This window comes from Enterobacter soli, from assembly GCF_964208575.1.
Taxonomy (GTDB): Bacteria; Pseudomonadota; Gammaproteobacteria; order Enterobacterales; family Enterobacteriaceae; genus Enterobacter; species Enterobacter soli_A.
Window position 1 is genome coordinate 1 of record NZ_CAXOFU010000007.1, and the last position, 54,949, is coordinate 54,949.

Below are 54,949 nucleotides of genomic sequence, written 5' to 3' on the forward strand. Positions count from 1 at the left end.
CTTCGTCATTTTCTGAAGATGGCTGACCGCAGGCAGTGACGTCTTTGCTCCCTCTCCCTGTGGGAGAGGGCTGGGGTGAGGGCATCAGACGGTACGTTAGCGCAGTGCGAAGCACCGATTTTCTGCGGTCATCGAAGTGAACGGAACATATCCACTATATCCGCAGAGATCAAAGCTAAATCAGTGCAAACAACAGCTCTTAAACTTCTTCCCGCTCCCGCATGGGCACGGATCGTTACGCCCCACCTTCGCCCCGTTCACAATCGGTTTTTGCGATTCAGGATGCTGCGGATTCTCCACCCAGTAGTTATACAAACGCAGCGCCGCGGGCTGTATCCCCTCAATGCTGGCTTCGTATTCTTCTTCACTCATCCCGTCCAGCCTGTCGCTCAACGCCTCCGAGCCGTGCAGCGCGATAAGATCCAGATCCGCCTTCAGCGCGTCCGGCAGTGAGGACCAGTCGGTCAACGCCACGCCGCGCATATAGCCATAGCACCACTCTTCCACCACAGTGTAGCTCTTGCCTTCGACGTCGTTAAAACCAAACATCGGTTCGAACTGATCCGGATACTCGCTCAGGCGCTCGGCGATATCGTTCATGTGCTTAAAGCAGAGATCGATAAAGCGGTTCATCTCGCGGTCGTTCTTCCAGCGCGGGATGAATTTCTCGCCGCCCCACACCGCCACCAGCCAGGCATCGGGTTCCACAACCATCGGGCCGGACAGCACCGCGGTCAGCATCCCGTCCAGTTCGGACACATCAAGTACGGACGCATCGTCATGACCGTAGGACATTAATGTCTCTTCCAGCCACTCCATTTCGCTTTCATTTAACGGGCCTTCAGTCATTGCTGATACTCCTGATAAAAAAAAGAAAAGATCCTGGCATAGATCGCCCGCCCTGCCTATGGCTAAGTTGAGGTCTTTATTGGTGCAAAAAAGCCCAATTCGTGACCGTTGCACAACTTATGGGCTTTAGTGTTAATGAGATGTGATCTCCGCTGTAATTTCACTTCGTCCCGCGAGGCGGCGTAAAACGGCACTCTATACTCAAACGTGTCGCAACCCGGTCAACGGGTTAACCATTCTGGCAACAATTTTGCTTACTGTTTTGTGCGCGGCTCACGCGCAAGGAACCCTCGCCGTAATAAGCAGGATGCTGCCAAGTTTAGTGCATGTTGTTCTCGCTCTTGTTTTTGGATTGACCACGCCGTCCGGCGTTCGGGCTAAAACCTCTTTGCAAAGGAACATCCAATGTCGCTGAAATTTATCAGAAGTCCCCTTTCTGTCGTGCTGGCGGGTTGTCTGCTGACCGCCTTCTCCGCCCAGGCGGATATTGTGATTGGCGTTGCCGGGCCTTTCACCGGCCCGAATGCCACGTATGGCGATCAGTACTGGCACGGCGCTACGCAGGCAGCAGAAGACATCAACGCCGCAGGCGGCATCAACGGCGAGAAAATCAAGCTGGTGCAGGGTGACGATGCCTGCGAGCCGAAACAGGCCGTCGCCGTGGCTAACCGCCTGGTCGATCAGGATAAAGTCAAAGCCGTGGTCGGCCATTTCTGCTCCTCCTCCACCATGCCCGCCTCAGAGGTCTATAGCGATGCGGGGATCCTCGCCATCACGCCCGGCTCCACCAACCCGCTGATCACCGAGCGCGGCATGAGCGATATGTTCCGCATGTGCGGGCGCGACGACCAGCAGGGACAGGTGGCGAGCGACTTTATCATCGACAAGCTCAAGGCCAAGCGGGTGGTCATTATTCACGATAAAGACACCTACGGGCAGGGTCTGGCGGACGCCACCAAAATCGCGCTGGCGAAGCGCGGCGTTCAGGATGTGATGTACGAGGGGCTGTCGCGCGGGGAGAAAGATTTCAACGCCCTGGTCACCAAAATTGGCGCGCAAAAACCGGACGTGGTGTTCTTCGGCGGCTGTCATCCTGAGGCCGGGCCGCTGGTGCGCCAGATGCGTGAGCAAGGCGTGCAGGCCAAGTTCTTCTCCGGCGACTGTATCGTCAACGAAGAGATGGTGACCGCGGCGGGCGGCCCGCAGTACACCAACGGCATCTACATGACCTTCGGCAAAGATCCGCGTCTGATCCCGGACGGTAAGGCCGTTATCGACAAATTCCGCGCGGGTAAATTCGAGCCGGAAGGTTACACCCTTTACTCCTACGCCTCCGTGCAGGCCATTGCCGCCGCGTTCAAAGCCACGGGCGGGACGGACTCCGCCAAGGCCAGCGAATGGCTGAAGGCCAACCCGGTCGACACCGTCATGGGCAAAAAAGCCTGGGACAGCAAAGGCGATCTGAAGGTCTCTGACTACGTGGTCTATCAGTGGGACGACAAAGGCAAATATAAGGAAGTGCAGTAACGCTCAACGTCGGCAGGTTCGCCTGTCGACGCACACAATACCCCAGGCGGCGTGCCTCACGCTGCCGATAAGAAGAGCGCGCTAAGATGAGTACATTCTTCCTGCAACAGTTGATCAACGGATTAACGCTGGGTTCCGTCTACGGATTAATCGCCATCGGCTATACGATGGTGTACGGCATCATCGGCATGATTAATTTCGCCCACGGCGAAGTGTATATGATTTCCGCTTATCTCTGCGCCATCGGCCTGGCGCTGCTGTCGTTCTTCGGCCTGCACTCCTTCCCGCTGCTGATCCTCGGCACGCTGGTGTTCACCATCGTGGTGACGGGGGTTTACGGCTGGACGATTGAGCGCATCGCCTACAAACCGCTGCGCAACTCAACGCGTTTAGCGCCGCTGATCTCCGCCATCGGCATGTCGCTTATCCTGCAAAACTACGCGCAAATCAGCCAGGGCCCGCGCCAGCAGGGGGTGCCGACGATGCTGGACGGCGTGCTGCGCGTTCATCTTGGCGAAGGGTTCGTGCAGATAACCTATACCAAAATCTTTATTCTGGCCGCCTCGTTCCTCGGGATGCTGCTGCTGACCTGGATAATCAGCCGCACGCGCCTGGGGCGCATGTGCCGCGCGGTGCAGCAGGATCGCAAGATGGCCTCCATTCTCGGGATCAACACCGACCGGATCATCTCCCTGGTGTTTGTGATCGGCGCGGCGATGGCCGGGCTGGCGGGGGTATTGATCACCATGAACTACGGCACCTTTGATTTTTACGCCGGGTTTATCATCGGCATTAAAGCCTTCACCGCCGCGGTGCTGGGCGGCATTGGCTCGCTGCCGGGGGCGATGCTCGGCGGGCTGATCCTGGGCGTCGCCGAAGCGCAGTTTTCCGGGATGGTGAACTCCGATTACAAAGACGTGTTTTCATTCGGCCTGCTGGTGGTGATCCTGATTTTCCGCCCTCAGGGGCTGCTGGGCCGCCCCGTCGTGGCGAAAGTGTGAGGAGAACGACATGACTTCACGCGCGGTTTCCCATGACGGTTTCTCCCTGAAGCGCTGCATCCTGGACGCCATTTTCTCCGCAATGGTGGCGCTCATCATCTTTGGCCCCATCGCGGGGGTGGTGCTGGACGGGTATAGCTTTAACTTCGCCGGACAGCGGCTGGCGTGGATCGTTGCCATTGTCGCTATTGGGCGTTTTCTGCTGAGCGCATTTTTAGGCACCCGCGCCGGTTCGCGCTTTTTATCCCGCTTCGAAGCGGATAGCGCCGGGGTCTACGTCCGCCCACCCGAGTACAAAAGCCGGATGCGCTGGATTATCCCGCTGGTGATTGCCCTGGCGGTGTGCTTCCCGTTTGTTGCCACCAAGTATGTACTGACCGTGGCGATCCTCGGACTGATTTACGTCCTGCTCGGGCTCGGGCTGAACATCGTGGTCGGGCTGGCGGGGCTGCTGGATCTGGGTTACGTGGCGTTTTACGCCATCGGCGCCTACGGCCTGGCGCTGGGATATCAATATCTGGGGCTCGGCTTCTGGACGATGCTCCCGCTCGCCGCGATTATGGCCGCCGCCGCCGGCGCGCTGCTGGGCTTTCCGGTGCTGCGCATGCACGGCGATTATCTGGCGATTGTGACGCTCGGCTTCGGGGAGATTATCCGCCTGATCCTCAACAACTGGCTGACCTTCACCGGCGGGCCTAACGGCGTATCCGCCCCCCCCCCTACCTTTTTCGGGCTGGAGTTTGGCCGCCGCGCTAAGGAAGGCGGCGTCCCGTTCCACGAGTTTTTTCACCTCACCTATAACCCGAACCTGAAGTTTATCTTCATCTACGCAGTGCTGTTCCTCGTGGTGCTGCTGGTGCTGTACATCAAGCATCGCCTGACGCGAATGCCCATTGGCCGGGCGTGGGAAGCCCTGCGCGAAGATGAAATCGCCTGTCGCTCGATGGGGCTGAATCACGTGCTGGTCAAGCTGTCGGCCTTCACGCTCGGCGCCTCCACCGCCGGGATTGCCGGGGTGTTCTTCGCCACCTATCAGGGCTTTGTGAACCCGACCTCGTTCACCTTTTTTGAGTCGGCGCTGATCCTCGCCATCGTGGTGCTGGGCGGCATGGGCTCGACGCTTGGCGTGGTGCTGGCGGCGTTTGTCTTAACCGTGACGCCAGAGCTGCTGCGAAGCTTCGCCGAGTACCGCGTTCTGCTGTTTGGCATGCTGATGGTGGTGATGATGATCTGGCGGCCGCGCGGGCTGATCCGCATCAACCGCAGCGGCTACGCCGTGCGCAAGGGGGTCGCGCCATGAACGGAACGATACTGAGCGTAGAGCATCTGATGATGCACTTTGGCGGCATCAGGGCGCTGAACGATGTGAATCTTGAGGTGCAGCGCGGGTCGATAACCGCCCTCATCGGGCCAAACGGCGCGGGAAAAACCACGGTATTCAACTGCCTGACCGGGTTTTACAAAGCCTCCGGGGGCAACATCCTGTTCAACACCCGGAGTAAAACCACCAACGTGATCCAGGTGCTCGGGCAAAAATTCCAGCCGGGCGACTGGGTCAACCCGGCGCAGCTCGGCCAGCGCATTTTTTACAAGATGTTCGGCGGCACGCACCTGGTGAACCGCGCCGGGCTCGCCCGCACCTTCCAGAATATCCGTCTGTTCCGGGAGATGTCGGTCGTGGAGAACCTGCTGGTGGCCCAGCACATGCGGGTCAATCGCAACCTGTTGGCCGGGGTGCTCAATACCCCAGCCTATCGCCGGGCAGAGAGCGACGCGCTGGATCGCGCATTTTACTGGCTGGAGGTGGTGGATCTTGTCGATTGCGCCAACCGGCTGGCGGGAGAGATGTCCTACGGGCAGCAGCGCCGTCTGGAAATCGCCCGCGCCATGTGTACCGGGCCGGAGATGATCTGCCTCGACGAGCCCGCCGCCGGGCTGAACCCGGTTGAAACGCGCACCCTGAGCAAAATCATCCGCTTCCTGCGCGACCACCACGAGATAACGGTGCTGCTGATTGAACACGATATGGGGATGGTGATGGAGATTTCGGACAACATTATTGTGCTCGACCACGGAGACGTCATCGCCCAGGGCAAACCCGAGCAGATCCAGCACGATGAAAAGGTGATTGCCGCCTATCTTGGCACCGATGAGAGCGAGGTAAGCCTGTGAGCGAGCCGATGCTGGAGTTTCGCGAAGTGGATGTGTTTTACGGCGTCATCCAGGCGCTTAAACAGGTCTCTTTGCAGGTCACCCCGGGTGAAACCGTGGCGCTAATCGGCGCTAACGGCGCGGGTAAATCGACCCTGCTGATGTCCATCTTCGGTCAGCCGCGCATCCGCAGCGGGGAAATTCTCTTTTGCGGCGAGGATATCAGCCACCGTTCGACGCATTTCGTCGCCTCGGGCGGCATTGCCCAGGCGCCGGAAGGACGGCGTATTTTCCCGGATATGACCGTGGAAGAGAATCTGCTGATGGGCACCATCCCCATCGGCAGCCAGTTTGCCGCGCAGGATATGCAAAGCATGTTTGACCTCTTCCCGCGCCTGAAAGAGCGGCGCAAGCAGCGCGCCATGACCATGTCCGGCGGCGAACAGCAGATGCTGGCGATCGCCCGCGCGCTGATGAGCCGCCCAAAGCTGCTCCTGCTCGACGAGCCAAGCCTTGGGCTGGCGCCCATTGTGGTAAAGCAGATTTTCCAGACCCTGCGCGAGCTGGCCCGCAACGGGATGACCATTTTTCTGGTGGAGCAGAATGCCCATCACGCGCTAAAGCTGTCGGATCGCGGGTACGTGATGGTCAACGGGCAGATTCGCCTGAACGGCAGTGGCGAAGAGTTATTAAGAGATCCGGAGGTGCGGAGGGCGTATCTGGGTGGGGTGTAGGGATACCCCCTCCTAAACATGTTAACGCTAAAGTGGGCAATATTCATGATGTGCTGGATTTTGCCGTTACGCCAACCTGCAGCAATGTCTTAAATTCATCGAAACTATCTTATCGAACGTGGGAAATAATCGTTACGGGATCCTTAATTGTGCCGCGCCAGGACGTAATAATACGCAGTAAGCATATGCAATATCCCACCGCTAATGTGGTCGTTTTTCTTTGCATTAATAAATCACCTAGCTGTAGCAATATTATTCTGCACCGCGAAAGTTTTTTATATCTGACCATGCCACATGCTATTTAAGAAACATGGAAGGCATCAGTTTTCTCGCCTTCAATATGGGTCTTAGAACTATAGTTATTGGTATCGTCCCCTTCAATCCGGTTCCCCGTCCGACTCGAAAGCTACCAGTATACGCGCAGCCCCAAATACCATCATTTTACTATGCATATAAGGGCCGAGTGCACATTTAATCATAGCCTGGCAAACATTTAGTCAGGCATCGCATCAAACAGCTGTTCGATGAATGCAACAAGAGACGATGTATGTTTTGAAGTAACGAGATGAAGGATGGTGACATAATTCCTATTGCTGATAAAATTCAACCTCGAATATACAGCCAAATATGGATAAACTTACATTTAAAAGTAATCATCAACTAATGACATGAATCGTGAGGATATCAGCGCTAATAATTCCCAACGATACGCACCATATATGATGAATATTAAGTTAAATCAGAATCGTATGTAGTGCATGTCGAGAAAAACATAGCTCATTCAAATGGGGATATTGGTCACTTTGAAAGATTAATCTATTAGATTGCTTTTTTTTTATCGTACATTCATCAATCAGGCTGAGGTATTAACCCCAATGGCTCCTCCACGCGAACCGCTCCTCATCAGAGCCTTTTTTCCAAACTAAAGCTAAATTTGCACATTACAGAGGATTATCCCCTCTCTCAGGTGTTCTATTTGATACATAACTTCTTACTTTTTGGTATGCTGAGACATTCCCGATACGACTGAATTTGACTTCAGGAGCTTGCATTGATAGCCAACTTAATGGAAAAAAAACGCATAAAGTCAATGGACTTTATCAGAACCATTTCCGTAATAATGATTATCATCTTTCATTTTTATGTTGAAGCCAAAGCAAAAGGATTTACATCCAGCTTTGATTTTATACTATCCCAACTTGGTGATTTCGGAGTTTCGTTTTTCATAATTATTAGTGGCGGCGGCCTTTACTTAAGCACAATGAAGGGTATTAAATTGCTCTCATTTTATAGAAAAAGAGCTGGGACAATATATCCATCTTTTTATTTGGCTTACCTGGCTGTGTCCATTTTTCTGTATCTGACAGCGAACAGGGTTGTTTTCCTGAACGATCCGTTGTTAATGTTGATCACTATACTTGGATTCGACGGATACTTAGCCAGCAACATTCAAAATTATTATCTTGTAGGCGAATGGTTTTTGGGTTTTATTATTATAATCTACCTCATATACCCTCTGATATTAAAGCTTTTCACCTATAATAAATGGCTAACATTATTCACAGCTGTATTAATTAGTATTATTTGTTTCAAATACAACGATACTATTAATGCCAATTTTCCTATCTGGAATAAAATTGACACATGGAATCCTTTGGTAAGATTACCAGAGTTTATTTTCGGAATGATATTCTTTGGTTTTATGATAAATGATAAACGCTACACCATCTTTACGCTGTTAATTTCCTCACTTATTATAGCGGCTTACAGTATATTCGGGTTAAATATGATAGATTATTATAAAACGCCCTTGTTTATCGCCGTTGCTGTAGTAATAACATATCTATATGAATATGCTATCAGTTTCAAAATCATTGACCGACTTTGTCTGTCCCTGTCGGCATTATCATTCATGGCGTTTCTTTTGCACCATCAGATTATTTATGCCTTGTCCAAAAACGGAATTATGCAGAACATGGACGAATATAATCTATTTTATGGGTTTGCAATGGTTCTTATAATAACTTTTGTAAGTGCTTATTTGCTGGAAAACGTGGTACAGAAAATCAAAAAAAATTTCTAAGCAGACAAGCCTTTATATTGAACATCTTTCTGAGCCAGACGTTGAGAAAGGTATTTTAGGATGGAGGCCGCCCGAAGGCGGCAACGTTATCTTAGTGGTGGGTTAACCGCCCATCACTATGATGTGGGCCAATCCTGCCCGCTTCTATCAGGATCTCTTCAATGAGTTCTTCCAGGCACTCCTTGCCGTGATGATCGCAAACCAGGTGTACCTGCCGGGTAATTTCTTCTGATTCCATGCCGTCGCACAGTGCCGCTTTCAGCATGACCGAAGCCCAGCGTTTTGCTTCAGAGTGATTGAGCATAACCCCTCCAGACGTACGATACCTGTATAAGCGTAGCTGAAAGATCTTATGTTAAAGAGGCTAATCTGTAAGGGTGAATTTCAGGCACAAAAAAACCACCTTTCGGTGATTTCACGACACCGCTTATTGCTTTGATTATTCTTTGTTTCCCATGCCAGCCGGAGCACTCCAGGAACCACGCTCAATATTATCAGATAAACAATCAACTACGATTATGCCCTTCACGGTTAAGCAACGTGTCCGGGAACAACGAGCTTGCAACACCGATCAGGAGATACTCTAAAAACGATAATCGTGTTGCACCAAACTCGGGCCATATGCCCGCATCGTTTTTGTTCCATGCTTTACACCAGAACCAGATATCTTGCTTTAACTGCGGGCGTACCGCTGGATAAGAAACAAAAAGACGTTCTGCCCAGTTTTGGTACTTCATAGTCACGTACCGGGCGTCGTGCCCGGGAAGAACCGATGCGCTCAGGTCTCCAATATGGTACTGGTAGTTATCCCCCCAACGCGCAAATTTGTCTTTAACCCGCGCAACATCTTTTATATTGGCCGATATGGGGTTACTACGCCCTTTTGATTCTGCTTTACCTATATAAAGCGGGACAACGTCATCGTGTTGACGCAAAAACATCATATAGATTAGGCCGTCAAACCGATCGCATTGACTCGCAATATCCTCCAGCAAAATATTTGTCTGAGAAATCACTCTGGCTTCCATCGATTCACTTCGGGAGAGTATGTTTCTTGACAGGACCTTGCCTACCTGCCGGACGCGCACGAAAGATTCCTGGTCTGTATCGAAGAGGTGTGTGCTGTTCTCTATTATTTGTTGGCGGTGGCAGAAAGCATCCCATAGTGCTTTCCGTTGCCCGATTACATGCTGCTCAGTCATCTCTTATTCACTAACGCTAGCCCATCACTTATCGTCGAATGATATCATCCCTGATCCAAGTAGACCGATTTAAACAGGATGTAAATCAATGAAAGCCACACACAGTAGCTATGGGATTATCACCCTAAATGCAATCGAACTTATCAGACAACACTTGACCCCAATTGAAGCATGGCGTCGCGCCGTTACAGGTAAAGAAAAAGGATGTCCTAAAACAGCATTTCTGGGCTTATGCCAGTTTGGTTGGGTGAAAAATATTCCACGTGGGGAATATCTATCTTCTCGCGCATTAAACGGACCTAATAAGGATTATGCAATCCGTGCAGCCCAGCTTTTATTGGCAAATCCTGATGCAGGCTTTACGACTAAACAGCTTTGGGCATTAAGCATTGCTGGTTTAAATCAGCCTCCGGCTAACCATAATCAGCAAATGAATGTTGTGTTTGCTATCTGGGAGGCAGGGTTACTCATCGAAGGGACCATGCCTTAACGGATAACGTGACCTCATACTCGGCTACGAAACGGAATACCGCCTGCACAGTTGCATATTTTATGATAGGGCTGTGCTGGGAAAATGTGTATATGCAAGCTACAGATTGCACTTCATGCACATGACTTGAATTTCAGGCACAAAAAAACCACCTTTCGGTGGTTTCACGACACTGCTTATTGCTTTGATTATTCTTTGTTTCCCATGGTAGCCGGAGTGGGACTTGAACCCACACAGCGCGAACGCCGAGGGATTTTAAAAACTATCAATGAACCTTATAAATCATAACCTTATGATGCATAAGCCATTTAAAAATGCCTATATCAGCGTAATATTGCGTATGGCGGGAATCTATCGCCACAATTTTCACTCACTTTCGGCGGCATCGCCAATTTGTTTTTAATAGAGGAAACCCGCCATGTAGGCGGGTTATTTCATAGTGTGAGTGAGAGCTGATCTTCGCCGTGATGACTTCGCGGGAAAACATCTTGCGGAACCATCGCGCCGGGGACTGGTTGAGTCTGGTTTAATGATTCGTCTATTTGCGTCATGCTGGTAAAGCAGTAGCCGCACAACATATTTTGACACTGGTGATAACTGCGGCGCACTAAATCACTCAACTCTACACTGGTACGAGTTTTCGCAACTGCACGGCAGCGAGGACAGCGCATTGCCATACGCGGGCCTCCTCTGGGCTGGTTAATATCACGTCAAGTATAACGCTTAACCCGTTGATTCGTCACCCTCCTCAGCCGTCCATTCATCAATCTTAACTTCCAGCTCCAGCGAGGTTGTAAAGCCCCCGCTGCCGATATCATGCACACATCGGGTAATCGTCCAGTAACCATTATCAATCGTGGACTTAAAGCCCGATACGCTTGCCGGTTGTTCCGGGTACAAATCCGCCCGGCCCCGCGCCAGCGTGATAGAGAATGACGCCGCGCCACGTTGTAGCTGGCTCCACTTCGCCGCTGCTGCCCGCTTCGCTGCCTTTTCCGTTTTAAACGTCTTGCGGATCACGAATACGTTGCCTTCCGCGCCCGCCATGTAATCCCCTTCTTTGCTGCTTGATGCGGGTTCTTTTGGCTTCTTCGGCTGGGTTTTTCTGCGGCGTCTGCGGGTTTTTGTCTTTACCGTGGTGGCGGGTTTCTTACCGAAATTCAGATCCAGCCAGTAAGCGGTAACGCCGGTATAAGCGTCACGATCGGCAATGCTAAAACTATGCTTGTCGCCGCTGCCCCGCACGATGCCGATCGCCGGTAAAGGTTTACCGCTCTGGGTTACGCCCTGCCCCGGCGTGATGAACAGCAACATGCCGTTTTTGACTGTGGCAACCGCACCCAGCATATCCGCCATTCTGGTGAGAAAACTTATATCTGATTCACTGGTTTGGTCAGCGTGATCGATCTCAATCTTCGCCAGTTCCTCGCTTACCCCGGCGCGCAGGTCGTACCGGCTGGCGATACTGGCAACCACATCACCAACGGTAATATCGTGCCAGGAGTATTCACGCTTCACGTTGAACGTGTCGCGAAAGTCTGCGCTACGGGCGCTGATGGTAAGCTGGTCAGGCGGGCCTCGGTGCGCAACCTCATCAACGGTGTAAAGCCCTTTAAATACCAGCGGTTCATTATCCCAGCCCAGCGAAACGGAAATCTTAGCGCCACGCGATGGCATCACGATCTGCCCGTCTGAATCGTCCAGCGTGAGATCAAGCGTATCCGCTTCAAATCCCCGATTGTCCGTCAGCGACAACGAGATCAAACGGTCATCCAGCGCGGTGAGCTGCTTGCCCTCAATCTGAATACTGAACGCCGGGCGTGGCGAATAACGCGCATCATCATCCAACATCTTATTGGTTCCCTCATTGGTGAGGATACCATCGTCGCCACGCGCGCGCGTACAGACAACGCGAGGCTGTTGTTGCGGTCTGCTGACAATGCCTACCTCTCGCACCAGCTGGCAATTGTCGCAATGATAAGTGGCAATCATTGACCTGGCGAGGCAACTACATGGCCACAAATTACCATCACGGTGTAACCGTCACGGAAACCACCGATCTGAGCACGATGATCACCGATATTGATTCTGCGGTTATCGGCGTCGTTTGTATCGCTGACGATGCAGATGAAGAAGCGTTCCCGCTGGATACCCCTGTACTCATTACCCGCGTGGCTAACATGCTGGGCAAGGCAGGCAAAACCGGCACCCTGTTCACCACCCTGAAAGCCATTTCAGACCAGACCAGCCCGCAGACCATTGTGATCCGCGTGGCTGATGTGTCCAAAATCGTACCCCCTGAAGGTGGCACGGCTCCGACGCAGGATCAGCTGGTCATTGGCGGTACTGACCCGGAAACGGGGCTTTTCACCGGCATGTATGCGCTGCTATCGGCGGAGATGCGTGTTGGCGTCCGTCCGCGTGTGCTTGCCGTTCCCGGCCTTGATACTCAGCCAGTGGCGGCGCAACTCGGCGTGATAGCGGAGAAGCTGCGCGCCTTTGCTTATGTTTCAGCGAACGGCTGCAACACAATTGCAGAGGCAAAGGAATACCGCGAGCAGTTTGCCCAGCGTGAAATGATGGTGATCTGGCCTAACTTCATTTGCTATGACACCAACGCGGGAGCAAACGCCACCGTACCGGTAGGTGCTCATGCGGTAGGGATGCGCGCCAAAATCGACGCAACGCAGGGCTGGCACAAAACCATTTCCAACGTGCCGGTGAACAACGTGCTGGGGATGGATCGCGATATCTATTTCACCTTACAGGGCACCGACACCGACGCGGACGAGCTGAACGCGGCAGGCGTCACCACCCTGATCAAACAGGACGGCTATCGCATCTGGGGATCGCGAACCTGCGACGAAGAAACCTACATTTTTGAGAGCTACACCCGTACCGCTCAGATTGTAGCGGATACCGTGGCAGAGGCTCACTTCTCCTATGTTGATAAGCCGCTCACCCCTTCGCTTGTGAAAGATATCGTTGACGGTATCAACCGCAAGCTAACGTCCTATGTGACGGCGGGCAAGCTGCTCGGTGCGCGCTGCTGGTACGACCCTGAACCGAATACCAGCGAAACGCTGCGTAACGGGCAGCTCACCATCAAATACAACTACACGCCTGTCCCACCGCTGGAAAATCTCAGTCTGGTGCAGGAGTTCACTGATGAATACTTCGCTACGTTTTCCAGCGCAGTGAATAACTAACCGGGGGCGCGTATGGCTCTGCCTAAAAAACTTAAATACTTCAACATGTTCTTTGACGGGGATAACTATTTCGGCATGGTGCCGGAAATCACCCCGGCGAAGTTAACCCGCAAAACAGAGGATTATCAGGCCGGTGGTATGCCGGGTTCTGTCGCGGTCGATCTCGGCTTTGATGCCGGGGCGCTGGATATGGATATAACCCTTGGCGGCATGGATGCGGGGCTGCTGAAAAAATGGGGCATCGCCACCGCCGATGGTATGCAAACGCGCTATGCCGGTTCGTACCAGGATGATTCAACCGGCGAAGCGGTGCCCGTTGAAATTCAGACGCGCGGACGCTTCACGGAGATGGATCCGGGCACGTCCAAAACCGGGGATGATACTTCCCATAAGTACACCCTGAAAAATACCTATTACAAGCTGACCATCAACAGCGAAGAAATCATTGAAGTTGATGTGCTCAATATGATCTACAAAGTTGGCGGCGTTGACATGATGGAAAAACATCGCGCTAACATTGGCTTATAAGGAATTAACGCACCATGACCAAAGTAACCGGTAAAGAAGTTGTCACGCTCAATGCGCCTATCGTTCGCGGCAAGACTGCAATCAGCGAAATCACGATCACGCCAGTCTTAAAACAGGCCGGATCGCTGCGTGGCTTAAAAGTCTATGACGTTCTGACGTCGAATTATGATGCGCTGGTTGTTCTGCTGCCGCGCGTTACCGCCCCGGCACTGACCGCTGACGAAATCGCCCGCATGGATACGTGGGACTTCTGCCAGCTCGCCAATGCGGTGGTTGATTTTTTGCAACCACCTTCGGATCAGAGCGGGACGGATACGGGCAGCGCGTCATCAGATGCCCCTGCGAACGCATAGAAAACTTAATGGCGGATATCGCCGTCATTTTCCACTGGCGACCAGCGGAGATGGACGCCATGACGGTAGAGGAACTTCTGTTATGGCGTGATCAAGCCGCTGCGCGCAGTGGCGGAGATCAATAAAATGGCAGACCGCAAATTAAATATTCAGGTGGCATTCAGCGCCCTGAATAATATGTCTCAACCTGTCAACGCGGCGCGCCAGAGTGCCGCCGCGCTGGCCTCTCAGATTAAGCAGACGCAGAGCAGCATCAAAGGGCTTGAGCGTCAGGCTACCAGCTTTGACCGGCTGACCAACGCCAACAAAAAAACCACCGATCAACTGGCTCAGGCAAAGACGCAGGCACGTGAAATGGCGGCGGCTTTCGGCCCACTGAAACAGCGCAGTGCTGAACAAGTTACCGCCCTCAACCAGCAGCGGGCAGCGATCCGCAACCTCACAGCCCAGCAGAAAACGGAACAGGCCCAGCTCAACCAGTTGCGCGCCAGCTTCTACAGCGAAGGGATTGCGATCAGCAGCACCAGCCGGGCAACGGAACAAATCAGCCAGCGCACCGCACAGTACAACCGCCAGCTTACTGAGCAGCAGCGGCGGCTTGAGTCCGTCACGCAGGCACAGGCGCGCTATGCCCGCGCCAAAGAAACCGGCGAGAGATTGCAAAGCTCAGGTATGAAGACCGCAGCGACCGGCGCGGCGGTACTTGCTCCCGTCGCTGCTGCCATAAAGAGTTACAGCAGCCTGGAAGATGCCATGAAGGGCGTATCCAAACAGGTGAATGGCCTGCGCGATGATGACGGCAACCGCACCGCTCAGTTTGCTGAGATGCAAAACGCTATCAAAGACGCTGCCGAAAATTTGCCAATGCCCAACGGGGCCGTTGACTATGCCGCACTGGTAGAGGGCGGCGCGCGTATGGGCGTGGCTAACAGCGATGATCCATGGCAGAAGCAGAAGAAGGATCTACTGGATTTTGCCAACACCGCCGCCATGGCCTCAAAGGCGTTTGAGCTGCCTGCCGATCAGCTGTCGGAAAGCCTGGGTAAAATCGCCGGTCTGTATAAAATCCCCATTCAGGATATTGGCAAGCTGGGCGACGTCATCAACTATCTGGACGATAACGCCAAATCAAAAGGCTCTGACATTATCGACGTGTTGCAGCGCGTGGGTGGTGCTGCCGATCAGCTCGGCTATCAGAATGCGGCGGCACTTGGCTCCACGTTCCTGAGCCTTGGTGAACAATCCGAAACAGCGGGCACCGCAGTTAAAGCGATGGTGCGCGAGCTTGGTAATGCTATGGTGCAACCGGATCGGTTTATGGAAGGTCTGGACGCGCTGGGGCTAAGCGCTGAGAAGGTGCAGAAGAACATGGCAAAAGACGCCATGGGCACCATTATGGCGGTGATGGAAGCCACCAAAAAGCTGGAACCAGATAAGCAAATGAACGTGCTTACTCAGCTCTTTGGTGACGAATACGCAATGGCGGTTTCCAAAGTCGCTAACAACCTGCCAGAGCTGCGCAGGCAGCTCGAATTAACCCACGGCACCGCGTCTAAAGGCTCCATGAAGCGGGAATCCGATATTGATAAAGATTCACTCTCATCACAGTGGCAGATAACCAAAGCGGAGTTTGGCAACAATTTCAGTGCTCTGGGTGAAACCATGCGCGGGCCAATGATGGCGATCATGAAATCAGTCGGGGGCGTCCTGCAATCAATCCGGAGCTGGGTTGAAGCCAATCCGGCACTGGTTGCCGCCATCATGAAAACCGTCGCCGCAATTGGTGCCATTCTCACGGTGCTGGGTACGCTTATGCTGGCGCTGGGCGCAATACTCGGCCCGATGGCGCTTGTACGTTTGAGCTTTACCACGCTGGCAGGTGAAGGCGGGATCGCCAAACTGCTGACCAGCATCACCCGGCTTGGCGGCGCGTTTCAGTGGCTGGCTGGTTCGCCCATGCAGGCGCTGCTTACTGCCGGTCGTGCGGTCTTTGGCCCCCTGATCACGCTGCTGGCGGGTATCTCCGCCCCAGTCTGGGGTCTGATTGCCCTGTTTGCTGGCGTCGCTATTGCGATCATCCAGTTCTGGCAACCTATCAAGGCGTTTTTCAGCGGGTTCTTTATCGGTCTGATGCAGGGGCTACAGCCGATCTTTTCTATCGTTTCCGCCGTATTCTCGCCGCTGGTACCGATATTTGACGCCATCATCTCCGCGATCAGTACGGTATGGGACTGGTTTACAAAACTGTTTGAGCCGATCCAGTTCTCCACTGAGGCGCTGAAATCCTGCACCAGTGCCGGGGAATCATTCGGCAAGATTGTTGGTGACGCCATATCACTGGTGCTATGGCCCGTTGAACAGCTCTGGAAAGGTCTGGATCTGGTGCTGGAAAAGCTAGGCCTGATACCTGATCAGGCAGAGCGAGCCAAAAAAGCCGTTGAGCAGGTGAACACGCAGAAGAAACTTACCGGGCTGGCGGATACGCTTGCCGGAGATCTGAAAGCCGTCACCGCACAATCGAAGAAGGAAGAAGAGAAGAAGGAGCAGAAGCGGAAAACGGAACAGAGCCAGCAGCAACAGGCGCTTGCCAATAACCTGAAAGGCCCGGCGAACCTGGCACCGAAGATCAGCAGTAGCCTGGATAAAATCGCCAGCAACACGGCAGAGAAGAAAGACGGCCCCGGGGAAATCGTCTTCAAAAATAAACAGCCGTACATTCCTATCCGTGGCGGGTATGCCGAACCGGTGCAGCAGGCTCAGCGGCAGGTGCCATCACTCACTGCATGGATGCAGCAGCAGGCTGGCGCACTCGTTTCTTCGGTGCTGCCGTATAGCGTTCAGCAGCCTGCCGCCCGTTCGCCAGTGTCGGCGGTTCCGTCTGCGGCTTCCGTCGCGGCGCTGATGCCTGGCGGCGACGTGTTTAACTTTGAAATCAACATCAACGACTCGGGCCAGATGGATGAACAAAAACTTGTCCAGCGCATCCGCGAAGAGCTCACCGTTGCCCAGCAGCAGGCCGCACGGCGCAAACGCTCGCAACTGACCGATCACGAATAAGGGGCAAAGCCATGATGATGATATTGGGCATGTTTCCGTTTGCGCTACAAACGACGCCCTACCAGACGTCGAACCAGTCGAATACATGGCGACACGTCAAAAACGATCGCGTGGGGAAATCCCCGCGCTATCAGTACATAGGCCCGGATGAAGAGCCGATCACGCTATCCGGTACGCTGTACCCGGAAATCAGCGGCGGCGATGTGTCGCTCACTACGCTGGAGACAATGGCATACACCGGCAGAGCCTGGCCCCTGATTGAAGGCACCGGCAAGATTTACGGGATGTACGTGATCGACGGGTTAACCCAAAACCGCACTGAGTTCTTTCAGGACGGGAAAGCGCGGAAGATTGATTTTACCCTCAGCCTGAAAAAGGTCAGCGAAGATACCAGAGAGAAACTGGCGCAAATCACCAATGATGATGTGCTGTCTATGGTGAAAGCAGGGGTGAATTTCTAACTTTATTTTTTATGGCCAACACGTTCATTGTTGACAGTGTGGTACCGAAATCATCGTGCACCGTCACTTTTAGCCGTGCTAAAGCACGATCATTTGTGGCGGTGCTCGATATCCGTTTACGCCTCCGGCTTCTCAGGCCAGTTGATATCTGGCGCGGCTGACGTGTCTATAGACTCCAGAGCGTCCAGATAATCCAGCCAGATATTGTATTGCATAAGCTCATCACCTCCCAACCGTCCAATTGCTGCCTTTCCAGGCCACTGCTTACTGTTGATGAAATTATTGGCCTGCTCGATTAATGACAGCTTTTGTTCATCAGCTTTTGCAATTTCCTCTTCTTGAGTTAATGGCGGCGCGTCCAACCAGGCAGGCATTCCCGCGTCTGATCCCAATACTTTACCTTCCGGCCAGGCAACATTGGTAAATTCCCGATAGATTTCTTCGGACACAACACTCGAATCCTCAGGAATAAAGGAATTTACGCCCTCAATGTAAAACCCCAAGGCCGAACCTGAAAAATATATATTCATATTAATTACCTATTGTGATCCAACGAATGCCTTGAGTTGACCCTGACCCAGTATTCGAATTTGAAATAGCAATAGTTGACTTATCAACAGGTGAGCACCCACAGCCGTATTCTTCGACTAAAGAAATTGAACTCCCTTTAACCGCTATAGCGAAAAGACATGCATGGTCGTAAGTGACAGGAAGTGTGACATTTGTTGTCGCCTGTCGCGCAGCATTAATAATGCCCCATTGGATCAATATAACCCCCGGCCCTCCCTCAATCATGGCTGGCACTTCCAGACGCCCAGTTGATGAGGCCACCGCTGCACCTGCGTTTAACTTAGCTGATGTACCTAGCCCCAGATTTTCAAATACAGCGCTAACCAAACCCGCATCAACCATCTCCTTAAGAGCATTTTTAATAAGCGGATATTGATCGTGTGGGTTCGATGCAGAAATATGCTCGCTCATCAAACCATCAGCGTAAGATTCCGTGACGATGACTTGAGAATCGACATATGCTCTGGTTGCCAGTACAACTGAAGGATCAATTTTAAGCGTTACCGCCTGGGTGCTGCTGACGATCAGAATGACGCGAATCACCTGCACACGTCCGCTACCTTCCTGCAATAACGGCTTATATGTTTCCGCGCAATTCGCTATGGCGATCATATTTCCGTCGCTGTCATACAGACCAACCTCGCGAATCCACCACCCGCCCACGTCTTCCGGGATCACCTGCTCAGCAATAATCTGGTTGGTGTTTACCGGGTCAATGGTCAGCGTGTTGAGCGGCGCGCGGCGCAGCTCATGCACAAGCGCAGTCTGCGCAGGGTTTGGCGTCGGCAGTGCGCCGTTGCCATCCCCTACTGCCATCTGAGTAATTTCAACCTGTTCACCCAATGCCGTGGCGTTCGCCAGCTTCGCGGCCCCGACATTGGTTAGCAAGGCATAATATTTAGTTGCCACTTGGTGAGATCTCCACGGTATCGATCAAATGAATTGCACTCCCCACATACTCCGCACCGCCAACTGAAATGGTTTCTGGGAAATAGGGGTACACGGTCAACGTGTCGCCCAGATAGGCAGACGCGCCAACATAAACGGGGCCGGTAGTCTGTAAGTGCAGGCTCATGCCCAGCATTTGACGGCTACACGGTTTAACGTCTGCGATCAGCCGCTCAAGCTCCTGATAGGTTTCTTCGCTGATGCCTTCATCTTCGACGCCAATATCCAGCGTAAACGTGCCTGGATCTGTATCGATGTTCCACCACTCGTTAACCCGGATGAAGTACCCGAACGGCTCTACAGCGCGGCGCATTGCTCCGGTAGTGCCTTTGTAGCGGTGCAGGTAAAACGCATCCGCTATCGCCTTACGCTTCGTTGTCTGGGGCCAATTCTCATCCCATCGATCAACAGAGAAAGCCCACGCCAGATAGGGCAGCAGGTCAACCGGGCAGTTATACGGATCCCAGAGCTGGCGCAGCGGTACTCGCACTTCCCCCAGAGCGGCACAAACGCGGGCGGCGACACGCTCAAGGCGCGTTGAGCTGGGCGGTGTGAGGGTTTTACTCATCGTATCCCCCAACGGTTATTGTGTAGCCGGTGCAGTGGGACGCCTGAGTATCATCAAGCACCATATCCTCCACTGGTTGCGCCAGTTCCACACGCTGCACACCTTCAACGTGCAGCGCGGCATAAATGGCAGACAGCCGGATATCACGCCCCAGACGACGCTGATCGGCTATGTACGCCTGTAGCTTTTGCTCAGATGCCTGGCGGATGGGTTCCGACTCCGGCCCCGGATAGATATACAGCGTGGCATCAATCTCATAAGGCACGATCTCCGCCGCCTGAACGGTCACGCGATCGGCAACAGGGCGCACCTCTTCGCCATTCAGCGCACTGGCAACGATATCGATCAGCTCCTGGCTGGCGGTGCCGTCACCCTCACGGGAAAGCACAGAGATTGTGACGCAGGCAGGCGTTGGGCTTACGGCAGACACATCAGCAACGCGCCCATCAGCAGACAGGCCGAAAAATTCATATGCCGCCGTTGGCCCGGCAACGCTCAGCCCTTCAAACGCCTGCGGAGTGCGGACGCGCAGATCGGCATCAGATTCCATCACTGCGGGCACAGGCGGTACAACGCTGTCATCTTCCGGCGTAATAGTCAGGCGTTTCACGTTGAAGTTTGCCGCCAGCTGATCCAGATCACTGCCCACGGAGTACGCCACCATTACCGCGCGCGCCGCTTCGTTCACGCGCTGGCGTAGCAACAATTCGCGATAACAGTTTTCTTCCAGCAGCATGGTAATCGGCTCAGATTCCAGAGAGAGAGTGCGCCTGATAACGTCCTGTTCATCTTCCGGGTAAAGAGCGATAAACGCCTCTTTACGCTCATTGAACAGCGTTTCAAAGTCCAGCGGCTCCACCACTACCGGAGGCGGTAATTGTGAAAGGTCGATTGTTCCGCTCATGCCTGCACCTGCCTGCCGATCGTTACGTCCGTGGTAAAGGGTGATTGGGTATCGGTACGACTGGCTTTGATGGTGGCAACCATCTGCCCTGCCCCGGTTTCCGTCAGCACGATATTGGTCAGCGAGATTCGCGGCTCCCAAAGGAAAAGCGCGCTGTATATCGCGGACATAATGCGAAGGCGCGTTACGGCGTTGCCTGGTTGATCAATCAGGTTATTGAGCTGCGAGCCATAGGCGCGGCGCATAACGCGAGAACCAACCGGCGTTAGCAAAATGTCATTGATGGACTGAGAAATATGCTCGTTATCGGTGAGCGCTTCGCCGGTTTCGGCGTTCATCCCGCGATATCTTGCGCTGGTCATTGCGGGCCGTCCGTCTGGCTTCCGCCACGTTCTACACCGCCATGTTTGTGGGTATGCACCACAACGCCATTTGATGTAATGCTGCCGCAGCTATGCTCAATATTGCCGGTCATCTTACCGCCCTGTTTCATCTCAAACGTGGAGCATGAGAGTTTTTTAGTGCAGATCACTTCTGGCGTATCAAGGGTGATTGAGGTTGTTGCGGTACAGGTAATTTTGGGGGCAGTCGCGGCGATAGAGTCAGACGCCTCTACGGTTGCGCTCTTAATACCAGTAGCAGCCAGTGCGCCGGTTGCCGGGTCATACAGAACCTTCGCCCCGTCAGGGTACAAAGTGACATTTGACGTTTCACCGTTATCCGGTGGCTTCACGCTATCGCTGTACAAGCTGCCCATGATAACGGCATTTTCCAGATCGCCGCATGGGGCAAAAAGTAACACCTGTTCGCCTGGTGTAGGTGCCCACCATGTAACAGCCGTTCCGGCGCGCAAAGCCGCCCAGCGAATCCAGTCCGTTTTATTCTCTCCTGTTGAGACTCGCGCAACTGGCGGCTCAGCATCAAGATCAACATCCGTCACCGTACCAATACGGACAAGGTTACAGATCAGGCGATAGAGTTCATTCAGGTTCATAAGCTGGCTTGCGTTATTAAATTTACAGCCAGTTTCATGATCCACGCGCGCGCAAGCAATTCGCTGGCATTGTCAGGGGTTGGTAACAATGGATAGTGGTACCGGCAGACATTGCCAGTTATGACAGTGGCAGGAAAAAAGCATCGAGCACCGTCACTTTTAACAGTGCTGTGGGAAGGGTTCATGGTTGCAGAAAACTAACGATAGCATCCGCCAGCCAGTCAAAATCGCTTTCCGTAAAGCCCAGCAGTTCACGCGCCGGGTAACGGGTAAGGGCACCGGGTGCCACGGTATCAACCTCACCATACTGGTGAACGCTGGCGATCTCGGCGGTATGCCCGGAGTAACCCACCACGGCGGCGCTGGCGGTACCGTATGCTTTGAGAAAGCGAGCGGTGCGCAGGCGTCGGAACATCTTTTCTTTACGGGTGGTGGTGCGCTTGGTCTGGTTCAGATGGATCTCAATATAGTGCTCAATATCGCGCTTGTAGAAGGTGCGCAACGCCCCTTTCTCGACATCGTAGCCGGTGATGGCGCGCTGTTCGCCGCGCCCGGTAGTACGCCAGTTGCTCAACTCGCGTACTTCATCTTTCCACAGGAATTTAATCCCGCCCTGAGTGCGCAAAATCTTACGGCGGCGCGGCGTATAGCTCTCTCCGCTGGGGTTTTTCTGGCTGTTGATGCGCTGCTGCTGGCGCTTGCGCAGACCAATAGCCACCTCGCGCGTGAGTTTACGGCGCTGGCCCGGCGCGAGTTGCGCCGCCACGGTTGCCAGATAATCATCAAGGGCATGGAACAGCGGATCAGCGTTCATTTAGTCCGTCCACGTTTCGCCGTTTACTGTATCTTCAAAGACCAGTGACCAGGCACCCAGCTCCGGCCCCGGCATAGGATCAGCACGGTGATGAATAACCGGCTTACCCTCTTCAACTTCGACAACAACCGCCTCACTGGCCTGAATTTTGATAAGCACGTCCATGGTGGAATTGCTCAGGATATCCGCTTCAAAGGTAATGCCATCGCGGGCACGGTCAGGGTTGAATAGCAGCTCAGGCTGGTACAGGCGCGCCCATGCCAGAATTGGCAGGCTGAGGGTATCCAACGGCTCAGGGTAATCCATCGCCAGCACCTCAATGGTGTACTCGTATTCAAATGAGGCAGAACGCTGCCCGGTGCTCACCATGCGCCCCTTCTGGACGTACACCGCCAGATTGTCAGGGTTGTCACGCAACCACGGCACCGCCTGGCTGATGTGTTTGCGAAGCAGATCGGGTTTTAACATCGTTATTTCTCCACCGCTTTGGCTCCTGCCAGCGCATCATAAGCGGCTTCACAGCTCAGCCCTCTGATCCTTGCCTGATCAGCAATTGCCGCCAGCTCTCCCGCTCGCTGGTCAGCGCGGCGGAACAGCTCGGCAAGCAGTTCGCTGCCGATGGTGCCTGCCGCGCCTTCGCTGGCAGTTGCGGCACGGCGGGCGCGTTCACTTGCTGCCAGTCTGGCGGCGAGCTTTGCGGCTTCGTCATGCAGCCCGTCAGAAACAGCGCGGGCATGGTCAGCATCAGCAATGGCCTGAGCAATCTGCCCCTCAGCCCTTCTCTCAATCGCATTTATTTCACCCTGTCGGCGTTGCTCTTCGGCTCTGGCTTCTGCCTGCCGCTTTGTCAGCGCGGTAGCATCATCGGCATCCCGCTGTTTCCATTTTAGTGCCCATTTTGTATTCGCCTGGTGGGCACCAAACCATGAACCAGAAAGGAAGGCACCACCCAGAATTAATGCAACCAGAAGGCCGCGCCAGTATCGCCTGAGCCATGCCAGAATCATGCAGGGTACGCCGCATAAGGAAGCTGGAAGTGCGGGCCATCTTTCAGCGTCTTCCAGTCTCCGCCCCACTCAACGGGAATATTCAGCTCCTTGCCAGCCTGTTTGAAGGCTTCGGAAATCTGCTGGTAATATTTCCAGTCCCATGAGCCTGCCGGGGTGGGGTATGCAAACACATCAATCGCATGGCCTGAAAGGTGCCTGCTGTTCATCGTCTGGCTTTTCCCTTCCGCAACAAGCTGCTTTTGCCGCTCTACCGTGCGCAGCCCTTCGGTGATACCAAAATCAACGGCGGAAAGTTGAAGGGCGCGGCGGACAACTTTCACAAGGTCAGCGTTAACACCTTTCAGGTTATTTTCACTTCGCTGGCTGAATTTAAATTCACTCATTTCCTTTCGCTCCCCCGATACGGGTTTCAATAAAGCCGGTCACTTTGTTACGCACCTTGTCAGCACCCATAAAACCTATGGATGCGCCCACGAAGGTAACGGCATTAGACGGCAATCCCAGATATTCCAGCGAACCGGCAACCGCCAGCGTAACGATCCCGCAGACCAGTGAACCGGTGGCGGTTTTAAGCAGTGATTGCCCATCGTAGAGGCTCATCAATGCCGATATGCTGAGTGCAGCACCTGCGGCAAAAAGCGTTGGCAGGTAAGTAGTTATCCATTTCATTGTTTGTTCCAGCATCCCCGTAGGTACGTCGCTCATGGCAACCTCTCAATCCCATAGCTGCACGGTTTCCCGCTGGGTGGGTGGTGGTAATTCAGGAAGATAAACAACCTGCCCGGCACTCAGCAGCGGGCCGCTGTCGCACAGTCCCGGATTAGCTTCATGCACGGCTTCGGTTACTCCCGCCGTTCTGCCGTAATACCGCCAGCAGAGTTCATCAACGGTGTCATCCTGCTGCGCCTGCACGTTCATTAGCACAGCTCCGCAAGGCCGCGATCTTCATTCTGGATATCGCGAATAGACCAGCGAACATCACGCCAGAGCGTGTCTATCTGGGTGCTGAGCGCCTGCGCGTGGTCATCCCCTTTACTGGTTGTATCAATATCGCGATACCCCTCTATCAACAGGGCTTTGGTCAGTGACCAGACGGCATTTTTATAGCGCCAGACTTTCACCGATTCGCCATTCACTGGATCGGCTGGGATTTCTGCCAGAGTCTGATAACCAGCATCAACCTGAACCTGACGCCACAGAAGAAGCTGATCGTTAACGTGGGCCACAGCCTCAATGGTGCGGGACATAAGACGATCGGTTGTTACCTGCCCGTCAAGGCGCATCGCGCGGCGCAGGTCAGCCAGCACGATCACAGGCCAGAAAGGCAGGCTCTCAACTTTTGCGCCGCCATCGTCCGGCGCGGGATCTGATGGCGGTCTTACCGGTTCAGTGGCGACCAGGCTCATACAGGTATCTCCATAAGGCAGGCGGTGGACGGCGTGACGCAGTAGAGGCCGGGCTTTATTGCGTCACACCGTGCCGCCTGGTGCGCGGGGGCACATTCGTTATGACTTCGCGGCTTTGCGCATCGTCTTGTTCTTTGCTGCCGGTTTTGCCTGGCTGTTTTTCGGCTTTTTGGCTGCGGTAGTGCGCGGCGCGCTCGAAAGCGCTGCTTTCGCGGCCTCTGGCTGCGCTTCCGGCTGTACCGGTGGCGCATCGCCCTCGCCTTCTCCGCCGCTGGCTGCGGTCAGCTTTTTAATATTGCGATCCAGCAGTTCGATATCACGCGCCACGCCAATTTTTGCGTTGAGCCTGATAGCTTCCTGCAAATGCGAGCGGGCAAGCTGCTGGGATTCAATATCCTGATTCAGGCGCACGGTGTACCCCATGACCTTAAACAGCTTGGCCCTTACCTGATCGGGCATATCTTCATGGGTAGTGATGCCGTTCAGCGCGTTGAGGTTGTCAATGCTCACGCTCGCCTTCGCCGGGTTCGCTTTGAAGGCGGCAAGGATGGGATCGCAAATCTCTTCAACCAGTACCGTGGCGGTGGTGCGCTTGTACTGGTCAGGCATCGGGATTTTATGGCGCAGCACGTACTGGCCTATCCGTAGCGCCTGCGCAATATCACCGGCATCCGCTGCCCAGATCATTACGGTGGTGATCACTTCATCCGCCTGGCCCGTATCCGCTGCCAGTACGCCATCAATCCACGGCTGGTAATCCGGCAGGCGCTCGCTTTTCAGCTTCGCCTTACCGGCATTCGACTGGATGCGACTGAGGTCGGCTTTATCCATGCGCAGGCGAAAAAGTATCTGCTCGTATGCAGTTCTTTCGGCGGTGGTTGTTCCGCGATTACTGCGGCGCTCAGCCATCACCCGATCAAAATGTTTTTGTGCTGGTGTTAACATTTATGCCCCCTGAGCAGGCCAGCGCACTGCTGGCCTGCGGCGTCTTATTGTGCTGGTGCTGGCTCGGCGGCGGTAATGCCTTCGATCAGACAGCCATAGCCGTAGTCTTCAATGACGTAGGCATCATTCGAAGAGCTGTACGTTGAGACGCGGTTATACTCCGGCTCTTCAACGATGCGGCGACGGTGCCCGCCTTCCTGCCAGTAGATGGACAGGTTTTCCCAGGAGGTAATGAACATGCTGCCATCAGGGAAGAATGGCGCGATAAATGACGGCAGGTTGCCGATCGTTTTACGCGACGCAATCAACTGCCCGGCAAGTGCTTCGGAGTTAGGGTTATTGGTGCTTACAGCGTTGATGATCGGGAATGAACGGTTAACCGTCAGATTACGCCCGGTAATCACCACCAGATCAGGCGAATCCTTGTACCACTCATCCATGAGCGAGTTGACCGCATCAAATACGATGGAGTCATAGTTACCGTAATCACCTTTCGCGATCACCTGGTTGGTGTCGTCACGGCTGGTCACGGTGACATCTTTCATCACGCGCTGGGCCGCGTTAGTGCGGTACTGCTGGAGCCAGCCGATACCACAATCCTGTAACAGCGGATTGGCGGCGCGGTCTGATTTCTCCGCGTAGCTGTTACCGTTGAAGCCGATCATGATGCGATCGAGCGCAATACGCTTGATGATCTGATTGCTGAGGCGCTGCTGAAAGTCCGGGAATTTTGCCCAGGCATCAAGCTGCGTGTACGGCGTAAAGGTATCGGCGTTCACCTTGTTACAAATGTACTTATTCGAATCCAGCGCCGCCACAGAGGTAGGCTGACGGCGATCCGTGGTGGAATTGTTGGTACTGGATACCGGGCCACTAACACCCAGCCCGATTTTTTCACCGGTCTGATCGTTAACGCCGTAAATGTTAATTTTTTTCAGCATCTCAGACGACTGCTGGATCTTGTCCTCAAGCGTCTGTTCAACGCTCGGATCAATGCTGTACGCCTTGGTGATGTGAGCAGCACTGATATGGTTCAATTCAGCCTGTCGCTGAATGTACTTATCAAACAAATCGCGGGTTGTATTACGCATCTTATTTTCCTTTCCTGAGCCTGACGCACTGAGCCTTATCAGCAATCAGCCAGATGTTGAGTTGATTGACCATCGCCGCCAGTGGCAGGCGGGCGCTGGCTGTACTGATCAACGTCCTGGCCTTTCAGTTTCTCTTCCAGCGCTTTGAAGTCCTTACGCAGGCTTTCCAGCTCGGTAGCGTCAGCCTTACCTTTCACCGCAGCGGAAAGTTGGGTTGTGCTGTCCAGCAGCTTGCCCTGGCTCTCGGCAATCGCCTCGATAGCTTCACGGTTTTCACCGTTCTGCTGGCTAAACTGCTGTTGCGTACCACCCAACAGCGCCTTAACACGGGCAAAGAAGTTTTTGCCTTCATCCTGCGGCGGCTGCTCATCTTCAAATTCCATCGTGGATTCAACGGCGGCGGTGAAGAAACAAGCCGGATCATGCTTACGGGATGCCAGCGGGTTAACGGTGTTTTTGGAACAAAACTCCATCATTTCCGTGCCCAGACTGGCGGGGCTATCGGTACAGGCCAGCCCCATCAGGTAGGCTTCGCCGGTATCTGCAAAAGAGGGATGCACTTCAATGCTGTGATAAATCTTCTGGCGGTTCTTTTTCAGGGCAACCAAATCATCAGTGGCATCAACCTGCACATACAGGCCCATTTTGCCTTTCAGCGGCTCCTCGGTGATCTCCTCTGCCTTGACGGCAATAACATCGCCATAAGCACGAAAATCACTGTTTGGAGAGTAGCCCCGGAGGTGCTCCAGATTGACGCGGGCACCGTATACGGTTGGGTTAAAGCGTTGAGCCATCTGCACAATGTGCTGACGCTCCAGCGTCCGACCGTCGCAGGTAGCACCCTCGACAGCAACGCGAAATGGTTTTGACTTTGGCATGTCGAAATCCCGAATGAGTGAGTGATATTAACCAGTGCCCCTATCATTCCCGCCGCAGCCGAAACGCGCAAAGCGTTGCCGTTGTTGCCGTTTTCCGACAATGACAACCCAAAGCGACGCGCGCGCGGGCGCGGTACTCTGCCAGCATGAAACAGACTTCCCACGATGAGCCACGGATTGCCGCTAAGGTCATGTACTGGCAGGCATACAGCATCACGCAGATCGCCAAATCGATCGGCGTGAGTACCAACACCCTGTATTCATGGCGTCGCCGCGATAAGTGGGACGAGTCCACCGCGCTGGAGCGCGTACAGGATCGGATGCAGGTGCGGCTTTTACGTCTGACGGAAAAGCCAGACCTGACGGCGCATGACTTCAAAACCATTGACCTGTTAACCCGTCAACTGGTGCGAATGGAGCGCGAAGAGCGCCGCAGCGAAGAGAAAGGCCGCGAGAAAAAGCCGAAAAATCACTTTACGGAAGAGCAGATCGGGGATCTACGCGCTCTGGTGCTGGATTCGCTCTACGAGCATCAAAAACGCTGGTACAAGCAGCGCGAACGCCGTAACCGCTTCATCCTCAAATCGCGCCAGATTGGTGCCACCTGGTACTTTGCCCGTGAAGCACTGTTACGGGCGCTGGAAACCGGCAACAACCAGATCTTTCTGTCAGCCAGCCGCGCCCAGGCGTTCCAGTTCAAGAAGTTCATCCAGCTACTGGCGGCACAGGTTGGCGTTGAGCTGAAAGGCGGCGACGCCATCACCCTGAGCAACGGCGCAACGTTCTACTTTCTCGGCACCTCAGCAGCGACGGCACAGAGCTACACCGGCGATCTGTATCTGGATGAAGCATTCTGGATCAACAATTTCCTTGAGCTGCGCAGAGTCGCCGCAGGCATGGCAACCCATGAAGGGCTGCGCCGTACCTACTTTTCCACGCCATCCACGGAGGAGCATGAGGCTTATGCCTTCTGGACTGGCGACCTGTTCAACAAGGCAAGGCCCAGAGGTGAACGGGTAGAAATAGACGTCAGCCACAAGGCGCTGAAAAACGGCAAGCTGGGCGGTGATGGGATCTGGCGGCAGATTGTTACCATTGAAGACGCGGTAAAACTCGGCTTCAACCTGGTGAAAATTGAAACCATCAAGATGGAGAACTCCCCGGAAGAATACGACAACCTCTATCGTTGCCGTTTCGTGACTGCGGGAGAGCGCGCCTTTAACTACAACGCCATGATCGGCTGCTGCGTTGACGGCTTTAACGATGATGTATGGCCCGACTGGAACCCATTTGCCCCCAGACCGATAGGCGATCGCGGTGTTTGGGTTGGCTATGACCCCAACGGGGGAAGCGGTAACGGTGATTCTGCCGGGCTGGTCGTCATCGTTCCGCCAGCGGTACCGGGCGGCAAGTTCCGCATCATTGAACGCATCCAGCTTCGCGGGATGGAGTTTGAGGAGCAGGCAAAGGCCATTCAGGGGCTGACAGAGCGTTACAACGTCCAGCACATCGCGATTGATGCCACCGGGATTGGTGATGCTGTCTGGCAACTGGTGATCAAGTTCTTCCCGCTGGCGGTGAAATACCAGTATTCCGCCCCACTCAAGCGCGCCATGGTGCTTAAAACGCTCATGCTAATCCGTGTCGGTCGTCTGGAAATGGATGCGGGAATGCTGGATCTCGTCCAGTCATTTATGACGGTTCGCAAGGTGCAGAAAGGCGGGGTAATGACCTACGTTTCCGACCGCAAACGCGGCAGCAATCACGGCGATCTTGCCTGGGCATCTATGACAGCCTTGTATAACGAGCCGATCGGCAGCGAAAGCGGCGGCGGTAATGATAGTTTTGTAGAGGAGTTTTAAACGTGAGCCGCAAAAAGCAAAAGTTTCAGGCCAGACCGCAGCAGCCAGCCAGCGACGAAACCGCAGGCATTGAATCATTCAGCTTTGGCGACCCGGTAGCCATCACCGATCGCAGTATGTTGCTGGATTGCATGGAGTGCGCTGATAACGGCGTATATTTTGAACCACCGATCAGCCCCTACGGCATTGCCCGGATGTTTGATTCAACGGCCTATCATCAGTCTCCGCTGGTCTTTAAGCGTAATGTGATCACATCCTGCTACATCCCTCACCCACTGCTGAGCAGGCAGGAAATGAGCGCTTGGGTGCTGGATTATCTGGTATTCGGCAACAACTACATGGAGGTACGCCGTAACGTACTGGGCGAGCCTATTGCGCTGAAACATGCCCAGGCCAAATATACCCGGCGCGGCAGCGACCTTAAAAAGGATCAATACTGGTTTATCACCCGCCGCGATGCAGACTACCCATTCAATCCGGGCAGCATCTGCCAGATAAAAAACCCCAGCATCCACCAGGAGATCTACGGCGCGCCTGAATACATGGCCTCGTTACAAAGCGCCATGCTCAACAGTGAAGCAACCATGTTCCGCCGTAACTACTACATCAACGGCAGTCACGCCGGGGTAATCGTCTATCTGACCGACCCGATCGCCAATAACAAAGACGTTGAGAGCCTGAAAAAATCATTGAAGGATGCGCGCGGCGGCGGGGCTTTTAAAAACCTGTTCGTTTACGCAGCAGGCGGGAAGAAAGACGGCTTGCAAATCCTGCCATTCAGCCAGATAGCGGCAAAGGATGAGTTTACCGGCATCAAGGACGCAACGCGGGATGATATGCTTGCCGCGCATCGCGTCCCGCCTCAATTGATGGGGGTGATGCCAGGCAATGCCGGGGGGTTTGGCGACGTTGAGAAAGCCGCCCGCGTCTTCTCCATCAACGAGCTGACGCCGATACAGGAAAGCCTGAAAGAGCTGAATGACTGGCTGGGCCTTGAGGTGATCCGCTTCAACCCTTACGCCCTCGCAGCCCCATCAACAGCCGCCTGACCATTCAAAAATGATTGACGCTTCACCCTGCCAGAGGGTGAGCACAGCCCGCCCAAAAGCCAAACGCCATAGAAGCCCCTCAGCGCCACGCTGACAGGGGCTTTTCTTTTCCATCCCCTCACCCGACCACAACGCAACCGCATCAAAACAGAGCCGCACAGACGCGAAAAAGGGCATTAACAGGCATACCCTCCTTACCCCCTCAGCGCGCGATGGTTCCCCCGCCTCGCCCGCACACAAAACCCCCGTCTTTTTGTGCAAATGTGCAGACCAGCTGAAGGCCCGCCCCGTCTGGTCTGGCTTGATAAAATCCCCCCTAAACAATTTGTGCATATCCGCAAGATATTGCGCAATGATTGTAAGGAGTCTCTCATTTCAGTTTTTTAAGATACATTGCTGTTATCAGGGTTCTCCGTTCTGCTACCTTGAATCAATTGCTCCATCTCTCTTTCTTGTCTTTGATTGATAAATTGGCACGCCTCCTCTGATAAAAAATATAAATTGCAAATGTTATTTGGCACCGCAACGATGTTAAAGGTGGCATTTAACATTGAATAAAGAAAAGGATTATCATCCTCAAATTTATATCGCTCTGTTACAAAATCAATATTTCCTTCAAAAATTCTTTCAATATTAACCGTTAGGATTTCTTCTGATTTCTTCAATTCAAAATTATCTAATAAATTCAAATAATACAAACCAGAGCCATTCAAATTCAAATGGCCTTCTTTATCGTTAATCTTTAAACCTTTTGAGTGTCTAAAAGTATTCACTCTATCTTCAACCATATATTCTATCGTGATTAATTTTTCAGTTGGTAATTCTTGAGGATCCTCAATGTTTATAATATTTGCAACTTCTACATTGATGCTATGTAGTACACTACGAATCCATTCATATATCAACCACTGGCTATGGTTGTGAATGTTCATTCCATAAGAAACCCCATCTATTGGAGGGATAACTTCCCTTTTATTGACTAAGAGATATGCTTCAATTCCTCTGACTTTAGTTTCTAAAGGGATTGCATCCAATGATAGAATTAGTTCGAAATAGTTCTCCACAGAAAGTTTAATTTCCTTACTATATTTATCAACTAATGAAGATTCTAATTCCGATTCGATAACGTTGCGCAACACTAGTGTATTTAGCGAGGAAATAATTAATTCCAATTTAGTCACAATTTGTGCTTTATTATTGCCCTCAGATATTTCCTTATCAGTAATAAGCTTAAATAAATTGGCGAATGAATCTCCGTTTAAGTAGGTTACAATCGAACTTAGCTCATGCGTTAATATGGAAGTTTCCTCTAGAAACTGAAATGCATCCCTAACAAATAAAAGATTGAACTGGTTATTATTAAAGGAGCTTTGCGTAAGCATGAATGCTATCATCTTATAAGTATCGTTCGAAACCGATGTCCACGTGGCCTCTCCATCCGGAATTTCTCTTATTTTAGTTTCTGCACCGAATACTGAAAATTCTTGGGGGATCGAAAACAATACATCATAAAGCTCTTTTTTATAATACAATTCGTGCAGAAACTTAGCATTTACCCAAGACTTTAATAACAAAATTAAATCTTTAAGCTCCTCTTTGTACTCATCCCCTTTTTTTTCTACATGTTCTATCCGCATAATTAATAACGCTATAACTTCAAATAAGCAGCGTAACATTTTACGTTGTATTTCATTTAAGGAATCATATTCAGTTTCATTACTGAGATCTAGATATTGCAATCTACTTGTCACAAAATCAGAATCAACTTTGAACGCCGCGTAATTCTTATAAACTAAGTTGTGCAAAACTGTTGATGTATACAAGTCTAAAAAAACATAATTTGACTCTTCCGCACGATACCTTACTCTGTGATCGAAATGTCTAAATATTCTGTTATAAAAATCGGCAAAATTATTTTTACCATAAATATATCTTGCTAAATCTATTAACGACCTCATTATATTTGCTGCTTTTTCAAAGTTTTTCTGATTAATGGATTCAGATATCATTTTTTCAAAAAACTTTGCAAGCAAGGAAGTTTTAACTAAATTTTTGTTATTTGATGACGTTATCGACAAATCAATATTTTTTAATGTGTATAGGTAGTTTTCATTTGAGGTTAACTCATGAAAAATACGCACTCCAAAATCTAATGACCACTCATCACCATTCAGCAAACTATTCCTAACGTTTTCCACCAGTGCTTCTTCAAATTGCTTAAACTCATTATAAACATAGGGGACAGAACTATAAGTAAGCCCGCACCTCAATAAGGATTCAATTTCTGAAATGTGTTCCTCTGTTAAATCAGATTCAACAGCAGGAATTATTTTTATCGAGGAGTTTGATATAGGTGATAAAAATGACAAAGAGAAAAATAAGGTGGGGTTATTTTCCAGATTAAATTCGTTTATTTTCATTGAAAGTTGATTAAATACATCAGGACTATACCCTGAAATAACTATATCAGTGTCGTCAGGGAAAATATTTATCGTTATCGAGTCATCATTCCAATAGAAAGCAATTTGATCATTACTGTAAAAATCACCTTCAGAGACTACTTGAGAAAATTCATTAGTAAGTTTCTGACGCTGATTGTTGACCTCGCTATATTTTAGGCCTGTTGTCCGTATCGAATCTAACAAAACCCCATTAATAATCCCTGGCTCTTCTGTTAAATGGTAAAGCCTATAATACATTACACCATATTTAACAATAAAAAATAACGAAAAGAAAGACGAAATAAAATAACCAATTAAACCACTTCCAATAAGAAGCAAGAAAATACCACATAGAAGACTGCATACAGACTGAACGCTAAAGCCTAAGAAATTATATTCCCTTAGCAATAAAACTTTCGACAGAGGCTCAAAACCATGCTCAGATGTCTTAGATACCTGATCAACAAACATTCCCATGAAGGTTATAGACAAAGCCGCTATAGTGCCATGTATGCCTAAAAAACTTCCCCATACGCCTGTAATCCAATTGAGATAGGGATTATTATAAAAAGACGGGCTAATCAGTAAGTATTTATAGGGTTCAATACAATAACGTGATAAATACATTCCAACTAGAATCAAAAGTGAAATCACCGAATAACACGCTATAGTTTTCTTTACGTTATTATACATGACAATTACTTTTGGCTTGCCATTTATTTCTATTTTCCTAATACTCATAACATATCCCAATTTGTGGTAAGCAGCAACTCACATAACGAGGCATCTTGTTTCGCCCTATCCATTTTCATACAAGGCCTTTTTCAACCTTTCTATTATTCTATCTCTATCTAAAATGTTCGCCATCTTTTGTTTAGATGGTCCGTTGAAACTTGTACCTGACCGATTTTTGAGCGTCAGACGCCCATCTTTGACTGCGAAGATGAGATCACCATAACCAATGTGCGCACCCGCAATTATTGATTTTATCATTCCTACACTGGCATCAACTCCACGCAGTGTAAGCAGTTCTCTAACCAAGAGCTCTTTCACTGATAGCCCGGTACCCTCCTCCCGTTCTGGTGCCCATTTTTTACGCTTACGCCGCACATCGTCACTTAGCCTCTGCGCAAGTTCTCGCTTTTCCTGCCTTGAAAGATCATCAAAATTCACCGTCACGCCCACTTCGTGATCGGCATGTTCAAGACCGTCTGCACCTGTCGCGGGATCCCGCGTACAGTTATTGACAGAACTCCGAGGGGCGGCGCTGCCGCCTGAAAAACCAACGTCAACGGCCACACCGTCAGCGCTCTGGCGCTTCGGCACGATTTTGTATTGAGTGGTGCGGGTGAAGATCAAAGAGTCATTGCCCGTAATCGGGCAGTAAATACCAGTGATTCGCTGGACGTCATCGCCGTAGGCGTTGCCGTTTTCGATGGTTTCATAGTGCAGACGGATACGCAGCTTATCGCGCTCAACCAACGGGCCACCCTGAGCTAACACGTAGTTATCCCACTCGCCTGCGTCAGCGGCCTGCCGCGCGGTTTCCAGTTCAGGGTGTAAAACAAGTTCACGATTGCCCAGGCGGCGAAGTTCACGATATACCGTGACCGGCGCGCCGCCGATCTGCTGAAATTGGCGAATTGACCAGCGCGACGCCCACGCGCTAACGCGGAGCGACATTTCTTTCAGGTCTTCCCCGGTTTCGTCGTCCTTCTCACCATCCAGCGCGAAGCCGTCGATATTCTTCGAAATGTATTTCGCTATGTAGCCGGTTGCGCTACCTAAAGCGTCCTCAATAGGTTTAAATTCAAGGCGGTGCTCCCACGCTCCCGGCTCGTTGCCGTCTTCTCTCAGGGCATATTTTCGGAAGATATCGCGCGCCTGTTCGACCTTTTCCGGGCGCATGAAAAGAAGTAAGTGCCAGTGCGGCGTTGCATCGTGGTGCGGTTCAACAACACGAAAACCGAAAACACGGATCCCTTTTCTCTTCCATGCGGCGCGGGTTCTCGCCCAGACTTTGCAAAGATATTGCTGTGTCTCACGCGGCGACGCGCCACAGTATTTGTTATTACGGCGCCCGTTATGCTGCATAGCGTGATAGCGGGAAGGCGCTGTCAGCGTGTAGAAGTCACCGGCCAGCCCTTCCAGCTTCGCCAGATCTTCAAATCCACGCATTCTCGTCATGAGTTCGCGGCGACGGTTGGCCGGATTGGCAACACTACCGGCAACTTTATCGATCAGTGAAATGCGTTCGCCCGTGTCCTGGTCTTCCAGTTCCATAGCCTTAAGGTATTCACGGTTAGCCTTTTTCTGGGCCAGCCATTCCGTAAGGCACGGGGCGCTACTGTATGGGGAAGATTTTTTCTGGACGTATCCCGCTGCGATCATCAAATGCTCACGCCACCGGGCATGGATACGGCGCAGGCGGTTTAACCACCACTGCGGTGACTCAAGGCGAAGAACCGCGCGTAACGCATCCTCCGCTTCCAGTTCTTCATTGCAATACGCCATCCAGCCGGGGAGCGGCGTTTTCAGATGCACCGCCAGCGACGCAATACGGCCATAGCCCGAAAGCGCCGCGAACTCTGGATCGCCGGTGCGTGCCAATTGGTGATCGGACTCGCGTATAAACTCGCTCGTAAAGATATCGGCAAGCGTATAAGCCAGTCTTTTTAACTCTTTCTTCCCTGCCCAGAGCATACGGAAAAGCTGAGCGCGGATTGGCAGCAGAATGCCGGGCATCACAGTGTCAGGCTGGTAAACACTGTTCACGCTATCAATACGCGTTAATACGTGGCGCTCAAAGGTATTAACCAGCCAGTGATCTGCCGCTTTGCGGTCTTTCGCGTCCAGTGCATCCAGCTTCGCGGCAAAGTGGCGGCGGATATACTGCGGAAGAGAAGCCAGACGGCGACGCAGCAGCTTGCTGCGCTCCGGCTTTTCGTCTTCCGCTACCAGTTCACTGAATGCAATATGCTTACGCGTGCCGTCCGGCGTGAGATAGTCGAAACCATCCAGCCCCGGCGATACATCAACGCCAATAGGCTGGTATGGTTTGTTTCCGCCATAGGCGTAAGGGATAGCATTGTCAGTGCTACCCGGATACGGTGGAGGTGGAGAAGGGGCGCGACGGCCACGGGTTGCCGTGGTCATATTTGAACTACATCCCCTACTTTAACGGCTTTGGCTTCCTCTTCTGATTTCTTCAGAATTGTGGTTATTGACTCCCTTCCATAAGCTCTTACTTTCGCCTCAACCAACCAATACGGCACAATCTCGCCACGACTCACGCTTATCATTTCAACAATCCAGGCGTCTATAAGATTCATTAAAAAGCCTCCAGATCGTCAAACGTTCCCGCCGCAACCATCGCGTTGTAAGTCGCATCACCCATCACGGCGCCACAATCAGGGCAACCGCCGCCGTAACGCCCGCAGCAGTCACAGACAGGCAGCACGCCGATCACTTCTTTGGCCTTCTGGCGGTTGTCTTTGTCAGTGCTGACGGAACGTTGCACGCTGATTTCGTGCATCTTGAAGGGCTGATAAATCGTGCGGGTAGCTTCGGTGTCGCTATTGGAAATAACGACCTTCACACCATGCTTACGGTTAACTTCCAGCAGTGCCTGGACCAACTGGTGGTGGTAGTCTTCCGTGAATGGTTCAATGTGGTATTGGGTAAAATCGGCTGTTTTGCTTTCAGGCAGGTAAGGCGGATCGCAGTAAACGAGAACATCGCCACCCGTGACGACCTGTAGAGAACGCTGGAACGGCGCGCAAAGAAATATTGCCTTTGTATCGTTGGCCTTTTCGGCAAACAGGCGGATTTCATTTTCAGGAAAGTAGACGCTTTTATACTTGCCAAACGGCACGTTAAAACCGGTCTTGCGGCTGTAGCGGCACAAGCCGTTATATCCGTGGCGATTCAGATACAGAAATTGAGCAGCGCGCATGATGCACGCCATTTCGGCGCCATAACGCAACCCACCGCTTTTTACCGTACCCACCTGCTTATTGAACGCGGCGCGGACTTCGTTATACCCCTGCGGGCTGTTCTTACTGTTGAACAGTTCGCGGGCCGCATCGATTACTAATTCCGGGTAACGGGTGACTTCCCGATACAGGTTAATCAGATCCGGGTTGATATCGGCCAGCACATAACGCCGGTATTCAGTCGCAAGAAATACCGACGCACCACCGACGAACGGTTCGATCAGACAATCAGCTTTCGGAAGAAGCGGCAGCAGGTCAGGAAGGACACGGGTTTTACCCCCTGCCCATTTGATGAACGGACGAATCATTTTAAACTCCGTAAGGGGACGCGGGCACGGACTGGCGCTGTAATTGTTCAACGCAGTGCTGGCGTAATGTGTTTATGAAATTGATGGTTACAGAGCCATCGGCAGATAGGGTTAATTCACCATCTCGGCGGGTTTTAATAGTTAACCCTTCATCTTCGATAGCAGGTAAGAGAACGTGCAAAATAAAGTTATATTGATCACGTCTGGTCATTGCCTCTTCCTCATAAAAAGAATGAGTTAAACCGCCGCAGCTTAAAAAAGATGCGGAGAAACAAAGTTGATTTTTGAAAACCGAATTACTTAAATAGTGTTTTAAATAACTTAGTCACAGAAAGCAGGAAGCCTTTATTTATTTTTTGAGTATAAATAAAAGGTTTATTCTTACCTTTAAGAAACTGAACCTTCGCCGGTTCGGGCTTAAAAAATCTCCCGTCCGGAGTTTCCAGCCAGCCGCGTGAGTTCTTGAAGTGTGTAACCTGGCACCCGTGCTTAAGCAGGCTTGCCAGTGATGGGCCTTCATCGTGCATTACTGCCCCCTTGCTTATACATCCCGTCTACTGTCTGCATGGCTTCGGCTAAAGCAAAGTCACGCCCGTAATATTCACCATTACTGGAAATTCTATAGGAGTGTTTCAGCGTAAAAGGATTACGCGGGCACTTCTGAATAGTGAAGCCTCGATATAAATATGAGTGACAACTCAATTGTATTAATTGCACAGCCACATAAGCCCCCTCACATTCCTGCTTTAAGTAAAATACCATCGACATGGCGGGCTACATCTTTGGTAACTTTCTTGATTATCTTTTTATCAGTAACTTTTAATTCACTGCTGTTAGTACGAATTAAAAAACCTGATTGCATTTCATTTAAAAGAGTGTTCAGAATGATATTACACTCAATCACCCGCTGGCTGTTCTTGTCCATATCACACCTCAACTATTGGCGATTGCGTCCTTGAGCATTGCGACCATGTTCACTTCGACTTTGCCACCTGAAAGTTCTTTCGGTCGGATAATGATCCGCCCATCTCTTACCATTCCCCGGCATGTATCGAACGGGATACCTGTAACCCGTGAATATTCTTTGAGGGAAAGATAAGGCGCTGCAACATTCATATTGATAGTGATTTTTTCCATCTCACCCTCGCCGACTAATCAGATTGTTCAGCCTGTAACCCGCGCAAAAAAACCATACGAACCATGTTTGAAAGTGAGCGGCATTCCTGATCTGCCATTGCTTCAATAGTCTGTCGCTCTTCTGGTGATAACCGAAGTGGGATCGGTTTTCCGGTGGCGGCCCCTTTAGGGGAACGTGACCTTTGTTCATGATGTGCTTGTGTCATAGTGGTATATTGTGATCTGCTAAGTGTCCGTGGAAAACATTATGAGATCTATAGATCTCTTTTGTCAAGGTGGTAAATGTGAGCTTTACATCACAATGCATAAATCGATTGAAATCTGAAAGGAAGCGTCTCTCTTTAAATCAAGCTGATGCCGCGGCATTGTGCGGCGTATCGAGGGAAACCTGGGGGAAGTACGAGCGCGGGGCAATGGTACCTGGAGGGGATGTTTTACTCTCTTTTGCAATTAATGGTGCCAACATCCAATACATCCTTACCGGTGAAGAAACAGGCGGAACTTCTCTGACCCGCGATGAGCTGGAATTAGTTAATAGCTTTAGACCGGCCCCATTACCTGTTAAAGCCGCAGTGCTTGCAGCACTAACAGCGGGTAGTTCAACATCAGGTTCCATCAATGTTTCAGGCCAGGGAAACCGGGTAGCAGGCAGGGATTACAACGAGAATAAAAAGTGAAATAGATAATTTGACAGGAGGCAGTATGAACAATGACGTTAGTGGCAGGGAAAACCGAACGGCTGGGCGCGACTTTCATGAGAACATTACTCATGCAGCAAGGGACATCAACATATTCAATGGCTACCCGGAAAAGGCACCCATCCCCCTTGAGAAAAAGAAGAAGGACCAGGTTAAAGACTTAGTCAAAAAAGTAGCTGAAGCCAGTAGTGAAGCTGAACCCGCTATTTGGCGGAAGGTTCATGCTGAAATCGGCATAAATAAGCTGAGTGAGATGACAACAGAACAGCTACCTCCTGCCTGTAATTTTCTTAACTCTTTACTTCAAGAACAACAGTATGCCGATGAATGCCGAGTTCTTGTTGGGAAGATACTCAAGCGGTTGAACAACTTTAGCGAAGAACAAAAAAAGTCTTTCTATAAAAAATGCGAGCGTAGTTTCACAACAACAACGTTAAAAAGCATGGATAAAAACCAGCTTTCGCAGGCATTTAGTTGGCTTTTTGATGAAGAAGAAACGCCTTCATCTTTAGAAACGTCCTCTAACCTCACCATGCTTGACGTCATTGCACGATATCCATTTGTAGCAGGAACAGTTTTTGTTGTTGGGGTTGTGGCTGGCGTATCGATTTCTTTAACTGGGATTTTATGGCAATGAATCAAGATGACAGACAAAGGCTTTTCATCAAAAGGCTGGAACAAGTAACTCCTGAGCAATTCGTTACATTCCTTGCAGCTAAAAGAGTTACGGCTATCTGTCCAGGATGTGGGCGGGAAGGCGAGCAGGTTGTTGATGAAAGCAATCACATCACTTTGGACAAGTTACTCAAAAATGACAAACCCAATGTTTTTGTTACGTTTTTCAAACACCAATCTGCCACCCCTGGCGACAGCGATATAAATTACTTCTACAAGCTTACTTGCGCATATTGCGGGTACATAACAATGCATTCGGTTTCCTCTGTGCTCCGGTGGCTTGATGATGAAAAGCATCAAGAAAACGGTGAACATGATGAGTGATTTGTCATACTCTTTTAGCACTACACAGATGCAGATAAAGAGGTCAAGCCTTATGTCAGAAAACGAATTCGCAGGACGAGCTGGAAGAATGGAATCTGATATTTCATATATCAAACGAGACATATCAGATCTTAAAGATGACATAAAAGACATAAGGAGCGATATCAAAGGCATTAGGAGCGAGATGAGAAATGACTTTCGGCTTCTATTTGGTGCGATCATTACAGTTACCCTTGGTTTAGCTGGGCTAATGGCTAAGGGGTTCGGTTGGCTATGACTCCACACTTAGTATGGATGCTAAAAGATGACTGTCCGTAAACTTCCATCAGGCAAATGGATTTGTGAGTGTTACCCCTATGGGGCAAGCGGTAAACGTATTCGTAAGCAGTTTGTCACCAAAGGCGAGGCTCTCTCTCATGAGCGCCGCCTCATGAATAACGCATCCACCCAAGCTATCCACGATAATTCCGTTACGCTTTCAGCTTTTGTTGAACGCTGGTATGAAATGCACGGCAAGACTCTTACATCTGGAGAAGAGAGAAAGGCCAAATTACTAGCTATTTGCGCACGACTCGGTGATACGCTTGCAGCTCATTTTGATAAAAATGCTTTTGCTGTTTACAGGGAAAGGAGGTTAAGCGGTGAATGGAATCAGAAGGGTAAAAAGAAACTCAGTGAGGCCACAGTAAACCGCGAACAATCATACCTGCACGCGGTCTTTTCAGAAATGAAGCGGTTGGGGGAATGGGAGGGAGATAACCCGCTGTCGGGCATCAGGCAGTTCAAAGAGGGTGATCAAGAACTGGCCTTCCTGTACGAAGACGAAATCTCGCGCCTGCTCGATGCCTGCGATCAATCAGCCAATAAAGACTTAGGGATTATCGTTCGAATCTGCCTTGCGACCGGCGCACGCTGGAGTGAAGCGCAGGATTTGCGCCAGTCGCATATATTGCCGGGCCGCTTGACATTCACGCAAACCAAAAGCAAAAAAAACCGGACGGTGCCAATTTCTGAACGCTTGCAAAAGCTGCTACCTAAGAAACGCGGTGCGTTGTTCTCCCCTGCTTATGAAGCCTTCAAGGCAGCACTAAGCCGGGCCGGAATTGAACTGCCAAAAGGACAACGCACGCATGTTCTGCGACACACGTTTGCCAGTCATTTTATGATGGGTGGAGGAAACATTCTGGTGCTGCAACAGATTCTAGGCCACAGCACGATCATGATGACAATGCGGTACGCGCACTTCGCACCTGATCACCTTGATGCAGCTATTACGCTGAACCCGTTTGATAGTCTGACAAGACAGTAAAAAAACAGCGTCGCCAACTCATCGCCATTTCATCGCCACTCTGCAAATTGCAGGCATAAAAAAACCGCCTTTGAGGGCGGTTTCACGACACTGCTTATCATTGATTTTATTCTTCTTTTCCCATGGTAGCCGGAGTGGGACTTGAACCCACACAGCGCGAACGCCGAGGGATTTTAAATCCCTTGTGTCTACCGATTCCACCATCCGGCCAGGGAAGAAAGTGGAGGCGCGTTCCGGAGTCGAACCGGACTAGACGGATTTGCAATCCGCTACATAACCGCTTTGCTAACGCGCCTTAAATCTTTTGTCTTGCGACCACACCCGCGATTGCCGATGCGCTTAATTTGGAGCGGGAAACGAGACTCGAACTCGCGACCCCGACCTTGGCAAGGTCGTGCTCTACCAACTGAGCTATTCCCGCATGTCATCAAGTTAACTTCTAATCACTTGATTTCATTATCGTCCGGCTAACCGTGCCGCCGTTCGATGCGTTGCATTCTACTTATATGACGTTTTGAGTCAACGTTATTTTTTGCTTCCCTGGATCGTTTGCTGAAATTTACGGCGAAACGATCACTGTTCAAGCAAATCCCCACGAGCAGCGTTCAAATATTGCAGCATTGACCACAGCGTCAGCACCGCCGCGACCCAGAGTAAGCCAATGCCGGCCCACTCTACCCACGCGTTTGGACGCCACAGCATCCATACCAGCGCTGCCATTTGCGCCGTGGTTTTCACTTTACCGATCCAGGATACCGCCACGCTGCTGCGCTTGCCGAGCTCAGCCATCCACTCGCGCAGGGCGGAGATTATGATCTCACGACCGATCATCGTCGCCGCAGGCAGGGTCACCCACCAGGTATGATAATGTTCGGCCACCAGCACCATCGCGATAGCCACCATCACTTTATCGGCCACCGGATCGAGGAATGCGCCAAAACGCGTGCTCTGGTTCCAGCGACGCGCCAGATAACCGTCAAACCAGTCCGTCACGGCAGCCACAAGGAAGATAAGCGCACAGGCGAACGGCGCCCAGGGTACCGGCAGATAAAAAGCCAGTACAAAGAACGGAATGAGTACGACGCGAAAAAGGGTGAGCAACGTAGGGATATTAAATCGCATAGTGACGGTAACTGTCTGTTGTCAGTAAAATTTAGCTCTATGTTGCTACAGAGCCCTCAATGTTTCAACGAGTAGTAGATCTTTTCTGCCAGCCCTTGCGAAATACCCGGCACTTTTGCAATTTCCTCAATGCTGGCATTGAGTAATCCTTGCAATCCGCCCATGTACTTCAGCAGCATCTGACGACGTTTAGGGCCGACGCCATCGATGGTTTCAAGCGTACTGGTATTTTTCACTTTCGCCCGTTTTTTACGATGCCCGCTGATGGCGTGATCGTGGGATTCATCGCGAATGTGCTGAATAACGTGCAGCGCAGGGGAATCCGGCGGCAAACTGAACCCCTCGCCTTCCGGTTCAAAAAAGAGCGTTTCCAGGCCGGCCTTCCGATCCGCCCCTTTCGCCACCCCTAACAGCAGCGGGTGATGTTTATCCCAGTCAACCTCCAGCGATGCAAACACCGCCTTCGCCTGACCAAGCTGCCCTTTCCCGCCGTCAATCAGGATCACGTCCGGGATCTTACTCTCTTCGATGGCTTTACCGTAGCGGCGGCGCAGAACCTGGTTCATCGCCGCATAGTCATCCCCCGGCGTGATGCCGGTGATGTTGTAGCGACGATACTCGGCACGCAGCGGGCCGTTTGCATCAAACACCACGCAGGAGGCCACGGTCTGTTCGCCCATGGTGTGGCTGATGTCGAAACACTCCATGCGCTTCACTTCCGGCAGTTTCAGGAGCGTCGCCAGCGCGGTTAAACGCTGGCTGACCGTCGACTGCTGGGAAAGCTTCGTCGTCAACGCCGTCGCGGCGTTGGTTCTGGCAAGTTTCAGATAGCGGGCGCGATCGCCGCGGGGCTTCGTCTGAACGTTCACCCGGCGCCCCGCCAGTTCGGAAAGGGAATCCGCCAGCAGGGTTTTATCATCGAGACTGAAATCAAGCAGGATCTCGGACGGCAGCGTGCGCATCTGGCTGCCCTGCAGGTAAAACTGCCCGACAAACGTCTCCACCACTTCGCCCAGTTCGGTGCCGCCCGGCACTTTCGGGAAATAGCTGCGGCTGCCCAGCACTTTACCCTGGCGGATAAACAGCACGTGGACACACGCCAGCCCGTTGTCAAAGGCAACGCCGATAACGTCGAGATCGTCACCGGTATTGGACACGAACTGCTTCTCGGTCACCCGGCGCACGGCCTGGATCTGATCGCGAATGCGCGCCGCCTCTTCAAACGCCAGCGCCTGGCTGGCCTTTTCCATGCGGGCTATCAGCTGCGTCAATACCTGGTCGTCTTTACCGGCTAAAAACAGGCGCACGTAATCGACCTGCTGGGCGTACTCTTCTTCGCTCACCAGCCCGGCAACGCACGGCCCCAGGCAGCGGCCAATTTGGTACTGCAGGCAAGGACGCGAGCGGTTGCGGTAGACGCTGTTTTCGCACTGGCGGATCGGGAAGATTTTTTGCAGCAGCGCGAGGGTTTCACGCACCGCGTAGCCGTTCGGGAACGGGCCGAAATATTCACCCTTCGCATGCTTAGCACCGCGGTGCATCGCCAGGCGCGGGTGGGTATCGCCGCTCAGGAAAATAAAAGGATAGGACTTATCATCACGCAGCAGCACGTTGTAGCGCGGCTGATAGAGCTTGATGTAGTTATGCTCCAGCAGCAGCGCTTCGGTCTCCGTGTGGGTCACGGTGACGTCGATATTCTGAATGAGTGCGACCAGCGCTTCGGTTTTACGGGAGGCCAGATTGCTGCGGAAATAGCTGGAAAGGCGCTTCTTGAGATCTTTCGCCTTGCCGACATAGATAACCGTGCCGCCAGCATCGTACATTCTGTAGACGCCCGGCTGGCTGGTTACGGTTTTAAGGAATGCTTTTGAATCGAACACATCACTCACTGGCTTATTAAGGTTTCCGCATTACACAGACCGTGGCGAATGGCCAGGTGAGTCAGTTCAACGTCGCCGTGAATGTTCAGTTTACTGAACATACGGTAGCGGTAGCTGTTCACCGTTTTCGGGCTAAGATTCAGCTGCTCTGAAATCTCATTCACCTTCTGGCCTTTGGTGATCATCAGCATAATCTGCAATTCGCGCTCGGACAAACTGGCGAATGGCGACTCCGTTTTATCGGGTTCAATCTGACTCAACGCCATTTGTTGAGCGATGTCCGACGCGATATAGCGCTGACCGGCATACACTGAACGGATAGCATTGACCACTTCCTGCGGTGCAGCACCTTTACTGAGATACCCTGCGGCACCCGCCTGCATCACTTTCGCAGGCAGCGGGTTTTCAGTATGTACGGTCAACATGATGACTTTAGTATCAATAAAGGTACGGGCGATTTTACGCGTTGCTTCAAGCCCGCCAATGCCGGGCATGTTCATATCCATAAGCACCACGTCTGCCGAGTTAGCGCGACACCATTTAACCGCGTCTTCGCCACAGCAAGCCTCACCGGCCACTTTGATACCCTTTATATCTTCAAGAATGCGTCGTATCCCTGCGCGCACCAGTTCGTGGTCATCAACAAGAAGAACGTTGATCAAAGGAAATGTCTCCAGAATAGGGATAACGCTACTGACTGCTAATTTGGTTTATATTAACGGTTTTCCGCACAAGATTAAAACGCTAAAAAATCCGCGATCCGATTTTGCTCTCGTTTTTGGAAATTACCCTGTACAGCAGATGGAAAGAAATCCCGCATAACCAGGGCTTTTCAGACTATTTTTATGCATCTGTATTCAAAAGGTTACGAAACAGAGCTAAAAAATCCGAACAAAAAAACAGAATTCAAATTTTTGTAACAATAATTAACGACAGGCGAACCGGCGATAAGCATTTAATTGCCGATAAACTATTGTACAGATTACCCGCACACGGTGTTTACGCGAATAAACAAAATGGGGAAAAGTACAAAAAACAATCGATGCTTTTTTTGACGCGGCTTGTGGTATACTCCGCCGCCTTAACTTTCATCGTCGCGCTCAAGCGCTGTTTTATAATGAGGAAAATAAATGAGCACACCTGAATTCGCCACTGCGGAAAATAACCAAGAACTGGCACAGGAAGTTAACTGCCTGAAATCGCTGCTGACGCTGATGCTGCAGGCAATGGGTCAGGCTGACGCGGGTCGTGTGATCATTAAGATGGAAAAACAAATCGCGCAAATGGAAGACCAGGCTGAATCAGCGGTATTTGCGAACACGGTTAAGCAAATTAAACAAGCTTACCGCCAGTAAAAAAAACGGCTGGATGCGCAAGCATTCAGCCGTTGTCCCGTCTGGCACGCAGAACGTTTGTGGGGTCAGATAAGCCCCGTAGCCGCTGCATAGCAGGCGATCTGCGTTTTATTCGGGGCGTTAAATTTCTTCTGCATATTCTTCTGATGGAAGTTAACCGTATTCTCCGAGATGGAGAGAATAATGGCTATTTCAGCCGAGGTTTTCCCTTCCGCCGTCCACTTCAGAATTTCCCGCTCGCGCTTGCTGAATTTCATTTCAGGCGGCATGACCGTTTCGTGTTCAAATCGCAGCAGCGACGTTAGCGCCATTTCCACCAGCATTTGCAAACGCAGTTCAACTTCTTCGCTGGCTAACCTATTTTCTGGCCCTTGAGTGCGGGATACGGAAAGGAACCCCAGCGCATGGTTAGGCAACATCAGGCACTGGGTTATTCCCTTGCGTATGCCGTGGTCGCGCGCGCCGTCCCATAATTGCTGAGCCTCTGAGAATAATTCATCCGTCCAGGGTAAATGTCCGTGAAAGAAATTCTCCGGCTTGAGTACCGGGTCAACGGCGAAATAATTCTCGGCGTGATATTGCGCCATCCACTGCTGCGGATAACTTGAATGCACTGAAATTTTTGGCCGCGTGAACGGCACGGGATGACGAACGCAGAGCGAGAAATAATCATATTCCAGCGTCTGCGTTTGTCGTTGAAGTTCAAGATAAACTTCGTCGGCAGTGGTCATTTCCTGAAAGCGGAGAAAGCACTCCCGACGCCACGTGAAAAAGTCTGTTTCCTTCATACTGACTAAATGAAGCCTCTGAAAAAGATAATCATTATTATGGTGAATACAACCTAACACATAAAACTTATTTAGAACTACAAAATATCGGCTTTAGGACGATTATGTTTAGTTTTAATACGGTTTTTCCGAAGCGAACGGAATAAAAAGATAATCGGGATGGATTCGGGGGAGAATAATTTGCTCCAGAGGGTAAATCTGGAGCAAATGAATGCAAAAATGCTACTGCATCAGGAATTTTTCAAGGAATTGACGGGTGCGCGGCTGCTGAGGATTGGTGAATAACGCCTTCGCTGGCCCCTGCTCTACAATTCGCCCCTGATCCATGAAGATAGCCCTGTCCGCCACGTCCCGGGCAAAGCTCATCTCATGGGTCACGATCACCATCGTGCGCTTCTCCTGGGCCAGCTGACGAATGGTGTTTAGCACCTCCCCCACCAGCTCAGGATCGAGCGCAGAGGTTGGCTCGTCGAACAGGATCACGTCCGGGCGCATCGCCAGCGCGCGGGCAATGGCAACGCGCTGCTGCTGACCGCCGGAAAGACGACGCGGGTAGCTGGCCTCCTTCCCTGACAGCCCCACCTTCGCCAGCAGTTCGCGCGCGCGGGCCGAGGCCTCCTCTTTTGGCTCGCCTTTGACGATGACCGGCCCTTCAATGATATTTTCCAGCACGGTACGGTGCGGGAAAAGGTTGAAGCTCTGGAAAACGAAGCCAACGTGCTGGCGCAGACGGCGGATCAGCCCTTTCTGCTGGCTGATGGATTTCGCGGTATCGATGGTGATATCACCCACGCGAATGGTTCCGCCCTCGGGCTGCTCAAGCAGGTTAATGCTGCGCAGCAGCGTGGTTTTCCCCGAGCCGCTCGGCCCGATAATCGCCACCACTTCGCCCTGCTCCACTTCAAGATCAATGCCGTGCAGCACCGTCTGGCCGTGGAATTTTTTCACCAGGTTTTTGACGTCGATAGCACTCATTTCGGATCACGCTCCTGGCGGTTTAGCTGGTTTTCAAAGTAGTTTTGCAGCGCGGAAAGTACGGTCGCCATCACCCAGTAAATCAGCGACGCCGCCAGATACATGGTGAACACTTCCAGCGTGCGCGAGGTGATGAGCTGCGCCTGGCGGAACAGCTCAGGCACCTGGATGGTTGCCGCAAGCGAGGTGTCTTTCACCAGGCTGATGAAGCTGTTGCTGAGCGGCGGCAGCGCCACCCGCGCCGCCTGGGGCAGAATGGCCCGGCGAAGGGTCTGCCACGGCGTCATGCCGATACTGGCTGCCGCTTCCCACTGCCCTTTATCGATAGAGGAAATCGCCGCGCGCAGGGTTTCCGAGGTATAGGCCGCGGTATTCAGCGATAAGCCGATCATCGCCGCCGGGATCGGATCAAGCTCGATACCAAACTGCGGCAGGCCGTAGTAAATCATAAACAGCTGAGCGATAAGCGGCGTGCCGCGAAAAACGGAGATGTAAAACCGCGCCAGCCAGCGTACCGGCAGCACGGGCGACATGCGCATTAAGGCCAGCACAAAGCCCAGCACCAGGCCAAAGAACATCCCGCCGATACTGAGCTGGAGCGTAAACACCGCGCCTTTGAGCAGGTACGGCAGCGAATCAATAACCAGTTGAATACTTTCTTGCATTATTATTTTTCGACCTGATGTTTAGACATGAGGATGGTAGGCAAACAGCGCTGGCGCACCGCCGGTATGAACGAATAAAATCGGGCCTTCATCCTTAAAGCGTTTCTGCGCGATGCCGTCTATCAGCCCCGCCATCGCCTTGCCGGTGTACACCGGATCGAGCAGGATACCTTCAAGCCGCGCGAGTAGCTTCACCGCTTCCATCCCCTCGTCGTTTGGCGTGCCGTAACCCGGCGCGAAGTAGTCATCCCACAGAATAATGTCCGCCCTGGCCTTTAGCTCAAGCTGTTCGGCAACCGCCTGCTGCAGGGTGACGACCTTCGGTTTTTGATCGGCAACGCTGCGGGAAACGGTCACGCCAATCAGCTCGGCTTCTGGCATAAGCTGTTCCAGCCCTACCGCCAGCCCGGCGTGCGTTCCGGCGCTGCCGGAGGCGACCACCACCGAAGAGAGATTCACCGCCCCTTCGCACTGCTGGGCTATCTCCAGCGCGCTTTCAACGTAGCCCAGCGCGCCCAGCGCATTTGAACCGCCCACCGGAATGACGTAGGGACGGAATCCCTGCGCTTCAAGGCGGGTCGCCAGCTCGTCGAGCTGCGCGTTAGGGTCGGTCAGGGCATCGCACATTTCGACCTGAGCATTGAACAGGTCCAGCAGCAGGCGGTTGCCGTTGGTGAGGTAGTTTTCCGCCCGCGTGCCGATGGGATTTTCCAGCAGCGCCACGCAGTGCAGCCCCAGCTTCGCCGCCACGGCAGCGGTCTGGCGCACATGGTTGGACTGGATCGCACCGGCGGTCACCAGGGTATCGGCCCCCTCGCGCAGGGCATCGGCGGCGAGGAACTCCAGCTTGCGCAGCTTGTTGCCGCCCATCGCCATTGGCGTCACGTCGTCACGCTTAATAAAAATATCGCGCCCCAGGTAATCGGAAAATCGCGGTAAATACTCCAGCGGCGTGGGTGCGCCAATAAATTCAAGGCGCGGGAAGCGCGTTAAATTTTGCAGTGACATGGTTCCTCCGGTAACGCTTTTTATTTGATTGTTTTTATTATGCACGCAGACGCGTAAGAAATAAAAAAGGCGCTTTTAATAGCGCCTTTTTTTGTCGGTCAACGACTTATTTGGTCACGTCAGCGCCGAACCACTTCTCGGAGAGCGCTTTCAGGCTGCCGTCTTTCTGCATGTCGGCGATTGCCCCGTCGATGGCTTTCACCAGATCTTCGTTGCCTTTACGCACCGCTACGCCCGCTTCCTGACGAGAGAACGCGTCGCCCGCTACTGCCAGGGTGTCGTTGGTTTTCTTCACCAGATCCAGCGCCGCCAGACGGTCAACCAGGATGGCGTCGATACGGCCTACGCGCAGATCCTGATATTTAGTCGGGTCATCATCATAGGTACGAATGTCCACGCCCTGCACGTTCTGGCGCAGCCACTCTTCGTAGTTCGTCCCCAGACCCACGCCAACTTTTTTACCTTTCAGGTCAGCGGCGGATTTGATGGTGCCTTCGTTACCTTTCTTCACCAGCGCCTGAATACCGGACACGGTGTACGGCGTGGAGAAGTCATACTTCTTCTTACGCTCGTCGGAAATGGTGACCTGGTTAATCACCACGTCGATGCGTTTGGAGTCCAGCGACGCCAGCATACCGTCCCATTTGGTCGGTTTCAGCGACGCTTTGACGCCCAGATGTTTCGCCAGCTCTTCGGCAAACTCCACTTCGAAACCGGTCAATTTGCCGTCATCGCCCTGGAAGCTGAACGGAGGATAGGTTCCTTCCAGCCCAACCAGCAGCGTGCCGCGCTCTTTCACTTTATTCAGCAGATTTTCCGCCGCGAAAGTTTTCACGCTCATACCCGCGACCAGCGCAACGGCCATTACACCCATCAGCGCCTGACGACCCAGAAGTGCTAATTTCATAAATACCCCGATATAGTGGAATTTTTCTGTAGTGTAGTGAATTCGCCTGCAACGTCAAAGGCGGCTGCGCTACATCTTATTCTTTTTTAATATATATCAGAAGTTGTCTCGGCGTGGACTTTCTGCTTCATCGCACCCGGCATTTGTACCTTATATTGCGCGTACTTGCGCAGCGCAATGCGGTAATTGTTGGTGCTGGTTGCAGGCAACCACGGCTCCAGATTTTCATCCAGATAACCGGTGTTAAGCAGATCGCGAGAGATATTATGCACGGTCAGATGCTGACCAAGACGACGCAGGCGAACGACATATTCGCGCACGGTGCCGTGGCTCATCTCCGTTTGTTCAAACAGGAACTGCTTGAAGCCGATGATATCGAAGAAGTCGCTTTGCTCTTTGCAGTGGAGATCGCCACAGAAACGGCAAAGCGCTACCCACTCTTTTTGCTCTTCAAGCCAGGCGGATTCATCCATTAGCGTGTCGAGGCGGGAAATCGCAATTTTATTGACGATTTCACCGCGGCGAACCAGCGTGATGCGGTCGAGTAATTTATTACAGTGGGCGCAATGCGTCTGGCTGTGTTTAAAGTCTTTCAGGTAGCGGCTTAGTGGCCGTCTTTTAGATTGCTGCACCGTCATGATAACTCCTGGTTGTCAATACGTTGTGCGGCATTTTTCAGGTGAATCAATCACCTATAACTTACCCAGTTTGGTACGTAAGCGTTTAATGGCCTGGCTGTGGAGCTGGCTGACCCGCGACTCCCCCACTTCAAGAACCGCACCAATCTCTTTGAGATTGAGCTCTTCCTGGTAATAGAGGGTCAACACCAGCTGTTCGCGTTCCGGTAAAGCTTCAATTGCTTCCATCACGCGGTGGCGTAAGTTGCCTTCCATTAAATGGTGTAACGGGTTTTCCTGCTGGTGTTCATCGGTCACCAGCTCGATGCTATCGCCATGCTCTTCTCGCCACTCGTCGTAGGAGAAGAGTTGGCTATTATTGGTATCGAGCAACATCTGACGATACTCTTCAACAGCAATACCAAGACGCTCCGCCACTTCGGTTTCCGTCGCGTTTCGTCCCAGCTCCTGTTCCAGCTGCCCCATTGCATGTGCCACTTCGCGGGCGTTGCGGCGAACGCTGCGCGGCACCCAGTCGCGGCTGCGCAGCTCGTCCAGCATCGCACCACGAATACGCTGTACTGCGTAAGTCGTAAATGCCGTTCCTTGCAGAGCGTCGTATCGGTCAACTGCATTCAATAACCCGATACCGCCCGCCTGTAGCAGATCGTCCAGTTCCACGCTCGCCGGCAAACGCACCTGGAGGCGCAATGCTTCGTGACGCACCAGCGGGACATAACGCTGCCACAGCGAGTGTTTATCCATTACACCTTCAGCGGTATAGAGTGAATTCACGATAAACAGCCCTGCGTTAATTGAGTTATCGGCATGATTATCCGATTCTGGAGGGGTTTTAATTGGGTGAATAGTGGGTGAAATGAGGGGTTATTTGGGGGTTACGAATAAAAGCGGGATGTAAAAAACCCCGCCGAAGCGGGGTTTGAGCATTATCAGGCGATTAGCCCTGCAGCAGAGACAGAACCTGCTGAGGAACCTGGTTAGCTTTAGACAGCACGGAGTTACCGGCCTGCTGGATGATCTGCGCTTTAGACATGTTGGACACTTCGGTCGCATAGTCGGCGTCCTGAATACGGGACTGCGCTTCAGACAGGTTGGTGGTGGTGTTGTTCAGGTTGGTTACAGCAGAGCTCAGACGGTTCTGCACCGCACCCAGAGAAGAACGGAATTTATCTACGGACGCGATTGCTGCATCCAATTTGGCCAATGGATCCGTAGTTGAGCCAGAGTTCATGCTGCTCAGACTCAGTGAAGATGTGTCGAGTTTAAATGCTGCGGTGCCAGCAGTTGTAGCGGTATCTGCATCCTTAGGATCCAAAGCAATATAGTAAACATTTGAGCTACCAGTAGCACCATCCCATGTTGCGTCGAAACCATTAGCCTTGAGATTATTTACATCTGCAGCACTGCCAGCAGTAACTGTAACTTTAGCAAAAAGGTTACCGTTATCATCTGCAACAGCTGTAGCGCCAAATGTTACAGTACCATCGTTAACACCTAAACGAGTTGCTAAATTGTCTCCAGTAGCGTTTTCAGTAACAGCAGTAGTGGTGACTTTAGTAGTAGCGCCATAATAGGATTGTAAGTTAGCAGCAGTTGGTGCATTTAATGTGCCGGTTTTGCTTACAGGACCAGTAACGTTAAAGGTATTCAGACCCAGAGTAGTAGAGTCGATTTTTTTCAGGTCGATATCGATGGTTTCGCCATCGTTCGCGCCAACCTGGATAGACATTTTGCCGTCTTTAGCCAGTACGTTCACGCCGTTGAACTGAGTCTGACCGGAGACGCGGTCGATTTCAGACAGACGGGATTTGATTTCGTCCTGGATTGAAGACAGGTCGGAAGCTGAGTTAGTTCCGGTAGAAGCCTGAACGGTCAGTTCACGAACGCGCTGCAGGTTGTTGTTGATTTCAGACAGTGCGCCTTCAGTAGTCTGTGCAACAGAGATACCGTCGTTGGCGTTACGTGCAGCCTGAGTCAGACCTTTGATGTTAGAGGTGAAGCGGTTAGCAATCGCCTGGCCCGCAGCGTCATCTTTTGCGCTGTTGATACGCAGACCGGAAGACAGACGCTCGATAGAAGAAGACAGAGCAGACTGGTTCTTGTTGATGTTGTTCTGAGTGATCAGCGAGAGGCTGTTGGTATTAATGTACTGTGCCATGATTACGTTTCCTGTTGTTCATCAAATCTGTGGGTTAGATTTGGGTTTCCACCCTTCGGCTTCATCGCCGTCAAAGGTGTTATCGTCTGGTCCAAAACAACCTTTAGATTTTTTTTCAGGATCGCGAATAATTTTTTTAGCCACAGAAATACTCTTCTCTATTAGCGTTATTCCCGCCATTAAAAAAAAGAAATTAACCGTAAACTTTCCCCCGATGAGGCCGATAACCCCAGTATTCGTTCTACGTGTCGATACATTAAGGAATAAATATGGCAAGTATTTCAACGCTGGGAGTAGGCTCAGGTCTGCAATTAAGTGATATTTTAGACAGCCTGACCGCCGCTGAAAAAACGCAGCTGACCCCTATCTCTAAACAGCAGACATCTTATACCGCAAAGCTTAGTGCTTACGGCACGTTAAAAAGCTCGCTGGAAGCGTTTCAAACTGCAAATACCGCGCTGAATAAAGCCGACCTGTTTACCGCAACCAGTACGTCAAGCAGCAGCACCGCTTTTAGCGCAACGACCACCGGCAGCGCGGTTGCAGGCAAATATACAATTAGTGTGTCTCAGTTGGCCCAGGCCCAGACGCTGACCACCAAAGCGAGCCAGACCGACAGCAAAACGGCGATCGCCTCATCCGACAGCAAAATCACCTTTACCGCCGGTAACGGTAAAGATCCGGTCACCGTTGACATCAGCGCGGCAAACTCGTCGCTGTCGGGCATTCGTGATGCCATTAACAAAGCCGATGCCGGCGTGACCGCCAGTATCATTAACGTCGGGAATGGCCAGTATCGTCTGTCTATTACCTCGACCGAAACCGGTGCGGACAATGCGGTAAGCATTGCCGTAAGCGGTGACAGCGCCCTGCAATCTTTTATGGGCTACAACGGCACCAGCACCGATGCCAGCAACGGCATGACCGAAAGCGTGACCGCGCAGAACGCGAAGCTGAAGGTGAACAACGTTGATATCGAAAACAGCAGCAACACCATCAGTGACGCGCTGGAAGATATCACCCTGAACCTGAAAGATGTCACCACCGGCAACCAGACGCTGAATATCACTAAAGATACGTCTAAGTCAGAAAGTGCGCTCAAAGCCTGGGTTGATGCCTACAATACCCTGCAGGACAGCTTTGCTTCCCTGACCAAGTACACGGCGGTAGATGCGGGTACGGATGCTCAGGACACCAGCAACGGCGCCCTGCTCGGCGACACCACGCTGCGTACCATTCAGACGCAGCTGAAAAGCCTGCTCACTAACTCCGCGGGCGGCACAACTTTTAAATCGCTGACGCAGCTGGGTATTACTTCTGACCCGAGCACCGGAAAACTGTCGGTAGACAGCACCAAGCTCGAAAAAGCGCTGACCGACAACTCGTCTGCGGTGAAGGATCTGATTGTAGGTGACGGTAAAACCACCGGTATCACCACCAATATGGCCACCAGCCTGACCGACTGGCTCTCGAGCAAAGGCATTATTCAGGCGGCCAAAGACGGCGTGAGCAAAACGCTGAACAACCTGACCGAACAGTACAACGCCGTCAGCGAACGTATTGATGCGCGCGTGGCGCAGTATAAAGCCCAGTTTACCCAGCTGGACGTACTGATGACGTCGCTGAACAACACCAGCAGCTACCTGACGCAGCAGTTCGAAAGCACATCGTCCAGCAGCAAGTAGTAAACGCTAATTGAACCCGAGGGGGATAACATGTACGGCGCAAAAGGCACGCAAGCCTACGCAAAAATAGAGGTTGAAAGCGCGGTGATGAGCGCCAGCCAGCACCAGCTGGTTATCATGCTATTTGATGGAGCCCTCAGCGCGCTGGTTCGCGCGCGTCTGTTCCTGCAGGACGGCAATATCCAGTCAAAAGGGCT

General features: G+C 51.9%; 65 protein-coding genes and 3 tRNA genes (1 of these 68 cut by a window edge). 23 read left to right on the top strand and 45 right to left on the bottom strand.

Going from position 1 to position 54,949, the window contains the following annotated elements; translation table 11 throughout:
• Positions 1-180: 180 nt before the first annotated feature.
• Positions 181-849 (bottom strand): YecA family protein, encoded by a 669-nt coding sequence (locus AB6V08_RS08720; RefSeq protein ID WP_368542308.1) that lies wholly within the window; start codon positions 847-849, stop codon positions 181-183.
• Between the two features lie 405 nt (positions 850-1,254).
• Here AB6V08_RS08720 and AB6V08_RS08725 point away from each other — a divergent pair, with 405 nt between their 5' ends.
• From AB6V08_RS08725 to AB6V08_RS08750, 6 genes are all read left to right on the top strand, one after another.
• A complete protein-coding gene (locus AB6V08_RS08725; protein WP_368542309.1) occupies positions 1,255-2,376 on the top strand; it encodes a branched-chain amino acid ABC transporter substrate-binding protein in 1,122 nt (373 codons plus the stop codon).
• Between the two features lie 86 nt (positions 2,377-2,462).
• Positions 2,463-3,377 (top strand): ABC transporter permease subunit, encoded by a 915-nt coding sequence (locus AB6V08_RS08730; RefSeq protein WP_368542310.1) that lies wholly within the window; start codon positions 2,463-2,465, stop codon positions 3,375-3,377.
• Between the two features lie 10 nt (positions 3,378-3,387).
• Positions 3,388-4,677 carry a high-affinity branched-chain amino acid ABC transporter permease LivM gene (livM, locus tag AB6V08_RS08735; protein ID WP_368542311.1) on the top strand — a complete coding sequence of 430 codons (1,290 nt, stop codon included), beginning with the start codon at positions 3,388-3,390 and terminating at the stop codon, positions 4,675-4,677.
• Positions 4,674-5,549 carry an ATP-binding cassette domain-containing protein gene (locus AB6V08_RS08740; protein WP_368542312.1) on the top strand — a complete coding sequence of 292 codons (876 nt, stop codon included), beginning with the start codon at positions 4,674-4,676 and terminating at the stop codon, positions 5,547-5,549. Before livM ends, AB6V08_RS08740 begins: the two co-directional genes overlap by 4 nt.
• The gene (locus AB6V08_RS08745) at positions 5,546-6,262 is read left to right on the top strand and encodes an ABC transporter ATP-binding protein (RefSeq protein ID WP_368542313.1); all 717 of its coding nucleotides are present in this window, start codon (positions 5,546-5,548) and stop codon (positions 6,260-6,262) included. The genes AB6V08_RS08740 and AB6V08_RS08745 overlap by 4 nt, the downstream gene beginning before the upstream one ends.
• A 1,051-nt stretch (positions 6,263-7,313) precedes the next feature.
• Positions 7,314-8,345, top strand: coding sequence for an acyltransferase family protein (locus tag AB6V08_RS08750; RefSeq protein ID WP_368542314.1), 1,032 nt, complete (start codon positions 7,314-7,316; stop codon positions 8,343-8,345).
• Positions 8,346-8,436: 91 nt separating this feature from the next.
• Here the strand turns inward: AB6V08_RS08750 and AB6V08_RS08755 are convergent, their stop codons facing one another.
• Positions 8,437-8,649, bottom strand: coding sequence for a hypothetical protein (locus tag AB6V08_RS08755; protein WP_368542315.1), 213 nt, complete (start codon positions 8,647-8,649; stop codon positions 8,437-8,439).
• 202 nt (positions 8,650-8,851) lie between these two features.
• Complete coding sequence (locus AB6V08_RS08760; protein ID WP_368542316.1) at positions 8,852-9,547, bottom strand: hypothetical protein; 696 nt, start codon at positions 9,545-9,547, stop codon at positions 8,852-8,854.
• A gap of 88 nt (positions 9,548-9,635) precedes the next feature.
• Between AB6V08_RS08760 and AB6V08_RS08765 the strand changes: the two genes are divergently transcribed.
• Positions 9,636-10,037, top strand: a complete 402-nt coding sequence (locus tag AB6V08_RS08765; RefSeq protein WP_368542317.1) for a DUF6979 family protein — start codon at positions 9,636-9,638, stop codon at positions 10,035-10,037.
• Between the two features lie 434 nt (positions 10,038-10,471).
• Here AB6V08_RS08765 and AB6V08_RS08770 read toward each other — a convergent pair whose 3' ends face one another.
• Both AB6V08_RS08770 and AB6V08_RS08775 read right to left on the bottom strand, forming a co-directional pair.
• Positions 10,472-10,714, bottom strand: a complete 243-nt coding sequence (locus AB6V08_RS08770) for an ogr/Delta-like zinc finger family protein (protein WP_368542318.1) — start codon at positions 10,712-10,714, stop codon at positions 10,472-10,474.
• Between the two features lie 46 nt (positions 10,715-10,760).
• A complete protein-coding gene (locus tag AB6V08_RS08775) occupies positions 10,761-11,888 on the bottom strand; it encodes a phage late control D family protein (RefSeq protein WP_368542319.1) in 1,128 nt (375 codons plus the stop codon).
• 161 nt (positions 11,889-12,049) lie between these two features.
• Here AB6V08_RS08775 and AB6V08_RS08780 point away from each other — a divergent pair, with 161 nt between their 5' ends.
• Genes AB6V08_RS08780 through AB6V08_RS08805 form a run of 6 tightly spaced genes read left to right on the top strand, consistent with a single transcriptional unit; the run spans position 12,050 to position 17,645 of the window.
• Entirely contained in the window at positions 12,050-13,246 is a 1,197-nt protein-coding gene (locus AB6V08_RS08780) for a phage tail sheath subtilisin-like domain-containing protein (RefSeq protein WP_368542320.1), read from the top strand.
• A 12-nt stretch (positions 13,247-13,258) separates the two neighbouring features.
• Entirely contained in the window at positions 13,259-13,774 is a 516-nt protein-coding gene (locus tag AB6V08_RS08785) for a phage major tail tube protein (protein WP_004956533.1), read from the top strand.
• Positions 13,775-13,788: 14 nt separating this feature from the next.
• Positions 13,789-14,127 (top strand): phage tail assembly protein, encoded by a 339-nt coding sequence (locus AB6V08_RS08790; RefSeq protein ID WP_001514743.1) that lies wholly within the window; start codon positions 13,789-13,791, stop codon positions 14,125-14,127.
• Between the two features lie 50 nt (positions 14,128-14,177).
• Positions 14,178-14,252, top strand: a complete 75-nt coding sequence (locus tag AB6V08_RS08795; RefSeq protein WP_326490683.1) for a GpE family phage tail protein — start codon at positions 14,178-14,180, stop codon at positions 14,250-14,252.
• Position 14,253: 1 nt separating this feature from the next.
• Entirely contained in the window at positions 14,254-17,184 is a 2,931-nt protein-coding gene (locus tag AB6V08_RS08800; protein ID WP_368542321.1) for a phage tail tape measure protein, read from the top strand.
• 11 nt (positions 17,185-17,195) lie between these two features.
• Positions 17,196-17,645 (top strand): phage tail protein, encoded by a 450-nt coding sequence (locus AB6V08_RS08805; RefSeq protein WP_368542322.1) that lies wholly within the window; start codon positions 17,196-17,198, stop codon positions 17,643-17,645.
• 116 nt (positions 17,646-17,761) lie between these two features.
• On the opposite strand, the gene AB6V08_RS08810 is transcribed toward AB6V08_RS08805, so the two are convergent.
• The 16 genes from AB6V08_RS08810 to AB6V08_RS08885 form a co-directional block, all read right to left on the bottom strand.
• Positions 17,762-18,175, bottom strand: coding sequence for a tail fiber assembly protein (locus AB6V08_RS08810; protein ID WP_368542323.1), 414 nt, complete (start codon positions 18,173-18,175; stop codon positions 17,762-17,764).
• Position 18,176: 1 nt separating this feature from the next.
• Positions 18,177-19,124, bottom strand: coding sequence for a phage tail protein (locus AB6V08_RS08815; RefSeq protein WP_368542324.1), 948 nt, complete (start codon positions 19,122-19,124; stop codon positions 18,177-18,179).
• Positions 19,114-19,731, bottom strand: a complete 618-nt coding sequence (locus tag AB6V08_RS08820; RefSeq protein WP_368542325.1) for a phage tail protein I — start codon at positions 19,729-19,731, stop codon at positions 19,114-19,116. The genes AB6V08_RS08815 and AB6V08_RS08820 overlap by 11 nt, the downstream gene beginning before the upstream one ends.
• Entirely contained in the window at positions 19,724-20,635 is a 912-nt protein-coding gene (locus AB6V08_RS08825; RefSeq protein ID WP_368542326.1) for a baseplate assembly protein, read from the bottom strand. The genes AB6V08_RS08820 and AB6V08_RS08825 overlap by 8 nt, the downstream gene beginning before the upstream one ends.
• Positions 20,632-20,997: a GPW/gp25 family protein gene (locus AB6V08_RS08830; protein WP_103848526.1), complete on the bottom strand. Its 366-nt coding sequence runs from the start codon at positions 20,995-20,997 to the stop codon at positions 20,632-20,634. Before AB6V08_RS08830 ends, AB6V08_RS08825 begins: the two co-directional genes overlap by 4 nt.
• Positions 20,994-21,629, bottom strand: a complete 636-nt coding sequence (locus tag AB6V08_RS08835) for a phage baseplate assembly protein V (RefSeq protein ID WP_368542522.1) — start codon at positions 21,627-21,629, stop codon at positions 20,994-20,996. Before AB6V08_RS08835 ends, AB6V08_RS08830 begins: the two co-directional genes overlap by 4 nt.
• Positions 21,630-21,810: 181 nt before the next feature.
• Complete coding sequence (locus AB6V08_RS08840; protein WP_368542327.1) at positions 21,811-22,443, bottom strand: phage virion morphogenesis protein; 633 nt, start codon at positions 22,441-22,443, stop codon at positions 21,811-21,813.
• Complete coding sequence (locus AB6V08_RS08845; protein WP_368542328.1) at positions 22,444-22,911, bottom strand: phage tail protein; 468 nt, start codon at positions 22,909-22,911, stop codon at positions 22,444-22,446. It lies immediately after the preceding gene.
• Positions 22,912-22,913: 2 nt separating this feature from the next.
• On the bottom strand, positions 22,914-23,450 hold the full coding sequence (locus AB6V08_RS08850; RefSeq protein WP_368542329.1) for a DUF2514 family protein: 537 nt from the start codon (positions 23,448-23,450) through the stop codon (positions 22,914-22,916).
• Positions 23,447-23,836 (bottom strand): M15 family metallopeptidase, encoded by a 390-nt coding sequence (locus tag AB6V08_RS08855; RefSeq protein ID WP_368542330.1) that lies wholly within the window; start codon positions 23,834-23,836, stop codon positions 23,447-23,449. The genes AB6V08_RS08850 and AB6V08_RS08855 overlap by 4 nt, the downstream gene beginning before the upstream one ends.
• The gene (locus AB6V08_RS08860; RefSeq protein ID WP_134350814.1) at positions 23,829-24,158 is read right to left on the bottom strand and encodes a phage holin, lambda family; all 330 of its coding nucleotides are present in this window, start codon (positions 24,156-24,158) and stop codon (positions 23,829-23,831) included. The genes AB6V08_RS08855 and AB6V08_RS08860 overlap by 8 nt, the downstream gene beginning before the upstream one ends.
• Positions 24,159-24,167: 9 nt before the next feature.
• The gene (locus tag AB6V08_RS08865) at positions 24,168-24,371 is read right to left on the bottom strand and encodes a tail protein X (protein ID WP_001514728.1); all 204 of its coding nucleotides are present in this window, start codon (positions 24,369-24,371) and stop codon (positions 24,168-24,170) included.
• Positions 24,371-24,859, bottom strand: a complete 489-nt coding sequence (locus AB6V08_RS08870) for a head completion/stabilization protein (RefSeq protein ID WP_152401172.1) — start codon at positions 24,857-24,859, stop codon at positions 24,371-24,373. Before AB6V08_RS08870 ends, AB6V08_RS08865 begins: the two co-directional genes overlap by 1 nt.
• Positions 24,860-24,958: 99 nt before the next feature.
• Entirely contained in the window at positions 24,959-25,804 is an 846-nt protein-coding gene (gene gpM, locus AB6V08_RS08875) for a phage terminase small subunit (protein WP_368542331.1), read from the bottom strand.
• 44 nt (positions 25,805-25,848) lie between these two features.
• Positions 25,849-26,895 carry a phage major capsid protein, P2 family gene (locus AB6V08_RS08880; protein WP_368542332.1) on the bottom strand — a complete coding sequence of 349 codons (1,047 nt, stop codon included), beginning with the start codon at positions 26,893-26,895 and terminating at the stop codon, positions 25,849-25,851.
• Positions 26,896-26,933: 38 nt separating this feature from the next.
• Positions 26,934-27,773 carry a GPO family capsid scaffolding protein gene (locus AB6V08_RS08885; RefSeq protein WP_368542333.1) on the bottom strand — a complete coding sequence of 280 codons (840 nt, stop codon included), beginning with the start codon at positions 27,771-27,773 and terminating at the stop codon, positions 26,934-26,936.
• 146 nt (positions 27,774-27,919) lie between these two features.
• Between AB6V08_RS08885 and AB6V08_RS08890 the strand changes: the two genes are divergently transcribed.
• Together AB6V08_RS08890 and AB6V08_RS08895 are read left to right on the top strand one after the other, a co-directional pair.
• Complete coding sequence (locus AB6V08_RS08890; RefSeq protein ID WP_368542334.1) at positions 27,920-29,635, top strand: terminase large subunit domain-containing protein; 1,716 nt, start codon at positions 27,920-27,922, stop codon at positions 29,633-29,635.
• 2 nt (positions 29,636-29,637) lie between these two features.
• Positions 29,638-30,684 (top strand): phage portal protein, encoded by a 1,047-nt coding sequence (locus AB6V08_RS08895; RefSeq protein WP_368542335.1) that lies wholly within the window; start codon positions 29,638-29,640, stop codon positions 30,682-30,684.
• 383 nt (positions 30,685-31,067) lie between these two features.
• Here AB6V08_RS08895 and AB6V08_RS08900 read toward each other — a convergent pair whose 3' ends face one another.
• The 9 genes from AB6V08_RS08900 to AB6V08_RS08940 form a co-directional block, all read right to left on the bottom strand.
• Entirely contained in the window at positions 31,068-33,866 is a 2,799-nt protein-coding gene (locus tag AB6V08_RS08900) for a hypothetical protein (RefSeq protein ID WP_368542336.1), read from the bottom strand.
• Positions 33,867-33,923: 57 nt separating this feature from the next.
• On the bottom strand, positions 33,924-36,281 hold the full coding sequence (locus AB6V08_RS08905) for a replication endonuclease (protein ID WP_368542337.1): 2,358 nt from the start codon (positions 36,279-36,281) through the stop codon (positions 33,924-33,926).
• Positions 36,278-36,457, bottom strand: coding sequence for a hypothetical protein (locus tag AB6V08_RS08910; RefSeq protein WP_368542338.1), 180 nt, complete (start codon positions 36,455-36,457; stop codon positions 36,278-36,280). The genes AB6V08_RS08905 and AB6V08_RS08910 overlap by 4 nt, the downstream gene beginning before the upstream one ends.
• On the bottom strand, positions 36,457-37,428 hold the full coding sequence (locus AB6V08_RS08915; RefSeq protein WP_368542339.1) for a Dam family site-specific DNA-(adenine-N6)-methyltransferase: 972 nt from the start codon (positions 37,426-37,428) through the stop codon (positions 36,457-36,459). The genes AB6V08_RS08910 and AB6V08_RS08915 overlap by 1 nt, the downstream gene beginning before the upstream one ends.
• Before the next feature lies 1 nt (position 37,429).
• A complete protein-coding gene (locus tag AB6V08_RS08920) occupies positions 37,430-37,639 on the bottom strand; it encodes a hypothetical protein (RefSeq protein WP_368542340.1) in 210 nt (69 codons plus the stop codon).
• 85 nt (positions 37,640-37,724) lie between these two features.
• The gene (locus AB6V08_RS08925) at positions 37,725-37,955 is read right to left on the bottom strand and encodes a phage filamentation protein Fil family protein (RefSeq protein ID WP_368542341.1); all 231 of its coding nucleotides are present in this window, start codon (positions 37,953-37,955) and stop codon (positions 37,725-37,727) included.
• Entirely contained in the window at positions 37,945-38,151 is a 207-nt protein-coding gene (locus tag AB6V08_RS08930) for a DUF4761 family protein (protein ID WP_439649865.1), read from the bottom strand. The genes AB6V08_RS08925 and AB6V08_RS08930 overlap by 11 nt, the downstream gene beginning before the upstream one ends.
• Positions 38,152-38,161: 10 nt before the next feature.
• Positions 38,162-38,353, bottom strand: coding sequence for a hypothetical protein (locus tag AB6V08_RS08935; protein WP_368542343.1), 192 nt, complete (start codon positions 38,351-38,353; stop codon positions 38,162-38,164).
• A gap of 8 nt (positions 38,354-38,361) precedes the next feature.
• Entirely contained in the window at positions 38,362-38,565 is a 204-nt protein-coding gene (locus AB6V08_RS08940; RefSeq protein WP_258982218.1) for a DNA-binding protein, read from the bottom strand.
• 284 nt (positions 38,566-38,849) lie between these two features.
• On the opposite strand from AB6V08_RS08940, the gene AB6V08_RS08945 reads away from it, so the two are divergent.
• The 4 genes from AB6V08_RS08945 (at position 38,850) to AB6V08_RS08960 (ending at position 41,571) form a co-directional block, all read left to right on the top strand.
• Positions 38,850-39,242: a helix-turn-helix domain-containing protein gene (locus AB6V08_RS08945; protein WP_368542344.1), complete on the top strand. Its 393-nt coding sequence runs from the start codon at positions 38,850-38,852 to the stop codon at positions 39,240-39,242.
• A gap of 25 nt (positions 39,243-39,267) precedes the next feature.
• Positions 39,268-39,900, top strand: a complete 633-nt coding sequence (locus AB6V08_RS08950) for a hypothetical protein (RefSeq protein WP_368542345.1) — start codon at positions 39,268-39,270, stop codon at positions 39,898-39,900.
• A complete protein-coding gene (locus AB6V08_RS08955; RefSeq protein ID WP_368542346.1) occupies positions 39,891-40,262 on the top strand; it encodes a hypothetical protein in 372 nt (123 codons plus the stop codon). The genes AB6V08_RS08950 and AB6V08_RS08955 overlap by 10 nt, the downstream gene beginning before the upstream one ends.
• Positions 40,263-40,566: 304 nt before the next feature.
• The gene (locus tag AB6V08_RS08960; RefSeq protein WP_368542347.1) at positions 40,567-41,571 is read left to right on the top strand and encodes a phage integrase; all 1,005 of its coding nucleotides are present in this window, start codon (positions 40,567-40,569) and stop codon (positions 41,569-41,571) included.
• A gap of 123 nt (positions 41,572-41,694) precedes the next feature.
• Here AB6V08_RS08960 and AB6V08_RS08965 read toward each other — a convergent pair.
• From AB6V08_RS08965 to uvrY, 6 genes are all read right to left on the bottom strand, one after another.
• Positions 41,695-41,781 (bottom strand) — tRNA-Leu (locus AB6V08_RS08965).
• A gap of 11 nt (positions 41,782-41,792) precedes the next feature.
• Positions 41,793-41,866: transfer RNA gene (locus AB6V08_RS08970), tRNA-Cys, on the bottom strand.
• Between the two features lie 50 nt (positions 41,867-41,916).
• Positions 41,917-41,992, bottom strand: a tRNA-Gly gene (locus AB6V08_RS08975).
• Positions 41,993-42,144: 152 nt separating this feature from the next.
• Positions 42,145-42,693, bottom strand: coding sequence for a CDP-diacylglycerol--glycerol-3-phosphate 3-phosphatidyltransferase (gene pgsA, locus AB6V08_RS08980; protein ID WP_368542348.1), 549 nt, complete (start codon positions 42,691-42,693; stop codon positions 42,145-42,147).
• A 56-nt stretch (positions 42,694-42,749) separates the two neighbouring features.
• Positions 42,750-44,582 carry an excinuclease ABC subunit UvrC gene (uvrC, locus tag AB6V08_RS08985; protein ID WP_368542349.1) on the bottom strand — a complete coding sequence of 611 codons (1,833 nt, stop codon included), beginning with the start codon at positions 44,580-44,582 and terminating at the stop codon, positions 42,750-42,752.
• A complete protein-coding gene (gene uvrY / locus AB6V08_RS08990) occupies positions 44,579-45,235 on the bottom strand; it encodes a UvrY/SirA/GacA family response regulator transcription factor (RefSeq protein ID WP_368542350.1) in 657 nt (218 codons plus the stop codon). Before uvrY ends, uvrC begins: the two co-directional genes overlap by 4 nt.
• Before the next feature lie 380 nt (positions 45,236-45,615).
• On the opposite strand from uvrY, the gene AB6V08_RS23225 reads away from it, so the two are divergent.
• Together AB6V08_RS23225 and AB6V08_RS08995 are read left to right on the top strand one after the other, a co-directional pair.
• On the top strand, positions 45,616-45,717 hold the full coding sequence (locus tag AB6V08_RS23225; RefSeq protein ID WP_439649871.1) for a hypothetical protein: 102 nt from the start codon (positions 45,616-45,618) through the stop codon (positions 45,715-45,717).
• On the top strand, positions 45,704-45,928 hold the full coding sequence (locus AB6V08_RS08995; RefSeq protein ID WP_003859644.1) for a DUF2594 family protein: 225 nt from the start codon (positions 45,704-45,706) through the stop codon (positions 45,926-45,928). Before AB6V08_RS23225 ends, AB6V08_RS08995 begins: the two co-directional genes overlap by 14 nt.
• Before the next feature lie 65 nt (positions 45,929-45,993).
• On the opposite strand, the gene sdiA is transcribed toward AB6V08_RS08995, so the two are convergent.
• From sdiA to AB6V08_RS09040, 9 genes are all read right to left on the bottom strand, one after another.
• Positions 45,994-46,716 carry a transcriptional regulator SdiA gene (gene sdiA, locus AB6V08_RS09000; RefSeq protein ID WP_368542351.1) on the bottom strand — a complete coding sequence of 241 codons (723 nt, stop codon included), beginning with the start codon at positions 46,714-46,716 and terminating at the stop codon, positions 45,994-45,996.
• Positions 46,717-46,938: 222 nt separating this feature from the next.
• Positions 46,939-47,691 (bottom strand): L-cystine ABC transporter ATP-binding protein TcyN, encoded by a 753-nt coding sequence (gene tcyN, locus AB6V08_RS09005; protein WP_368542352.1) that lies wholly within the window; start codon positions 47,689-47,691, stop codon positions 46,939-46,941.
• Complete coding sequence (tcyL, locus tag AB6V08_RS09010) at positions 47,688-48,356, bottom strand: cystine ABC transporter permease (RefSeq protein ID WP_028019576.1); 669 nt, start codon at positions 48,354-48,356, stop codon at positions 47,688-47,690. The genes tcyN and tcyL overlap by 4 nt, the downstream gene beginning before the upstream one ends.
• A gap of 21 nt (positions 48,357-48,377) precedes the next feature.
• Positions 48,378-49,364, bottom strand: a complete 987-nt coding sequence (gene dcyD / locus AB6V08_RS09015) for a D-cysteine desulfhydrase (RefSeq protein WP_368542353.1) — start codon at positions 49,362-49,364, stop codon at positions 48,378-48,380.
• Positions 49,365-49,470: 106 nt separating this feature from the next.
• Positions 49,471-50,271 (bottom strand): cystine ABC transporter substrate-binding protein, encoded by an 801-nt coding sequence (tcyJ, locus tag AB6V08_RS09020; RefSeq protein WP_368542354.1) that lies wholly within the window; start codon positions 50,269-50,271, stop codon positions 49,471-49,473.
• Positions 50,272-50,357: 86 nt separating this feature from the next.
• Complete coding sequence (gene fliZ / locus AB6V08_RS09025) at positions 50,358-50,909, bottom strand: flagella biosynthesis regulatory protein FliZ (protein ID WP_368542355.1); 552 nt, start codon at positions 50,907-50,909, stop codon at positions 50,358-50,360.
• A 54-nt stretch (positions 50,910-50,963) separates the two neighbouring features.
• On the bottom strand, positions 50,964-51,683 hold the full coding sequence (locus AB6V08_RS09030; protein ID WP_059310219.1) for an RNA polymerase sigma factor FliA: 720 nt from the start codon (positions 51,681-51,683) through the stop codon (positions 50,964-50,966).
• A gap of 163 nt (positions 51,684-51,846) precedes the next feature.
• Positions 51,847-53,067: a FliC/FljB family flagellin gene (locus tag AB6V08_RS09035; RefSeq protein ID WP_368542356.1), complete on the bottom strand. Its 1,221-nt coding sequence runs from the start codon at positions 53,065-53,067 to the stop codon at positions 51,847-51,849.
• 21 nt (positions 53,068-53,088) lie between these two features.
• Positions 53,089-53,211: a hypothetical protein gene (locus tag AB6V08_RS09040; RefSeq protein WP_368542357.1), complete on the bottom strand. Its 123-nt coding sequence runs from the start codon at positions 53,209-53,211 to the stop codon at positions 53,089-53,091.
• 125 nt (positions 53,212-53,336) lie between these two features.
• Here AB6V08_RS09040 and fliD point away from each other — a divergent pair, with 125 nt between their 5' ends.
• Together fliD and fliS are read left to right on the top strand one after the other, a co-directional pair.
• Positions 53,337-54,752, top strand: coding sequence for a flagellar filament capping protein FliD (fliD, locus tag AB6V08_RS09045; RefSeq protein ID WP_368542358.1), 1,416 nt, complete (start codon positions 53,337-53,339; stop codon positions 54,750-54,752).
• Between the two features lie 30 nt (positions 54,753-54,782).
• Positions 54,783-54,949 carry the start of a flagellar export chaperone FliS gene (fliS, locus tag AB6V08_RS09050; RefSeq protein WP_368542359.1) on the top strand. Its footprint extends 244 nt past the window's final position, so the window shows 167 of its 411 coding nt (coding positions 1-167); the start codon lies at positions 54,783-54,785; the stop codon falls past the right edge of the window.

Coding starts and splice junctions, on each gene's coding strand:
- AB6V08_RS08950 (WP_368542345.1), top strand. CDS start 39,268: ATGAACAATGACGTTAGTGGCAGGGAAAACCGAACGGCTGGGCGCGAC.
- AB6V08_RS08730 (WP_368542310.1), top strand. CDS start 2,463: ATGAGTACATTCTTCCTGCAACAGTTGATCAACGGATTAACGCTGGGT.
- tcyJ (WP_368542354.1), bottom strand. CDS start 50,271: ATGAAATTAGCACTTCTGGGTCGTCAGGCGCTGATGGGTGTAATGGCC.
- AB6V08_RS08785 (WP_004956533.1), top strand. CDS start 13,259: ATGGCTCTGCCTAAAAAACTTAAATACTTCAACATGTTCTTTGACGGG.
- AB6V08_RS08890 (WP_368542334.1), top strand. CDS start 27,920: ATGAAACAGACTTCCCACGATGAGCCACGGATTGCCGCTAAGGTCATG.
- AB6V08_RS08865 (WP_001514728.1), bottom strand. CDS start 24,371: ATGAACGTGCAGGCGCAGCAGGATGACACCGTTGATGAACTCTGCTGG.
- AB6V08_RS08725 (WP_368542309.1), top strand. CDS start 1,255: ATGTCGCTGAAATTTATCAGAAGTCCCCTTTCTGTCGTGCTGGCGGGT.
- AB6V08_RS08855 (WP_368542330.1), bottom strand. CDS start 23,836: ATGAGTGAATTTAAATTCAGCCAGCGAAGTGAAAATAACCTGAAAGGT.
- AB6V08_RS08905 (WP_368542337.1), bottom strand. CDS start 36,281: ATGACCACGGCAACCCGTGGCCGTCGCGCCCCTTCTCCACCTCCACCG.
- AB6V08_RS08720 (WP_368542308.1), bottom strand. CDS start 849: ATGACTGAAGGCCCGTTAAATGAAAGCGAAATGGAGTGGCTGGAAGAG.
- AB6V08_RS08870 (WP_152401172.1), bottom strand. CDS start 24,859: ATGAGCCTGGTCGCCACTGAACCGGTAAGACCGCCATCAGATCCCGCG.
- AB6V08_RS08810 (WP_368542323.1), bottom strand. CDS start 18,175: ATGAATATATATTTTTCAGGTTCGGCCTTGGGGTTTTACATTGAGGGC.
- AB6V08_RS08780 (WP_368542320.1), top strand. CDS start 12,050: ATGGCCACAAATTACCATCACGGTGTAACCGTCACGGAAACCACCGAT.
- AB6V08_RS23225 (WP_439649871.1), top strand. CDS start 45,616: ATGCTTTTTTTGACGCGGCTTGTGGTATACTCCGCCGCCTTAACTTTC.
- AB6V08_RS08885 (WP_368542333.1), bottom strand. CDS start 27,773: ATGCCAAAGTCAAAACCATTTCGCGTTGCTGTCGAGGGTGCTACCTGC.
- AB6V08_RS08800 (WP_368542321.1), top strand. CDS start 14,254: ATGGCAGACCGCAAATTAAATATTCAGGTGGCATTCAGCGCCCTGAAT.
- tcyL (WP_028019576.1), bottom strand. CDS start 48,356: ATGCAAGAAAGTATTCAACTGGTTATTGATTCGCTGCCGTACCTGCTC.
- AB6V08_RS08900 (WP_368542336.1), bottom strand. CDS start 33,866: ATGAGTATTAGGAAAATAGAAATAAATGGCAAGCCAAAAGTAATTGTC.
- AB6V08_RS08935 (WP_368542343.1), bottom strand. CDS start 38,353: ATGGACAAGAACAGCCAGCGGGTGATTGAGTGTAATATCATTCTGAAC.
- AB6V08_RS08820 (WP_368542325.1), bottom strand. CDS start 19,731: ATGAGTAAAACCCTCACACCGCCCAGCTCAACGCGCCTTGAGCGTGTC.
- gpM (WP_368542331.1), bottom strand. CDS start 25,804: ATGTTAACACCAGCACAAAAACATTTTGATCGGGTGATGGCTGAGCGC.
- AB6V08_RS08860 (WP_134350814.1), bottom strand. CDS start 24,158: ATGAGCGACGTACCTACGGGGATGCTGGAACAAACAATGAAATGGATA.
- AB6V08_RS08765 (WP_368542317.1), top strand. CDS start 9,636: ATGAAAGCCACACACAGTAGCTATGGGATTATCACCCTAAATGCAATC.
- AB6V08_RS08940 (WP_258982218.1), bottom strand. CDS start 38,565: ATGGAAAAAATCACTATCAATATGAATGTTGCAGCGCCTTATCTTTCC.
- AB6V08_RS08845 (WP_368542328.1), bottom strand. CDS start 22,911: ATGTTAAAACCCGATCTGCTTCGCAAACACATCAGCCAGGCGGTGCCG.
- AB6V08_RS08840 (WP_368542327.1), bottom strand. CDS start 22,443: ATGAACGCTGATCCGCTGTTCCATGCCCTTGATGATTATCTGGCAACC.
- AB6V08_RS08955 (WP_368542346.1), top strand. CDS start 39,891: ATGGCAATGAATCAAGATGACAGACAAAGGCTTTTCATCAAAAGGCTG.
- AB6V08_RS08775 (WP_368542319.1), bottom strand. CDS start 11,888: ATGTTGGATGATGATGCGCGTTATTCGCCACGCCCGGCGTTCAGTATT.
- pgsA (WP_368542348.1), bottom strand. CDS start 42,693: ATGCGATTTAATATCCCTACGTTGCTCACCCTTTTTCGCGTCGTACTC.
- AB6V08_RS08740 (WP_368542312.1), top strand. CDS start 4,674: ATGAACGGAACGATACTGAGCGTAGAGCATCTGATGATGCACTTTGGC.
- AB6V08_RS08770 (WP_368542318.1), bottom strand. CDS start 10,714: ATGGCAATGCGCTGTCCTCGCTGCCGTGCAGTTGCGAAAACTCGTACC.
- tcyN (WP_368542352.1), bottom strand. CDS start 47,691: ATGAGTGCTATCGACGTCAAAAACCTGGTGAAAAAATTCCACGGCCAG.
- AB6V08_RS08755 (WP_368542315.1), bottom strand. CDS start 8,649: ATGCTCAATCACTCTGAAGCAAAACGCTGGGCTTCGGTCATGCTGAAA.
- AB6V08_RS08835 (WP_368542522.1), bottom strand. CDS start 21,629: ATGAACCTGAATGAACTCTATCGCCTGATCTGTAACCTTGTCCGTATT.
- AB6V08_RS08995 (WP_003859644.1), top strand. CDS start 45,704: ATGAGCACACCTGAATTCGCCACTGCGGAAAATAACCAAGAACTGGCA.
- AB6V08_RS08825 (WP_368542326.1), bottom strand. CDS start 20,635: ATGAGCGGAACAATCGACCTTTCACAATTACCGCCTCCGGTAGTGGTG.
- AB6V08_RS09035 (WP_368542356.1), bottom strand. CDS start 53,067: ATGGCACAGTACATTAATACCAACAGCCTCTCGCTGATCACTCAGAAC.
- AB6V08_RS08920 (WP_368542340.1), bottom strand. CDS start 37,639: ATGACCAGACGTGATCAATATAACTTTATTTTGCACGTTCTCTTACCT.
- AB6V08_RS08960 (WP_368542347.1), top strand. CDS start 40,567: ATGACTGTCCGTAAACTTCCATCAGGCAAATGGATTTGTGAGTGTTAC.
- fliZ (WP_368542355.1), bottom strand. CDS start 50,909: ATGACGGTGCAGCAATCTAAAAGACGGCCACTAAGCCGCTACCTGAAA.
- livM (WP_368542311.1), top strand. CDS start 3,388: ATGACTTCACGCGCGGTTTCCCATGACGGTTTCTCCCTGAAGCGCTGC.
- fliD (WP_368542358.1), top strand. CDS start 53,337: ATGGCAAGTATTTCAACGCTGGGAGTAGGCTCAGGTCTGCAATTAAGT.
- AB6V08_RS08850 (WP_368542329.1), bottom strand. CDS start 23,450: ATGATTCTGGCATGGCTCAGGCGATACTGGCGCGGCCTTCTGGTTGCA.
- AB6V08_RS08760 (WP_368542316.1), bottom strand. CDS start 9,547: ATGACTGAGCAGCATGTAATCGGGCAACGGAAAGCACTATGGGATGCT.
- AB6V08_RS08790 (WP_001514743.1), top strand. CDS start 13,789: ATGACCAAAGTAACCGGTAAAGAAGTTGTCACGCTCAATGCGCCTATC.
- AB6V08_RS08880 (WP_368542332.1), bottom strand. CDS start 26,895: ATGCGTAATACAACCCGCGATTTGTTTGATAAGTACATTCAGCGACAG.
- AB6V08_RS08805 (WP_368542322.1), top strand. CDS start 17,196: ATGATGATGATATTGGGCATGTTTCCGTTTGCGCTACAAACGACGCCC.
- AB6V08_RS08910 (WP_368542338.1), bottom strand. CDS start 36,457: ATGAATCTTATAGACGCCTGGATTGTTGAAATGATAAGCGTGAGTCGT.
- AB6V08_RS08925 (WP_368542341.1), bottom strand. CDS start 37,955: ATGCACGATGAAGGCCCATCACTGGCAAGCCTGCTTAAGCACGGGTGC.
- sdiA (WP_368542351.1), bottom strand. CDS start 46,716: ATGAAGGAAACAGACTTTTTCACGTGGCGTCGGGAGTGCTTTCTCCGC.
- AB6V08_RS08915 (WP_368542339.1), bottom strand. CDS start 37,428: ATGATTCGTCCGTTCATCAAATGGGCAGGGGGTAAAACCCGTGTCCTT.
- dcyD (WP_368542353.1), bottom strand. CDS start 49,364: ATGTCACTGCAAAATTTAACGCGCTTCCCGCGCCTTGAATTTATTGGC.
- AB6V08_RS08830 (WP_103848526.1), bottom strand. CDS start 20,997: ATGACCAGCGCAAGATATCGCGGGATGAACGCCGAAACCGGCGAAGCG.